This window comes from Bacteroidota bacterium (genome assembly GCA_016711505.1).
In the GTDB taxonomy this organism is placed as follows: Bacteria; Bacteroidota; Bacteroidia; order AKYH767-A; family 2013-40CM-41-45; genus JADKIH01.
The window spans coordinates 749,730-807,400 of the sequence record JADJSV010000001.1; the positions used below are offsets into that span (position 1 = coordinate 749,730).

At 37.5% G+C, this 57,671-nt stretch carries 52 protein-coding genes, 1 tRNA gene and 1 pseudogene (2 of these 54 cut by a window edge); 37 read left to right on the forward strand and 17 right to left on the reverse strand.

The genetic code is table 11. The features are described 5' to 3' along the window. The 9 genes from IPL24_03215 to IPL24_03255 form a co-directional block, all read left to right on the forward strand. Positions 1-573 carry the 3' portion of a DUF3078 domain-containing protein gene (locus IPL24_03215; GenBank protein ID MBK8362704.1) on the forward strand. Its footprint begins 291 nt before the window's first position, so the window shows 573 of its 864 coding nt (coding positions 292-864); the start codon falls outside the window, past its left edge; its stop codon occupies positions 571-573. Positions 574-582: 9 nt separating this feature from the next. Continuing rightward, on the forward strand, positions 583-966 hold the full coding sequence (gene crcB, locus IPL24_03220) for a fluoride efflux transporter CrcB (protein MBK8362705.1): 384 nt from the start codon (positions 583-585) through the stop codon (positions 964-966). Between the two features lie 335 nt (positions 967-1,301). Beyond that, complete coding sequence (locus tag IPL24_03225; protein ID MBK8362706.1) at positions 1,302-1,637, forward strand: hypothetical protein; 336 nt, start codon at positions 1,302-1,304, stop codon at positions 1,635-1,637. Positions 1,638-1,746: 109 nt separating this feature from the next. Further along, positions 1,747-3,168, forward strand: coding sequence for a hypothetical protein (locus tag IPL24_03230; protein MBK8362707.1), 1,422 nt, complete (start codon positions 1,747-1,749; stop codon positions 3,166-3,168). 72 nt (positions 3,169-3,240) lie between these two features. Continuing rightward, positions 3,241-4,569 carry a T9SS type A sorting domain-containing protein gene (locus IPL24_03235; protein MBK8362708.1) on the forward strand — a complete coding sequence of 443 codons (1,329 nt, stop codon included), beginning with the start codon at positions 3,241-3,243 and terminating at the stop codon, positions 4,567-4,569. Between the two features lie 78 nt (positions 4,570-4,647). Further along, entirely contained in the window at positions 4,648-6,021 is a 1,374-nt protein-coding gene (locus IPL24_03240) for a GIY-YIG nuclease family protein (GenBank protein ID MBK8362709.1), read from the forward strand. After that, entirely contained in the window at positions 6,022-6,501 is a 480-nt protein-coding gene (locus tag IPL24_03245; GenBank protein ID MBK8362710.1) for a redoxin family protein, read from the forward strand. It abuts the gene before it with no gap. Positions 6,502-6,605: 104 nt separating this feature from the next. Then, positions 6,606-7,976 (forward strand): hypothetical protein, encoded by a 1,371-nt coding sequence (locus tag IPL24_03250; protein ID MBK8362711.1) that lies wholly within the window; start codon positions 6,606-6,608, stop codon positions 7,974-7,976. Continuing rightward, positions 7,973-8,413 carry a GNAT family N-acetyltransferase gene (locus tag IPL24_03255; protein ID MBK8362712.1) on the forward strand — a complete coding sequence of 147 codons (441 nt, stop codon included), beginning with the start codon at positions 7,973-7,975 and terminating at the stop codon, positions 8,411-8,413. Before IPL24_03250 ends, IPL24_03255 begins: the two co-directional genes overlap by 4 nt. A 10-nt stretch (positions 8,414-8,423) precedes the next feature. Here the strand turns inward: IPL24_03255 and IPL24_03260 are convergent, their stop codons facing one another. The 7 genes from IPL24_03260 to IPL24_03290 all read right to left on the reverse strand — a co-directional run bounded on the left by IPL24_03260 (position 8,424) and on the right by IPL24_03290 (position 15,241). Then, complete coding sequence (locus tag IPL24_03260) at positions 8,424-9,476, reverse strand: sensor histidine kinase (protein ID MBK8362713.1); 1,053 nt, start codon at positions 9,474-9,476, stop codon at positions 8,424-8,426. 12 nt (positions 9,477-9,488) lie between these two features. After that, positions 9,489-10,184, reverse strand: a complete 696-nt coding sequence (locus IPL24_03265; protein ID MBK8362714.1) for a response regulator transcription factor — start codon at positions 10,182-10,184, stop codon at positions 9,489-9,491. Between the two features lie 103 nt (positions 10,185-10,287). Continuing rightward, on the reverse strand, positions 10,288-12,321 hold the full coding sequence (locus IPL24_03270; protein MBK8362715.1) for a tetratricopeptide repeat protein: 2,034 nt from the start codon (positions 12,319-12,321) through the stop codon (positions 10,288-10,290). An 8-nt stretch (positions 12,322-12,329) separates the two neighbouring features. After that, positions 12,330-12,878: a GNAT family N-acetyltransferase gene (locus IPL24_03275; GenBank protein MBK8362716.1), complete on the reverse strand. Its 549-nt coding sequence runs from the start codon at positions 12,876-12,878 to the stop codon at positions 12,330-12,332. Between the two features lie 128 nt (positions 12,879-13,006). Next, a complete protein-coding gene (locus IPL24_03280) occupies positions 13,007-13,792 on the reverse strand; it encodes a diaminopimelate epimerase (protein MBK8362717.1) in 786 nt (261 codons plus the stop codon). After that, positions 13,789-14,709, reverse strand: a complete 921-nt coding sequence (locus IPL24_03285) for a hypothetical protein (GenBank protein ID MBK8362718.1) — start codon at positions 14,707-14,709, stop codon at positions 13,789-13,791. Before IPL24_03285 ends, IPL24_03280 begins: the two co-directional genes overlap by 4 nt. 1 nt (position 14,710) lies before the next feature. Beyond that, positions 14,711-15,241 carry a hypothetical protein gene (locus IPL24_03290; GenBank protein ID MBK8362719.1) on the reverse strand — a complete coding sequence of 177 codons (531 nt, stop codon included), beginning with the start codon at positions 15,239-15,241 and terminating at the stop codon, positions 14,711-14,713. A 488-nt stretch (positions 15,242-15,729) separates the two neighbouring features. Between IPL24_03290 and IPL24_03295 the strand changes: the two genes are divergently transcribed. The 3 genes from IPL24_03295 (at position 15,730) to IPL24_03305 (ending at position 19,959) form a co-directional block, all read left to right on the forward strand. Beyond that, on the forward strand, positions 15,730-17,154 hold the full coding sequence (locus IPL24_03295; protein MBK8362720.1) for a Do family serine endopeptidase: 1,425 nt from the start codon (positions 15,730-15,732) through the stop codon (positions 17,152-17,154). A 341-nt stretch (positions 17,155-17,495) separates the two neighbouring features. Beyond that, on the forward strand, positions 17,496-18,359 hold the full coding sequence (locus IPL24_03300) for an RNA polymerase sigma factor RpoD/SigA (protein MBK8362721.1): 864 nt from the start codon (positions 17,496-17,498) through the stop codon (positions 18,357-18,359). Between the two features lie 112 nt (positions 18,360-18,471). Continuing rightward, positions 18,472-19,959: a glyceraldehyde-3-phosphate dehydrogenase gene (locus tag IPL24_03305; protein ID MBK8362722.1), complete on the forward strand. Its 1,488-nt coding sequence runs from the start codon at positions 18,472-18,474 to the stop codon at positions 19,957-19,959. A gap of 124 nt (positions 19,960-20,083) precedes the next feature. Here the strand turns inward: IPL24_03305 and IPL24_03310 are convergent, their stop codons facing one another. From IPL24_03310 to IPL24_03320, 3 genes are all read right to left on the reverse strand, one after another. Beyond that, on the reverse strand, positions 20,084-20,746 hold the full coding sequence (locus IPL24_03310; protein ID MBK8362723.1) for a hypothetical protein: 663 nt from the start codon (positions 20,744-20,746) through the stop codon (positions 20,084-20,086). 37 nt (positions 20,747-20,783) lie between these two features. Then, the gene (gene mnmA / locus IPL24_03315; protein MBK8362724.1) at positions 20,784-21,872 is read right to left on the reverse strand and encodes a tRNA 2-thiouridine(34) synthase MnmA; all 1,089 of its coding nucleotides are present in this window, start codon (positions 21,870-21,872) and stop codon (positions 20,784-20,786) included. Between the two features lie 125 nt (positions 21,873-21,997). After that, a complete protein-coding gene (locus IPL24_03320) occupies positions 21,998-22,750 on the reverse strand; it encodes a toxin-antitoxin system YwqK family antitoxin (GenBank protein MBK8362725.1) in 753 nt (250 codons plus the stop codon). A 207-nt stretch (positions 22,751-22,957) separates the two neighbouring features. On the opposite strand from IPL24_03320, the gene IPL24_03325 reads away from it, so the two are divergent. The 7 genes from IPL24_03325 (at position 22,958) to IPL24_03355 (ending at position 31,378) form a co-directional block, all read left to right on the forward strand. Beyond that, entirely contained in the window at positions 22,958-24,064 is a 1,107-nt protein-coding gene (locus IPL24_03325) for a hypothetical protein (protein MBK8362726.1), read from the forward strand. 35 nt (positions 24,065-24,099) lie between these two features. Continuing rightward, on the forward strand, positions 24,100-24,708 hold the full coding sequence (locus IPL24_03330; protein ID MBK8362727.1) for a hypothetical protein: 609 nt from the start codon (positions 24,100-24,102) through the stop codon (positions 24,706-24,708). A 105-nt stretch (positions 24,709-24,813) separates the two neighbouring features. After that, positions 24,814-25,335 (forward strand): DUF255 domain-containing protein, encoded by a 522-nt coding sequence (locus tag IPL24_03335; protein ID MBK8362728.1) that lies wholly within the window; start codon positions 24,814-24,816, stop codon positions 25,333-25,335. A gap of 148 nt (positions 25,336-25,483) precedes the next feature. After that, positions 25,484-25,559 (forward strand) — tRNA-His (locus IPL24_03340). Between the two features lie 159 nt (positions 25,560-25,718). Further along, a complete protein-coding gene (gene cadA / locus IPL24_03345) occupies positions 25,719-27,860 on the forward strand; it encodes a cadmium-translocating P-type ATPase (protein ID MBK8362729.1) in 2,142 nt (713 codons plus the stop codon). Between the two features lie 48 nt (positions 27,861-27,908). After that, positions 27,909-29,048, forward strand: a complete 1,140-nt coding sequence (locus tag IPL24_03350; GenBank protein MBK8362730.1) for a glycosyltransferase — start codon at positions 27,909-27,911, stop codon at positions 29,046-29,048. 359 nt (positions 29,049-29,407) lie between these two features. Then, positions 29,408-31,378, forward strand: coding sequence for a T9SS type A sorting domain-containing protein (locus tag IPL24_03355; protein MBK8362731.1), 1,971 nt, complete (start codon positions 29,408-29,410; stop codon positions 31,376-31,378). A 99-nt stretch (positions 31,379-31,477) separates the two neighbouring features. Here the strand turns inward: IPL24_03355 and bshB1 are convergent, their stop codons facing one another. Beyond that, positions 31,478-32,194, reverse strand: coding sequence for a bacillithiol biosynthesis deacetylase BshB1 (bshB1, locus tag IPL24_03360; GenBank protein ID MBK8362732.1), 717 nt, complete (start codon positions 32,192-32,194; stop codon positions 31,478-31,480). A gap of 104 nt (positions 32,195-32,298) precedes the next feature. Here bshB1 and IPL24_03365 point away from each other — a divergent pair, with 104 nt between their 5' ends. The 14 genes from IPL24_03365 to IPL24_03430 all read left to right on the forward strand — a co-directional run bounded on the left by IPL24_03365 (position 32,299) and on the right by IPL24_03430 (position 47,996). Then, the gene (locus IPL24_03365; GenBank protein ID MBK8362733.1) at positions 32,299-33,702 is read left to right on the forward strand and encodes an MBL fold metallo-hydrolase; all 1,404 of its coding nucleotides are present in this window, start codon (positions 32,299-32,301) and stop codon (positions 33,700-33,702) included. Next, positions 33,702-34,355 carry a heme exporter protein CcmB gene (locus tag IPL24_03370; protein MBK8362734.1) on the forward strand — a complete coding sequence of 218 codons (654 nt, stop codon included), beginning with the start codon at positions 33,702-33,704 and terminating at the stop codon, positions 34,353-34,355. The genes IPL24_03365 and IPL24_03370 overlap by 1 nt, the downstream gene beginning before the upstream one ends. Positions 34,356-34,372: 17 nt before the next feature. Beyond that, positions 34,373-35,059 carry a cytochrome c biogenesis protein CcsA gene (gene ccsA / locus IPL24_03375; protein ID MBK8362735.1) on the forward strand — a complete coding sequence of 229 codons (687 nt, stop codon included), beginning with the start codon at positions 34,373-34,375 and terminating at the stop codon, positions 35,057-35,059. A 2-nt stretch (positions 35,060-35,061) separates the two neighbouring features. Next, entirely contained in the window at positions 35,062-35,286 is a 225-nt protein-coding gene (locus IPL24_03380) for a CcmD family protein (GenBank protein ID MBK8362736.1), read from the forward strand. 87 nt (positions 35,287-35,373) lie between these two features. After that, positions 35,374-35,778, forward strand: a complete 405-nt coding sequence (locus tag IPL24_03385) for a cytochrome c maturation protein CcmE (GenBank protein ID MBK8362737.1) — start codon at positions 35,374-35,376, stop codon at positions 35,776-35,778. 25 nt (positions 35,779-35,803) lie between these two features. Then, positions 35,804-38,254, forward strand: a complete 2,451-nt coding sequence (ccsA, locus tag IPL24_03390) for a cytochrome c biogenesis protein CcsA (GenBank protein MBK8362738.1) — start codon at positions 35,804-35,806, stop codon at positions 38,252-38,254. Positions 38,255-38,258: 4 nt separating this feature from the next. After that, entirely contained in the window at positions 38,259-39,032 is a 774-nt protein-coding gene (locus tag IPL24_03395) for a DUF2520 domain-containing protein (protein ID MBK8362739.1), read from the forward strand. A 33-nt stretch (positions 39,033-39,065) separates the two neighbouring features. Further along, positions 39,066-39,569 carry an HAD-IIIA family hydrolase gene (locus IPL24_03400; protein ID MBK8362740.1) on the forward strand — a complete coding sequence of 168 codons (504 nt, stop codon included), beginning with the start codon at positions 39,066-39,068 and terminating at the stop codon, positions 39,567-39,569. Between the two features lie 17 nt (positions 39,570-39,586). Further along, positions 39,587-40,501: a geranylgeranylglycerol-phosphate geranylgeranyltransferase gene (locus tag IPL24_03405; protein ID MBK8362741.1), complete on the forward strand. Its 915-nt coding sequence runs from the start codon at positions 39,587-39,589 to the stop codon at positions 40,499-40,501. A 4-nt stretch (positions 40,502-40,505) separates the two neighbouring features. After that, positions 40,506-41,189, forward strand: a complete 684-nt coding sequence (maf, locus tag IPL24_03410; protein ID MBK8362742.1) for a septum formation protein Maf — start codon at positions 40,506-40,508, stop codon at positions 41,187-41,189. 2 nt (positions 41,190-41,191) lie between these two features. Then, positions 41,192-42,109, forward strand: a complete 918-nt coding sequence (locus IPL24_03415) for an EamA family transporter (GenBank protein MBK8362743.1) — start codon at positions 41,192-41,194, stop codon at positions 42,107-42,109. Further along, positions 42,096-42,620 (forward strand): methylated-DNA--[protein]-cysteine S-methyltransferase, encoded by a 525-nt coding sequence (locus tag IPL24_03420; protein MBK8362744.1) that lies wholly within the window; start codon positions 42,096-42,098, stop codon positions 42,618-42,620. The genes IPL24_03415 and IPL24_03420 overlap by 14 nt, the downstream gene beginning before the upstream one ends. A 506-nt stretch (positions 42,621-43,126) precedes the next feature. Beyond that, positions 43,127-45,562, forward strand: a complete 2,436-nt coding sequence (locus IPL24_03425; GenBank protein MBK8362745.1) for a TonB-dependent receptor — start codon at positions 43,127-43,129, stop codon at positions 45,560-45,562. Between the two features lie 94 nt (positions 45,563-45,656). Further along, positions 45,657-47,996 (forward strand): T9SS type A sorting domain-containing protein, encoded by a 2,340-nt coding sequence (locus IPL24_03430; protein ID MBK8362746.1) that lies wholly within the window; start codon positions 45,657-45,659, stop codon positions 47,994-47,996. Positions 47,997-48,066: 70 nt separating this feature from the next. Here IPL24_03430 and IPL24_03435 read toward each other — a convergent pair whose 3' ends face one another. The 3 genes from IPL24_03435 to IPL24_03445 all read right to left on the reverse strand — a co-directional run bounded on the left by IPL24_03435 (position 48,067) and on the right by IPL24_03445 (position 52,408). Continuing rightward, positions 48,067-49,014, reverse strand: a complete 948-nt coding sequence (locus tag IPL24_03435) for a hypothetical protein (protein MBK8362747.1) — start codon at positions 49,012-49,014, stop codon at positions 48,067-48,069. Positions 49,015-49,278: 264 nt separating this feature from the next. Beyond that, positions 49,279-51,195, reverse strand: a complete 1,917-nt coding sequence (dnaK, locus tag IPL24_03440; protein ID MBK8362748.1) for a molecular chaperone DnaK — start codon at positions 51,193-51,195, stop codon at positions 49,279-49,281. A 205-nt stretch (positions 51,196-51,400) separates the two neighbouring features. Further along, positions 51,401-52,408, reverse strand: a complete 1,008-nt coding sequence (locus IPL24_03445; protein ID MBK8362749.1) for a DUF4249 family protein — start codon at positions 52,406-52,408, stop codon at positions 51,401-51,403. 109 nt (positions 52,409-52,517) lie between these two features. Between IPL24_03445 and panB the strand changes: the two are divergent. Beyond that, positions 52,518-53,337 (forward strand): annotated as a pseudogene (gene panB / locus IPL24_03450) (3-methyl-2-oxobutanoate hydroxymethyltransferase). 204 nt (positions 53,338-53,541) lie between these two features. Then, a complete protein-coding gene (locus IPL24_03455) occupies positions 53,542-54,234 on the forward strand; it encodes an RluA family pseudouridine synthase (protein MBK8362750.1) in 693 nt (230 codons plus the stop codon). A gap of 214 nt (positions 54,235-54,448) precedes the next feature. Here the strand turns inward: IPL24_03455 and IPL24_03460 are convergent, their stop codons facing one another. From IPL24_03460 to IPL24_03470, 3 genes are read right to left on the reverse strand one after another with little or no spacing between them, the layout of a single operon-like run. Continuing rightward, positions 54,449-54,922, reverse strand: a complete 474-nt coding sequence (locus IPL24_03460) for a hypothetical protein (protein MBK8362751.1) — start codon at positions 54,920-54,922, stop codon at positions 54,449-54,451. Positions 54,923-54,930: 8 nt separating this feature from the next. Beyond that, the gene (locus IPL24_03465; protein ID MBK8362752.1) at positions 54,931-55,566 is read right to left on the reverse strand and encodes a DoxX family protein; all 636 of its coding nucleotides are present in this window, start codon (positions 55,564-55,566) and stop codon (positions 54,931-54,933) included. Between the two features lie 10 nt (positions 55,567-55,576). Next, positions 55,577-56,122 (reverse strand): DUF1599 domain-containing protein, encoded by a 546-nt coding sequence (locus IPL24_03470; GenBank protein ID MBK8362753.1) that lies wholly within the window; start codon positions 56,120-56,122, stop codon positions 55,577-55,579. 91 nt (positions 56,123-56,213) lie between these two features. Between IPL24_03470 and folP the strand changes: the two genes are divergently transcribed. Both folP and IPL24_03480 read left to right on the forward strand, forming a co-directional pair. Then, positions 56,214-57,080, forward strand: coding sequence for a dihydropteroate synthase (gene folP, locus IPL24_03475; GenBank protein MBK8362754.1), 867 nt, complete (start codon positions 56,214-56,216; stop codon positions 57,078-57,080). Between the two features lie 126 nt (positions 57,081-57,206). Further along, positions 57,207-57,671: the 5' portion of a TIGR00159 family protein gene (locus IPL24_03480; GenBank protein ID MBK8362755.1), read on the forward strand. Its footprint extends 336 nt past the window's final position; 465 of the gene's 801 nt are visible here — the first part of the coding sequence; the start codon lies at positions 57,207-57,209; its stop codon lies beyond the right edge, outside the window.

The following is a 57,671-nucleotide window of genomic DNA, read 5'->3' on the forward strand; positions in this document are numbered from 1 at the left end:
ATTGACTTCACTTCTAAATATGGCCGGAAGTTCAGCGACAAATGGTTGTATTCAGCATTGGTCAATTTTAAAAGTCAGTTTAGTAATGGTTACGCATATCCTGATGACAGCACCGTTGTTTCAAAATTGATGTCACCCGGTTATCTGACAACTGCAATTGGTTTCACTTATAAACCGGTCGATTATTTTGAAGTCTTCATTTCTCCTACTACCGGCAAGTTTACTTTTGTGACTGACCAGACTTTGTCAAACCTGGGCGCATATGGAGTAGATTCAGGTAAAACAGTTCGTTCTGAATTCGGAGCTTACTTAAATATGAAATTCAAGAAAGATATCATGGAAAACATCACACTGACTTCAAAGCTTGAATTGTTCAACAACTATACAGACAAAGATAAAAACAATGCTAAAAAGATCGATGTGAATTTCGAGAATCAGATCAACATGAAGGTCAACAAATATTTCACTGCTTCTATTCTGCTTGTTGTTGTTTATGATGCAAACGTTATCGAAAGAACTCAGTTCAAAGAATTGATCGGTGTTGGATTTGGTTATAAATTCGGAAAAAGCTAATACACAAATTTGAAATACTTATATCTTATTGCAGGCGGTTCAATTGGAACTCTCCTCAGATTTTTAACTTCCTCATGGATGCTCGAAGCCTTTCCGACTTCGAAGTTTCCATGGGGAACTTTTTTTATTAACTTATCCGGCTCACTTGTGATAGGAATTCTTGCAGGATTAAATCAAACAAGTGAACTAAACATCAATCTTCGTCTTTTCCTTTTTGCAGGATTACTTGGAGGCTTTACAACCTACTCCGGATATGCACTTGAAACTTTTAGTCTTATAAAATCAAACAACCTGACTCTTGCACTCGCTTATATCCTATCTACTACACTGCTGGGTGTTTTGCTTGCAGCAGCAGGATTCTGGATGAGTTCATCAATTTCTACTTTAAAATAATTGTTGATTTTTCTCTTGTAAAAAAATAAACACTTTTGAATGTTTGAAAAATAAAACACTAGGTCCACTAAAATTTGTCACAAGAGCACTTATGAAAAAATGCATCACTTGTGTTCTTGTGCTAAAAACTTAGTGATCTAAGTGTTAAAAAAAAACATCCATATTATATTGAATTATCATCTCATTTTCTCTTCATAAAACTTTTCAAAATCCTCAGGTTTATAGCAGTATCATCGTTTTTAAAATTTGATTTAACGATCCTTAACATCAGACTTTCATCTTCACATCATTCTTCCACGAGTAAACTTGTATCGTTAATTCTAAACAAAAAAATTATGAAAAAGATTCTTTCATTAGCGATTGCAACTATGTTTGCATTTGCAGCTTCGGCACAAAACTCATCTGCCGGAAATCCTCAGAGTGAAAATCACAAATCAGAGAAAGCATCTGCAGTAAAGATGTCGACTCCGGACAAGAAAGAAGAAGCAAAGAAAAATGATGTTCAGGTAAGCACAACGAAAGTTCATCAGGCACACCCGGTGAAAACCGAAATCGGTACTAAATCTCATAAAGATCAGGTAAAACGCAAACAGGCTGCAAAATCGAGTCGATTGACAATGCAACCTTCAGCAGATTCTAAAACTGAAAAGGCAACCCCCAAAGTGAAGTGAGAGAGAATGAAAACTGCCGGTCAGCCGGCAGTTTTTTTTGTTCAAAAATAAACTACAACTGATAATTGTTAACGGAATATTTCAAACATGTAATCGTACTTTTACATCCGTGAAACAAAAAAGTATTTTTTTAACATTCATCATTCTTGCCCAGTTCATTTTCAATTCTGTTTTCGGACAGAACTACAATGCAATAGAAACTTTTTCTGATCATGTTGCAGGAATAACTGTAATGACAACGGATTCTGAAAAAAAACTTCTGATTGCAGGTGATGAAAAAGGCAATATTTATTTTTATGATCTCATTTCAGGAAAGCAGATTCAAAAAGTCAGTGTACATGCTGCAGCTGTTACACAACTTCGCTTCAATTCAAATGGTAAATTATTGATCTCTGCAACAGCCGATGGTGAAATCAAGATCTTTGATTTCGAGAAAAACAAAGTAGTGCAAGCTATTTATTCTCCTGAATATTCTGGAATCGGTTTTGTTTTGTTTTCTATTGCAGATGGATTTATTTATTTCAATGGAAATAATAAATTATTTAAAACGAGATCAGATCTTTCGCAAACAGTTAATCAGATTTATGTTGAACATGATACATTATTCGATGCTGTAATAACTTCTGACAGAAGTTCGTTGATCTATTCTGCGGGTAACGTTATCAAAGTTCTCAATACAAGAACTGATAATCTACGTCAGGAAATTAAATTTGGAACAACGAACATCAGGAAAATTGCATTGGTAAAAGACACCATTTTAGCTACATGGTCTGCTGATGGAACTCTTGCTATGTGGAATTATAAATTGAATCAGCTGGAAGCGCAGCCGATCTTTTTCATGAAAGCCGGTAATCCTTCGCCGCTCACTTTTTCTGAATCAGGCAGATTGATGTGCAGTGGGAATATTGGCAATTGGGCAAGGATCTGGATTCCGCTTGAGCGTCAGATCTATCAGGAATTATTTATGCATAAAGAAACAGTAACCTCTTCTGCATTTGGCGTAACGGATGATTTCCTTTTTACCGGTAGTCTTGATAAAACAATTATCAAATGGCAAAAAGGTGGTGATAAACCGCCCGTCATTGCGAAACCTGTTACAAAAACAGAAATAAAAACAGAACCTACACCTACTCCGAAAGTTCAAAATCCGGATGTGCAAATGGCAAATGAAAATGTTCCGACAGTAATCAAAAGCCGAAAAGTAATTTCAACGGAAAAGATCGAACTTAATGTTCCTCAGATCAGCATCTATGTTTACGATAACAGTTATATCGATGGAGATACGATGTCGCTTTTTTTTAACGGTCAGTGGATCGTCGACCATTATGGGGTCACAAAGAAAAAATACGAAGTTAAACTGAACCTCATCGAGAACACAAATAATTACCTGGTTCTTTTTGCAAATAATCTGGGAAAGAGCCCCCCAAATACTGCTGCAATAGAATTTGATGATGGAAAGAAGAAATATTTCTATCGTTTATCTTCAGATCTCAAGACATGCAGTGCAATAAATTTTTTCTATAAAAAATAGTTAAGGTCCCTTCATGTCATAAAAAATATCTTTACTTTGCTTCAATACCAAAAAGACTAAAATCCTCGAAAAATGAAAAAAATCTACTTATTTATTACATTGATTCTCCTGATTACAATAAAAATTAATGCTCAGAATTGGATTACTTGCGGACCAGGTACAGCATTGGGCAACAACTCAAATGGCGTCAGAGCAATTGCAGTAAGTCCCTATGATGGATCAATATATGCCGGTGGTACATTTACAGGAACAGTCAACTACCTGGCTAAATACAACCCTACCACTGATTCATGGCAAGCAGTCGGTGCAGGTGTAGGTGGACCCGTTTATGCTTTGAAATTCTTTAAAGGAAAATTATATGTAGGCGGATTATTTTCGACTGCAGGTGGCGTAGGAGCCAATAATATTGTTGCAGTAAACTCAGCAGGAGTATACAATACAGTAGGAATAGGACTCAATGGGCAAGTTAACTGTTTTGAATCTTCAATGGATTCAGCTTACTTATATGTTGGGGGACAATTCAGTGCAGATTTTTCTAACTCTACAACCTTATTACACATTGCTAAAACAGACCTCATTACATGGTCAGCGGTTGGTTCCGGTATCACACCAGTAGTTAATTGCCTTACTTATCATAACAATGCATTACATGCAGGAACGCAAAATGTTTCTGATCAGATCTTTTCATTATCAGGTTCCACTTGGACTCCTATTTCAGGTCTTGCCGGCGGTAAAGTGTATACAATTGCCAGCTTTGGAGGTTACTTATATGCCGGTGGCGATTTCACTAGCCCAAATCCGGGTGCAGCGAAATATAACAATTCAACTTCAACATGGGGAACAATCATTACTTCATTGCTTCCAGGAACAGTAGTTCGTACTCTGAAAACTTATGGAAATTACTTATTTATTGGTGGATCATTTACAAGTGTTGGTATTGGACCGGCAAATTATTTCGGAAGAATTGATGGACCTAATATTCCAATAAAAGCAATTATCACAAGTAATTATCCTGCTTCCACTCCATATGCAATTGCCAATAAGGATGGATACATTTACCTTGGTGGAAATTTCACAAATACAGGTGAAAATGTTATAAGAAGTTCAACAACTATTGGAGTTGATGAAATTGACAACATCATTGAAAGTTCTTCTTTCTTCCCAAACCCACTCTCAACAACAGCTACTTTAAATGTGAAACTGAAAAAGCATGCCGATTCAGCTAAAGTTTCAATTATTGATGCACAGGGAAAAATCGTTCAGGAAAAAATGATCTCTGATCTTTCAAATAATGAAATCAATTTCACCATTGACAGAAACGATCTTTCAGCAGGAATTTACTACTATCAACTGACAATCGATGGTCAGGCTGCTTCTACTCATCCTTTTGTCATCGAATAATTCGTCAAATTCATCTGATAATTTTATTCAAAAGTTTACAATGGCGATTTCATTTTCTTAAATTTACAATCTAAGAAAATGAAATTTGCCATTGTAGATATTGAAACCACCGGTGGAAATTCCTCAAGGAATAAGATCACCGAAGTTGCCATCTATATTCATGATGGTGAAAAGATCATCGACGAATTCGTTTCTTTGGTCAACCCTGAATGTCCCATTGCTCCTTTTATCACCAATCTGACCGGCATCTCCAATGAGATGGTTGAAGATGCACCAAAATTTTATCAGATTGCAAAAGACATCGTCACACTTACAGACGGTGCAGTGTTCGTTGCACACAATGCACAATTCGATTACGGATTTATCCGTGAAGAATTCAAATCATTAGGATTTAATTACTCAAGAGATTATTTATGTACTGTAAAACTCAGCCGGAAACTATTGCCCGGTTATTCTTCTTATAGTCTGGGTACACTCTGCCAGAATTTAGGAATTTCAATTACAAACAGACACCGTGCAAGTGGTGATGCTCTGGCTACTGTTAAACTTTTTGAAATGATCCTGAACAAAGATCCTGAAAAGGAAGTGATCCGAAATTTTACAAAGAATGATTACCTGAATCTCCGCTTCCCCGCTGGATTTGATCATAAGATGCTGGATTCAATTCCTGAACGTCCGGGAGTTTATTATTTCCACAATCAGGATGGAACAGTCATCTACATTGGTAAAAGTACCAATATAAGAAAACGAGTTCTCTCCCATTTTGCAAATAAGCAAACTAAGAAAGCAATTGAATTGCGAAATACGATCCGTGATGTATCATTCGAAGAAACAGGAAATGAATTGATCGCTTTATTACTTGAATCCGAAGAGATAAAAAATAATCAACCCTTCTTTAACAGAAGTCAAAGAAGAACAGTTTTTAATTACGGCATATTCAGCAGAATAAATTCAGAAGGTTACATAACTCTCTATTCAGAAAAAGTAAAGAATACAGAGGATGCGCTGATTACTGCCGGAAGTTTTGATGAGGCTGAAGCAATTTTACAGCGAATTCAAAGTAGAAATAATCTTTGTCAAAAGCTCTGCAGTACAAAGGAGATCAAACATGCTTGCTTTGGCTATTCAGTACATATGTGTAAAGGAGCATGTATTGGTAAAGAAGATGCCGATGAATACAATCTGAGAGCACAGAAAGCACTTGATAGTATTCAATATTCTCATCAGAATTTTATGATAATAGGATCAGGAAGAAATGAATCGGAAAAATCTGTTACACATATTGAGTCCGGTCGTTATATGGGATTTGGGTATTTCGATCCGCAATTTGTAACTGCACATCCGGAAGTGCTCAGAGAACACATCAAACCCAGAATCGACAATCGTGATGTACAGAGAATCATCCGTCACTTTCTCAACACCGCTTCACCATCCAATATTCTGACCTACTAAATGAAAATATTGACTCTTACTTTTTTGCTTGGAATAAGTTTGATCTTTTATGAAAGTTCATCAGGGCAAAAAAATGAAAATTTATTGCGATTAACTCTGCATACTTCAGAAAATTCAATTTACAATTTTTCCGAACTGGAAAAGTCTAAAGCAACAGTGATTGTTTTTTTTCTTACTGACTGCCCTGCTTCACAAAATTACACCCTGACAATTAATAAACTTCAGAAAAAATATGCAAAAGAAAATATTGCTTTTGATATGATATTCCCTGACACATATTCTTCCCTGGCTGAAGTGAAGAAATTCAAAACAGATTACAAATTGTCTATCCCTGCTATCCTGGATCCTGAATTAAAACTTACAAAACTTCTCAACGCAAAAGTTGCACCGCAGTGTTTTCTGATTGATGCAAATGGAAATATCGTTTATGATGGCCGGATTGATGACTGGTATTACAAACCGGGAAAAAAAGAACTGTGATTCTATCCAACGATCTTGACAATGCAATTTCAAAATTCATTGCAGGTAAAAAGATAGAACCGTCGAAAACCACTCCTATCGGATGTGTGATAAATTATTGAATGATGATTAAAAACAATTTTACATATTTTTCAATTATCGTCGTTTTTATAATCTCAGCGTGCAGTAATGATCGACAAGGGAAAGGTAAAGATTCGCAGCAGCTAACTTATTCTGAACACATCGCTCCGATTATTTATAAAAATTGTAGTCCATGTCACCGGCCCGGATCCGGCGCGCCATTTGACCTTATTACTTTTGATGATGTAAAAGGGCATTTAAAAACTGTACAACTTGCCATCAATGAAAGATTAATGCCACCATGGCCGGCAGATACATCGTACTCACATTTCAGAGACGAAAAAGTAATGACTTCATATGAAATCGCGCAAATTAATTCATGGATAAAAGAAGGAGCAATAAAACGTGACATAAAAAAACTGCTTCCCTCTCTTGAATTTTTCAGCGGAAGCATATCAGGAAAACCTGATCTGGTTCTGAAAATGAAATCTTATTCCATCAAAGGCAACAATAAGGATAATTTTATCATGCTAAAAGTTCCCTACGAATTTGAACGTGATACTTTCATCAAAGGTATAGAGATCGTTCCCGGAAATAAAAAACTTGTACATCATATCAATGCGCATTTAGTCCAGTATAATTATGGTGCTAAAAAAGAATATTCAAGTGGTAAGTCTTTTGTCGATACAGAAAAAAGTGATAAGCTTCATGCTTATGAAGTTCTGGATCTTAAAAATGATGATGGCACCTACCCGCTTCTTACTCCTTCTGTTTCAAATTACTTACCCGGAGTTGAAGCGGCAATGTATCCAAATGGAATTGGCGGATATAAAGTGAAAAAAAATGGAGCGATTCTGCTTGACAACATTCACTACGGGCCATCGCCTGTAGATACAACTGACGAAACACAGTTTAATATTTATTTCAGTCCAACAGCACCTTTACGACCAACTTCTGAATTTATTTTAGGAACCAGTGGGATTTCTCCGGTTACTCCGCCATTGATCATTCCGCCAAATGAAGTTAAAACTTTTACTACGCGATTCAAAGTTGAATCCGACATCTCCTTGCTTACCATAAATCCACACATGCATCTGTTAGGGAAAAATTTTATTGCCTATGCAATAAATCCGCAGGGCGATACAATTCCATTGATCAGAATAAAAAACTGGGATTTCAGATGGCAGTACTTTTACACTTTTGAAAGAATGCTGAAAATTCCTGCAGGGACTTCGATAATTGTAGAAGGAACATTTGACAACACAGTTAATAATCCGTTGAATCCTTTTAATCCACCACAAACAATCTCAGAACGTGAAGGAAGTATGCGAACAACAGATGAAATGTTTCAGTTGATCTGTACATTCATTCCTTATAAAACCGGCGACGAAAATATTTCACTGCAATCAAAATGAAAACATTTACAATCATAGAGCCTAAAACTGATTCTGAATACAACGAATATTACAGGATCCGTTATGAAATTCTGAGAAAGCCATGGAATCAACCTGAAAAATCTACTAAGGATGAAACAGAATTAACCTCTGTTCACCTTTTAGCTAAGGATGAAACCGGAAAAGCTGTAGCAACAGGCCGGATGCAGTTTAACTCTGAAGAAGAAGCTCAGATCCGTTCTATGGCAGTGATTGATGAATACCAAGGCAATGGGATCGGGAGTTTACTTATTGATCATCTCGAAAAAATTGCGCTGGAGAAAAAGATAAAAAGAATAACGCTCGACTCAAGAGAAAATGCTGTACAGTTTTATATCCGCAATGGATATAAAGTTATTGAGCCTTCTTACTTACTATTCGGATTGATAAAACATTTTAAAATGCAAAAAGATCTTTAATTCAACCGGATTACTTTGACTTCATCAGTGTAAAAGCAAAAGTTGTTCCTATTCCGGCAGTACTTCTGACATTGATCGTTTGCTGATGAGCTTCGATAATATGCTTTACGATTGCCAGACCCAGACCTGTTCCACCCTGCTCTCTTGATCTGCTTTTATCTACGCGATAAAATCTCTCAAAGATCCTTGGTAAATGTTTTGAGTCAATTCCAATACCATTATCTGTTACCTCTATCAGTAATTTTTCATCCATATCATAGAAGCCAACCTGCGTAGAGCCATTACGTTTTCCATACTTAATTGAGTTGATCATCAGATTTACAAGTACCTGTCTGATTCTGTCTTTATCTGCAACAACATAAAACTGGCGATCACTTCCTTCCTTAAAACCAACTTTAATATCCATTTCCTTTGCCTTCAATTCTATTGATTCGAAAACCTCATTCATGAGATCTCTGATATCAAATGTTCGTTGATCAAGAATAAGTTCACCGCTTTCCAGTTTAGAAATTGCTTCAAGATCATCGACAATTAATGTAAGTCTTTCTACAGACTTAGAAGCCCTCTGCAAATAATTCACATTCACTTCAGGATCATCCAATGCACCTTCCAGTAACGTATGAATGTATCCTTGAATATTAAACAAAGGAGTTTTTAACTCGTGAGAAACATTTCCAAGAAACTCTTTCCGGAAATTTTCCATCTGCTTTAATTGTGCGATCTCATCATTCCTGTCTTTCTCCCACTCTATCACTTCCTTGCCTACATTTGAAATAATATCATTGCTCAGATTGATCTTCTCAAGTGTTTTCTCTTTAGAATTCTTTTCTGTTGTAATTGTTTTGTAGATCAATTTGATCTTTCTGTAAATGAAAATCTCAAGTAAGGATTTGAAAATAATAAAAGTCGCCAGAAATGAGACAATGAAAATTGAAACACTATGAATCCAGATATTTTCAAAAAAAGAAAACCAGTTAAAAAGTGAAGCTGAAATCAATACAATTGATGACGAAAATAATGCAGCTAATAATGCAAGTACTCTTGGTGTTGGATTCTTCAATATATTTTTGTTTGACTAAAAATCAAATTTGTAACCTATACCCTTTACGGTCTTAATACTCTCTTCACCTATTTTTTCTCTCAGTTTACGAATATGAACATCAATGGTTCTGTCGCCTACAACTACCTCATTTCCCCATACTCTTTCAAGAATTTCATCTCTTGTAAAAACCTTTCCTGCTTTGGCAGCAAGCAATGCCAGCAATTCAAATTCCTTTCTTGGTAATTCGATCCGGGTATCCCCTTTCATTACAACATATTGTTCTCTGTTGATCACTAACTCACCGGCTGAAAAAACACTGCTTTTAGTACTTCCGCTTTCTTCAGAATTGTTATATCTTCTGAACAATGCATTGATCCTGCTCACCAAAACCCGTGGCTTGATCGGCTTGGTAATATAATCGTCTGCTCCAACATCGAATCCTGCAATCTGTGAATAATCTTCATTTCTTGCAGTAAGAAATGCAATCATCGTTTTTTTGAATTCAGGGATGTCCCGCAAGGCACGACATGTTTCTATTCCATCCATTTCCGGCATCATAATATCCAGTATGATCAGATCGGGATGAGTTTGTTTTGCCTTAACAATAGCCTCACGACCATTACCTGCTTTGAAAACTTCGTAGTTCTCCTTCTTCAAATTATACTCCATGAATTCCAGGATATCCGGTTCATCATCGACAAGGAGTATTTTCAACTTTTTATCTTTCATATTCGTGTGTGAAATTAACTGCCTTTTGCCGATTTCATGTTATGTAAATGTAAACAAAAGGTTACTTTGACTTCACATTGAACGGCTAAACTGCACACTTTCACTAAAGTAGTTTTAAAAGTCGAAGTGCCTGTGCATTTTCCGGATTAATTTTTAATACCCTGGAAATGTATTCTTTTGCCTGAACTTTCTGGTTTCGATAAACCATCAATCCGGCCATATTAAGTAAGGCTTGTTCGTTATCCGGGTCAGTATCCAAAGCAACCTTATACAACTGCTCTGCTTTTTTGTCTTCTTTATTAATACTCAACTCCAAAAATCCATAATTAATATAGGCAGCAACAAACCGTGGATTCTCTGAAATAATAAACCTATAGTTAGACCCTGACTTTTCATATTGACCTGTTTCAAATTGAAGGTCGGCAAGTTTTAGTCTGAAATCAGGATAAAATGGAGCAAGTTCTGTTGCTTTATTAAAGTAGAGCTCTGCGCTTGTTTTGTCACCCAATTCAGAAAAAGCCTGGCCAATTCTGTATGCCGTCCATGCATCATCATTTGAAAACGACTTTTTGTTTAATGCCGATAATGCATTTCCATGTTCAGAAACATATTTAAGAAGTCCTTGATAATCCTTTTTCAAAAATGCCCAACGAATCAACTCATTAAAATTCTCAATAATATCCTGCTTTGAATTATCATTTATATAACGTTTTGCTGAATCGAGAAAAACTTTATTAGTGACAAATTTCTCATAATATGAAAGGTAGGCAATACCTTTTGAACGATCGTCTGCTTCAGGATTATTGATACATGCAAGTTTAACAAACTCACGGATCTGTTCTTTGTCTGACCGAGAAACAGGCTTGCGGATCCAATGATCTGTTGTAGTAACATGCGGAATATCGATCGTTCCATTTTTAGGCATGTGGAAACTAACACAATTGTCCTTTTTCAAAGCCCGTTGTTTTGGATCTGCTGTACAATCATTTTCTGTTATCAAAGGATTTTTGCCACCTATAATTTTACCTGAAACGGAAGAATGGCAACTCTTACAAGCATTATTAAAACTTTCGCCTGCTGTACTTTTTACACTCACATGCGGATCATGACACGTGACACAGGTCATTGCATTTTTATAAGGTTCTTTCGATTTTAACTTTGAATTACTTGCTTCAGCAATTTTCAAAGAGGCAGTGAAACATTTACTCAGCTTCATGCGCTCTGCATGTGAGGCCATGATATGCTGATCGTCATCACCCTTATAAACCGGCATGAATATGTTCATCACTTCTGAAAGATGCATTCCGGGTTTAAAATCGAAAAATGATTTGTCTTTCATGAGCACTGCGTTTCCCTGCACATGACATCGCTGACACACATCCAGTTGCAAATTGATTTCAAGCTTTGCGGGATTTACAATTGAATAATCGATCTCGTTTTTTACATCAATCGTTCTTCCTGCTAACATTTCAATCTGATGCTTTTCGCCGGGTCCATGGCAACGTTCACAATCAATACCTGAAGGAACATTTATAAATTTATTGGCAGAGCCAAGAACCATTTCAGGGAAAGCATTGTGACAAGACATACATTCCAATTCTATTAACCGGTTGAAGCGGTTGTTAAAACCGTTTTCGTATCCCGGTGGCAGATCCCATTTTCCCGATTGCGTATAAAATGTTGCCGGCGCCTGATAGATGTATCCGTTCACATTTATCATGTGCGAATTCGTATGTTGTCCAGAACCTACGATGTAATTGATCTTTTCTTTTCTGAGATATGAAGTATCCTTGCCTGATAATCTGAATTCGGTAAGATAAAAACTATCGCCCTCCCAATGTGGAAAGTATGAGAGATTCCTATAATTATCCTTAATAACAGAATGTGCGGTGAAATTGCCGGCGGACTTTGCTTTAGATGCAGTATCAAATGACATACCCATTCCGGTATGCATAAAAGTTTCGAATTTATCGGAATGACATTGCTTGCATGCTTCCTTACCGATATAATTTGTGGAGTCTGAAAGTGAAGAATATTCCTTTACATTAATTTTTGAATCGGTTCTGTTGCATGACAAGAATATAAAAACCGAAAAGAAGATCAGTGCTCCTGCGTATACTACATTTTTAATACGCATCAATAGGATTATTTTTTGATGAGTTGCAAAGTGTATTCATCATAGAATTTTCCTTGTTCGTAGATCCAGTCTTGCTTTAATCCGGTAACTTCAAATCCTGCACGTTTAAACAGAGAAACACTACTTTCATTTTCTACGCGGATGTTAGAATAGATCTGATGCAGATCCAGAACTTCAAAACCATAATCCATGATCAGGTGTAATGCTTCTGTAGCATAACCCCTGCCTCTGTCAGCTTTATCTGCGATCAAAATTCCAATGCCGGCTCTTTTATTTTTAGGATCGAAATCGAAAAGATCAACACAACCGATTGAACGTGTGGTTTCATCTTCATCGGCCTCATCAAAATATTTCAGGTCGATCATTAATCGCAATTGTTTGTTCGTGTAAATATCCTGATGAACTTGTGTTACGAACTCCTCCAGAACAAATTTCGAAAAAGGAACCAGTGTTCCGCTCACACTCCAGATGGAACTGTCGTTCTCCCACTTATAAAGTTGATTGAGATCCGTTGGCTCCAATGCTCTCAAATGAATTAATTCGCCTACCAGTTGCATATAGATTTTGTTTGTCCGAATTTACGGATTGTTGTTCGAATATTGACGTAGTTGTGAAGTGAATTCTATGAACAATCAATTGTTCAAGTAGTGGCAAAAGTAAGTCTCCTATACTGCAAAACCAAATTTCAAATTATTACATTTCCGCTGAATGCAGCCACTGCAGGGCCTTCCAGCCAGATCTGATCAAATCGCTGTCCGTCTCCGTTAAAATGCACTTTCAATTTGCCACCCGGTGTATGAACTACGCACTCATCATTTTTTTTGATCTTACCTGAATAAACAGCAGCAATTACAGCAGCAGTTACCCCTGTTCCGCAAGAGAGCGTTTCGCCTTCAACGCCTCTTTCGTACGTTCTGACATGAATGGAATTGTCTTCGATCTGAACAAAATTCACATTTATTCCTTCAGCTTTATAATCATCAGAATTTCTGATCGCTTTTCCTTTTGATTCTACATTTACTTCTTTTACCGATTTTACAAAAGTGACGTAATGAGGCGAACCTGTATTCAGGACAATTGCTCCTTTTACTTTTTGAATTCCGAGGACATCAGCCATTTTCAACTTCACTATTAATGGCGTTTTTGAAACCAGTATTGCTTCATGCGGACCATCAAAAGCCAGAAAATTTGTTTCTTCTTTGATGAGTTTTAAAGTATGAGCAAAAGCAACAGCGCATCGTCCCCCATTACCGCACATCGATCCGAAATTTCCATCAGAATTGTAATAGACCATCTCAAAATCAAATCCATCCTTCTTAACGATCCTGATCAAACCATCGCCACCTATTCCAAAGTGACGATCACATAATTTCCGGACTTGTTCTGTGGAAAGAGGAAAATTATTCAATCGATCATCGATCATAATGAAATCGTTTCCCGTACCGTGGTATTTATGGAATGTTATTTTCATTTGAGTGCTGCCGGTAGATCAGTGTTTTTAATAGTAGAAAAAGCAATAAATTCATCTGAAGGATTTAACCTGAAATAATCCTGACCATATTTCATCATCAATTTATCTTCAACAAAATATAGCTTAACAGCATCAGGCTCTTCAATACCAAATAGCACCAGTTTATTTGAAGCCAGTTTATAGCCTTTGTAATTTACCGGCGACAACCAGAATTCAACTTCGTAATTTTCGTCCTGCGACTTTGAAGTTTCAACAAGACCTCCGGAAGGATTGAGTTTATTTGCTGTTGACTGTGATAAAGAATTTTCGGCAGCTTTTTTTGTCTCTTCGATTTGAATTCCTGTAACTTTCAATGTATGAACAACGAGAAGTTGATCCTGTTTAACAACTACATTCTCTTCCTCGGAAAGAATTTCGGGATTCAGAGAATCCTGAGTGATTACTTTTTCTTCAACAGATAATTCCGGATTGGAACTCTCCTTTACTCCCTCCGCTTCACTTGAAGTTTGATTTGTTTTGTTAGAAGATGTTGCAATTGAAGGCGTAGGATCCTTGATCTTTTCAACATCGTTCTTCCTGAAAAGATCCCAGCTGAAAATACGTTTACGACTCTGTAAAGTTCCTGTCCCAAGATATTGCCATAGCGTAATTCCAATTGCAGTAATAAATAAAAAAGTCAGGATCAGTTTTAACCCTGATGGAACTAATGGTTTCTTATAGCCAATTTGTGTTACTATGGATTTCTCCAGTCTTGTATCTTCAGCAATTTGAATTGATTCAATCAGCAGGTTATGAAATGAAACCTGTTTTCTGAAATTCGAATCCTGCTCCAGTTTATCCATGAACTCCTTTAGTTCAACGCCACTTAGCGAATTATCGATATAACGATCAATCAAAGATCTTTCTTGCGTTGTCATATCAGGATTCAATTCCGGTGTTAAGTCTTGCCTGAGCGATCTGACGAAACTGGTTTAATGATTTGTGAACTTCAAATTCTGCAATCACGGGATTACTGAATTCAAACCGAACTGCAATTTCCTCAAAAGTGAGTTTCTCTGTATATCTCGCACTTAAAAGTTTTTTGCTTTGCTCATCGAGAATGGTAAAACACGATGCCGCAGCATCTCTTTCGATTTCCGAGGCAGGTAAGATCGCAGGCTGACGTTTGAATTTTCTGCTTTCTTTTTCTTTACTCAAATGTTCATTGAGAAGGTTATAAATGTATTTATCCAGGTCCACATGCGTTGATAAACGATTTTGCTGAATGTCTCTGAACATTTTGACAAGTACCTTTGCAAAAATGGCAGGTGTGGCAGTATCTGAAATGCCTTTTCTTCTTAACCACCGACGTGAAGACTGAAAATATTTTTTACTCAATGCAAAAAGAGTTTCTTCCTTTCCATTACGGATAGAATTGATTACTTCTTCATTGGATTTGTGCGAGATCATCAGAGTGCAAAAGTAGAAAATTAAGGGGACTTTCCCTCTTAAATGCTGAATCACAATAACATATATTGAACAATTAAACTGACAATTAAAGCCCGATACTGAACTGAATTTCAATCATTTACACAAATTGAGTTGGAGATTAAATATAAAACCAGAAAGATTTGTACAGGACTTTTATCAGACGACCTATCTGATTATTAATTGTCATACATACCGATAATCATTTGGAACTTTAGTCTGAAGATGAATTATTATTGAAGATTTTAAAACATAAACAAAACCATAGACTAAAAAGATGCGTTGATTCGTTAGAAGTATTACAAGAGCGAAAAAAGAAAATACGGATCTTAAATCTTAATTTTTCTTAACAGCCGCTTAACTAAAATTAACCGTTCCATTCATATTTGCTTCATTGATAAAAGGTGAATTTTGATGGCATAAAAATTGACAAATAAATTTTCAAAAAAAAGAAAGCTATGTTAAACAAAATGAAAAAAGCAATTGGCACATTACTGATTGCCGGATTAGGTGGACTAGCCGGTGCTTCTCTTTATTCAAACTATTCAGACAGCAGTATTTCCACACGTAACATTTCTGATAAACAGAATGTCGCTTTCGTAAATCTTCCTGCAGCATCACAATCCAACATGACGGATTTTACAAAAGCTGCAGAAATGTCGGTACATGCAGTTGTGCACGTAAAAACATATTACACCTCTCAAGCAGTTAGTCCCTTTGGTGGAAACCCTTTTGATTTCTGGGGAAGACAACCGCAACGTCAGCAAGAAGGAAGTGGTTCAGGAGTTATCATTACACAAGATGGTTACATTGTAACGAACAACCACGTCGTTGATAATGCAGAAAAAGTTGAAGTGACTTTAAATGACAATCAGAGTTACACAGCAAAGGTAATCGGAACAGATCCTTCTACAGATCTGGCGTTGCTTAAGATTGATGAAAAAAATCTACCATTCATAGCCTATGGAAATTCCGATGATGTAAAAGTCGGCGAATGGGTTTTGGCAGTTGGAAATCCTTTTAATCTTACCAGTACAGTAACAGCAGGTATTATAAGTGCTAAAGCAAGGAACATTGGAATTTTACCTGATCAATATAAAATTGAATCTTTCCTTCAGACTGATGCAGCAGTAAATCCGGGAAATAGCGGCGGGGCTTTGGTAAATACAAATGGGGATCTGGTTGGAATCAATTCAGCCATAGCTTCCAATACCGGAAGTTTCGCAGGGTATTCATTTGCGATTCCTGTTAACCTTGTAAGAAAAGTAATGGATGACCTTGTTGAATTCGGAAGTGTTCAGCGTGGATTCATTGGAGTATCTATCCGTGATATCGATTCAAAACTTGTTGAAGAAAAAGGTTTAAAACCAACGCAGGGAGTATTCGTTGCCGGACTAACAGAAGGTGGCGCAGCTGCTGAAGCAGGATTAAAAGAAGGCGACATCATTCAGAAAGTTGGTAACGTTTCTGTTACCTCCACTCCTCAATTACAGGAACAAATTGGAAGATATCGCCCGGGTGATAAAGTTGCAGTTGCAATTTTAAGAGACGGAAAAGCGGAAAACCTAATGGTAACACTCCGAAATAAAGATGGAGATACTAAAATCGTAAAAGTTGAAGAGTCGTTGAGTTTACTTGGTGGCACATTTGAAAATGCATCGCAGGATGAAAAATCAAAACTCAAGATCCGGGGTGGTGTTAAGATCTCAAAATTACTAGCAGGTAAATTAAGAAGTGCAGGCATTCAGGAAGGATTTATCATTACATCGATCGATAAGAAACCGATTACATCAAAAGATGATCTTGAAAATGCTTTAAAGACAAAACAAGGTGGGGTTCTGATCGAAGGTGTTTATCCGAATGGAATGAAGGCGTATTATGGGTTCGGAATTTAAGTGGATTGCGGATTGCGGATTGCGGATTTTGTACTATTCAAAGCTTCTGCTAATCTTAAAGGTCGAATTGAAAAATCTTAAAATTTAAAAGAGCCGTAAATAATCTTTACGGCTCTTTTTATCGAAAAAGTGTCAGAAAGTGCATTTTGGGTGCGGTTTTTGATGTAATAAAAAAGATCGCTGCTTATTAATCTTTTTTCAACAATCCGGAGTAGTTATTAACCGATTGTTGACAAAAACTTGCTTCGCCTTTAGCTAAGGCTTATCTTTGCAGCACTATTAAAAAACAGATTTTTCGTCAAAATCTGCGTATTTTCTAACTTAAAATCTCTCGTCTAACCATGCGTCAGCTCAAAATAACCAAATCGATCACTAACAGAGAAAGTCAGTCTCTGGAGAAATATTTACAAGAAATTGGCCGTGAAGAGCTTATTACCGCAGAAGAAGAAGTTCGGTTAGCACGTAAAATTAAAGAAGGTGATCAGAATGCACTTGATCGTCTTACTAAAGCCAACCTGCGTTTCGTTGTATCTGTTGCAAAGCAGTACCAGAATCAAGGTCTCTCTTTACCCGATCTTATTAATGAAGGAAATTTAGGACTGATCAAAGCAGCAAAACGTTTTGATGAGACTCGTGGTTTCAAATTCATTTCTTATGCAGTTTGGTGGATCCGTCAAAGTATCCTTCAGGCATTAGCTGAACAATCCAGAATTGTTCGTCTTCCGCTTAACCAGGTTGGGTCACTTAATAAAATTTCAAAAGCATATTCTAAACTTGAACAGGAATTCGAACGCGAACCTTCTCCGGAAGAATTAGCGAAGATCCTGGATATTCCAACTGAAAAGATCGCCGACACTATGCGTGTAAGTGGTAAACACGTTTCAATGGATGCTCCCTTCGTTCAAGGTGAAGATAACAGTCTGATCGACGTATTGGAGAATGCAGATTCTCCGCGTGCAGATGGTCTGTTAATGAATGAGTCTCTTCAAAAAGAAATTGACCGTTCTTTAAGTACACTTACTGAACGCGAACGTGAAGTGATCCGGTTATTTTTTGGAATTGGAATGCCACATGGACTTACTCTTGAAGAAATCGGAGCAAAATTCGATCTTACACGTGAGAGAGTTCGCCAGATCAAAGAAAAAGCAATTCGTCGCTTACGTCATAAATCAAGAAGCAGATTATTAAAAGCGTATCTTGGATAATCTTCCTTATAACATCATGACCTTATAAATCATTTACAGACAGCTTTCATCAAAAATGAAAGCTGTCTGTGTTTTAATAAAACCTGAACACAAAATAAAACCCCACTCAATTATGTCAACTGAGGCACTAAAAAATCAATCAAACGTCAATCACAAAGACAATTACGAAAACGAACTGGCAGACTGGATCCAGCAGGAGAAATCTGCAATTGCGTTGATACACGTTGCAGGAACATTGTGGTTTGATAAATCAGTAGAACTTGTTCTTTTCAGAAATCAACTCGTTGACAGAAGCGCCAGCGAAATTTTGAATCTGCATCAGTACAGCAAACAAATGGTCAACAGACCGATCAATGTTATCGATACACTTGCTCTGGCAAAAGAGATGAACAAGGTAGACCTTGCTCCTTCCCGCATCGACATTGGCAAACTTGCTGCTGAATGGGTTTCAGAAAGAAAAAATTATAAGACCACAGAAGATTTTATCGGCGATAAATTAAAGGACTTCATCGGAAAAGGTAAACGGGTTATGGTACCTAAAGATGTTGTGTTATATGGTTTCGGTAGGATCGGTCGGATCTTAATGCGTGAATTGATTTCTCAGGCAGGAAAAGGAGAACAACTTCGCCTCCGCGCTGTAGTTACCCGTAATAACAGTGATGAAGATATTGCAAAACGTGCCGATCTTCTTCGCAATGATTCAGTTCATGGGGCTTTCCCCGGAACGGTTATTGAAGATTTTGCAAATAAAGCATTGATCGTAAACGGACATTCAGTTCAGATGATCGCTGCTAATGATCCGGGAGCAATTGATTATACATCGTATGGTATCAATAATGCATTGATCATTGACAACACAGGAGTTTCACGTGATCGTGAAGGTCTTAGTAAACATTTAAATTCAAAAGGTGCGAGTAAGGTTTTACTTACAGCTCCCGGCAAAGGCGATGTTCCGAATGTTGTTTATGGTGTGAATGAAGAAAGCTTCGATCATCAGTCAGAAACTATTTTCTCAGCAGCCAGCTGTACTACGAATGCAATTGTACCGGTATTAGCTGTTATTGAAAAAGCACTGGGAATTGAAAAAGGACATATTGAAACAATTCACTCTTATACAAACGATCAGAATCTCCTTGATAACTATCACAAGAAATATCGTCGTGGAAGATCTGCTGCTTTGAATATGGTTATCACTGAAACGGGAGCAGATAAAGCTGTTGCAAAAGTTCTTCCTCCGCTTGCAGGTAAATTGACAGGTAATGCAGTGCGTGTACCAACTCCTGATGTATCGCTTGCTATCCTGAACCTGACAGTAAAAAAAGAAACAAGTAAAGACGGAGTAAATGAAATTCTGAAAAACGCTGCTCTTAATGGACCATTGGTTGAACAAATTCAATATTCAGTTTCAAACGAATTAGTTTCAACTGACCTTGTCGGAAATCCTTGCGCTTCTATAGTAGATAGTCCTGCTACAATTGTTTCCAAGGACAACAAGAGTCTGGTTCTTTATGTATGGTATGATAATGAATATGGTTACTCTCGTCAGGTTGTTAGATATGCGAAGTATCTGGCGGATGTGATTCGACTTAGATATTATTGATTGCAGCCTATTCGGGATTCGTAAAATGGTTTAAAGTGTTTAAGGGGTTTAAGGTGTTTCGAAACACTTTAAACCCCTTATCAATTTAAACCCTATTTATCTATGAATGCGGTAAAAGCAAAAATTACTCAACCCCATATTCAACAACTACCATTTTGTACTCCAACCCTTTCACAACCTGACCATTCGTTTTTCCGAGGTCGTTGTGTTCTTTGTAGATCATGCCTACACCGGCGGCATATTTTTCATTGCCATAAATGGTTTCTACAAAATTATTTTCGTCGATCTGTATAACACTCAGCGTTGAGTCGAAAGACAATCCATTCAGAACATCGCTCTCGTGAAAATAATCGTAATAGTAAAGTTCTTCTTCCGTATTGGAATCATTTCCATTCCATGTTATTGTTGCATTGATCGGAAACGAAAGTTTGTGATACTTGATATTTTCTTCCGTGAGATAAGCACTGGTTGATGAAAGATATTGTGTCCAGACTTCTGTCAATTGCCATGGCAGAGTATCACTATTCCGGTGATATCGGAGCCGTACTTGGTTTACCCTGCCTTCAAGATCAACGAATGAACTGTCGATCTTATCTTTGATCTGAAAATGATAAGAGAAAACCGAATCATCATTGTTGTTGTCGGTTTCGGAATGATAGATCGAATCTACATCGTAGATTATATATTTTCCGCTTTCTGTCGGGAAGTAATTATATGATAATGCAGGAGCCTCTACACTTTCTTTCTTACATGAATACCATGTAAAAGCCGTAAGGCTAATTAGCAACAAAAAAATGTTTTGCTTTTGCTTTATCATTTCAGAATTATCTTTCGATAAATCCGCCGCCGATCACATCATCTCCATCATAAAATACAGCACTTTGTCCGGGAGCAACTGCTGTAACAGAATTGTGAAAAGTTACTTTCACCCTGTCACCGACTTGCTCAAGCGTACTCATTGTGCCTTTGTCTTTATAACGGATGCGTGTAAGGACTTCGGTAGCATTGTCTAACGAAGTGTATTTTATAAGGTTCACATTTTTGACCCACATCTCCTGCTTCTTCAATTCGTCATAAGAACCAAGCACTACGGTATTAGTATCGGGCTTAATTTCAACAACATAAGCAGGGTCACCTAAAGCAACCTCAAGACCTTTTCTTTGGCCAATTGTATAGAATGGATACCCTCTATGTTTTCCAAGGATCTTGCCTTCAGTATTCACAAAAAGGCCGTCGTTTAACCGCTCTTCTATACCTTCAACCTTACCTTTCAAAAATGAACGATAATCATTGTCAGGAATAAAGCAGATCTCATATGATTCAGGCTTTTTTGCCAGCTCATGAAATCCCATGTCTTCAGCCATCTGACGAATTTCAGATTTGTGATATTTACCTACAGGGAAAATTGTTCTCGAAAGACATTCCTGGCTAACGCCCCAAAGCACATAACTTTGATCTTTCCATTCATCCTTGCCTTTGCTTACTACATACCTGCCATTCACTTCACGGACGTTTGCATAATGTCCGGTAGCTATGAATTCACAGTCGAGCATATCGGCACGTTTCAAAAGTGCTTCCCATTTGATATGAGTATTACAGCGTACGCAAGGATTTGGAGTTCTGCCTGCTAAATATTCATCTACAAAATCATTAATGACATGATTTCCGAATTCTTCACGGATATCAATGATATAATGCGGAAAACCTTTTTCAACAGCTATTGAACGGGCGTCATTTATAGAATCCAAAGAACAACATCCAGTCTCCTTTTTAGTACTTCCGGAAGACTGATAATCCCATGTTTTCATGGTCATTCCCACCACTTCATAACCTTGCTCATGCAAAATCATAGCAGAAACGGAGGAATCTATTCCACCGCTCATTGCCATCAATACCCGACCTTTTGAACTCATTGTTTACTCTTATATGAATTGCAAAGATAGGGAATCAAGACTTGGATAAAAACTTATTTGGGAAACAGAGTTCTTATTTCCCGCAGATCCCGATAGCTTTCGGGATCGCAGAGAAATCGCAGAAATTATTGTTCATTGGGTTCTTTAACCTCAATTGGGCCTTTGTCATCCGTTGAGGGATTCAACCAGACACCTTTTTTATATTCGTCCTCACTTTCCAGGACTCCATTTTCAGAATAATTCTGCCATTTACCTTCTTTCAAGCCATTTTTATAAATGCCTTTCTGCCAGACCTTGCCATTAGGGTGAAAAATTGTTAAAAGGCCTTCAAACCCACCATTTTTCATTACTCCACTCACCTTTGGGGTACCGTCCATAAAAAACTCTTTATAAACTCCATTCTGAATATCCTTCTTATAAATGACTGTCCGTGAAAGCTGACCATTTGGATAAAATAATTTCAACTCCCCTTCTTTCTTGCCTTTGATGTAAAACTCCTCTGACGATTTTTTTCCCATACGATCATAATAGACCCAGAGACTGTCTTTGATTCTATCGATGTATTTTCCTTTTGCCATGAGACCACTGTCTTCTGAAAAAATCTCTGCATCATTTATCTCACTCATTCCTCTGAATTTCAAAATCGATTGTGGCTTGCCGCTTTTATAAAATGTTTTGAATGTACCGGTATGTTTCCCATCCTTATAAACTCCTTCTGAAAAAAGAACATCGTTAGAATAATATTTTTTCCAGATTCCTTGTTTCAAACCTTTGGCATCAGTACGGTTGATCGTATCGCCTTTGAAAATATTAAACTTCTGCGCGCTTCCTGTTGTAGAGATAAACAGTAAGCATAGAATTATTAGAATGTTTTTCATGCTGTAAATATAACGTTTGTTTGAAGCGTTCAATTGTGGTTTCCTGTTCATTCTGCCCGACTTTTTAAATCGTCTTGTTTATAATTTGAAATTTAACAAATCCATGATATACAACTTCTTCATTTCCATACTTTCGGGCTTTTAACGAGTATTTTGCGGTTTATAGAAAAATACTACATTGCGTCCTACTAAAATTCAAATCATCATATGAATACACCCTCTACCAATACAGGACATCCGCGCGGACTGTACCTACTCTTTTTCACAGAAATGTGGGAACGGTTTAGTTACTATGGAATGCGCGCCATTTTTATTTTATACATGACAAAGGCCTTGTTGTTTGACAAAGCACTTGCTTCAAATGTATATGGAAGTTTTACCGGATTGGTTTATCTCACTCCATTGTTAGGAGGTTATCTATGCGACAGATTCTGGGGTAACAGAAGAAGTATCCTCATTGGTGGTATTATGATGGCTGTCGGACAATTTTTACTTTACTTAAGTGGCAGTGCTGTTTCTGATGGCGCTCAAAGTGGATCTGCAATTACATTTATGTGGATGGGACTAACTCTGCTTATCGTAGGAAACGGATTTTTCAAACCGAATATTTCAACGATGGTTGGACAGTTGTATCCGAAGAATGATTCAAGGATAGACGGTGCATTTACCATTTTTTATATGGGTATCAACATGGGTGCTTTTTTCTCACCACTTGTCTGCGGAGGATTTTCAGAATTCAAATACGGATTTCTTGCTGCGGCAATCGGAATGGTTATCAGTTTGATCTCTTTTGAATTATTAAAGAATAAACATCTTGTTGGACCGGATGGAAAACCTATTGGAATGCCGGTTGCGAAAGTGGATATGAAAACTTATGGAACTATCATCGGTTCAATTGCCCTTATCTTTTGTCTGCTCAACTTTCAGAATATTGTAAAAGGAATTTTCGGTGCCGATGCAGTTGCCAATCCTGATTCACTTGGACATACGATCGCTAATATAGATCTGGTTGCCTATCTCATTTATGCATCACTTGTGTTGATGCCAATAATTATACTTACTGATAAGTCTCTGACAAAAGACGAAAGAGAACGAATCATTGTGATCTTCATACTTGCCTTTTTTGTGATCTTCTTCTGGGCATGTTTCGAGCAGGCCGGAGCATCTCTTACATTATTTGCCGATCAACAAGTAGACAGAGCAATTAATATTCACATCAGTCGCTTTGTTATTGCAGGTGCAGGTGCTGTTCTTATTTATTTTCTGGGTAAAGCATTTGGATGGTTTTTTGAATGGTCTAAAAAACTATTTTAAGTATTCAAGGTATCGGTGCAATTGCAATTGTCGCAATGGCATTTGCAGGAAGTATTCCTGATATCCACCTTAGCGAATTCCCTTCACCTTGGTTTCAATCGATCAATCCACTTGCCATTATTGTTCTCGCACCATTCTTTACAATGATGTGGGGTAAACTTGCTAAAGTAAATATGGAACCATCATCGCCTTTGAAGATGGCTATGGGTTTAGGACTTGTCGCTTTAGGATATGTGATCATTGCTTATGCAGTCAGCGGCATAGATCCTTCTACAAAAATTGCTATGTTCTGGTTATTTGCTTTATACATTGTACATACAATGGGTGAACTATGCCTATCTCCTATCGGATTAAGTATGGTTAGTAAACTTGCTCCGCTTCGTCTTTCATCCTTAATGATGGGAACCTGGTTTTTGGCAAATGCTGTTGCAAATAAATTTGCCGGTACATTAAGCGCACTAATTCCACCGGGAGCCGGTGAAGAACCTGCAGAAGCCGGAGCTGCAATTCCAAGTTTCTTAGGAATTGAGATTTCCAATCTATTCATCTTCTTCTGTGTATTCATCGTTCTTAGTGGTGTTGCTTCATTAATTCTACTTGCATTGTACCGCAAATTGTTGAAGATGATGCATGGCGTTAATTGATCATAATTGTAATTTGTAAATAGTAATCAGATTATATTAATTAGTGATTGGGGGGCAGATACAAAATGAAATTCAATTCTCGAATTACCAAATATACATTTGCTCATGAAAAAGACACTTCCCCTCCTGACGTTCCTCCTTTCACTCTTCGTAAGTGGATATGGCCAGTCGGCAAAAAACGAATCAATAAACTGGATCTCTTTTGAGGAAGCGTTGAGCAGATCTTCGAAAGAACCGAAGAAGATCTTTATGGACATTTATACTGACTGGTGTGGTTGGTGTAAGAAAATGGATAAGTCTACATTTACCGATCCGGTTGTGATCGATTATCTCAACAAACATTTTTATTCTGTGAAACTGGATGCTGAGACCAAAGACACTATTACATACAAAGCCAAAGATTACACATTTGTTCCAGCTTACAAATCAAATGAGGTAGCTGCTTATCTTTTGAACGGACAAATGGGTTATCCGACTTCAGTTTATCTGGATGAAAAAACTGATCCCATCACTGCTGTTCCCGGATATTACACAGCAGACCAGTTACTCCCGATCTTGAAATATTTTGGAGAAGACATTTACAAAATAAAAAAATGGGAAGAGTATCAGGCTGAGTCAACGAAATGATTCTTTGCAGAGTCTTTTCTTTTTCCCTCAATAGCTTCATTTTCATGCAACTTTGATTTTATTGCCAACTAATCCGAAAATTAGATTTGCGGAGGTGAAATAATTCGGTATTTTTGCCGCCCGTTCCGGAAACGGAAATGGAATATATGGTGATTGTAGCTCAGCTGGTTAGAGCACTAGATTGTGGTTCTAGGGGTCGCGGGTTCGAACCCCGTCCTTCACCCTTCTTAATTCCCTTGGACTCACAGGTTCAAGGGATTTTTTTTGACTAAAATTGATTGTCTCTCCTTTTTCGTCTTTCGGTATTCCACGAAAAAAGAAAAACATTTGATTCACAAAAATCCGTTTCGTCTAAAAGCAGTACCTTTACCATAGAATAACAAATGGACGAAAAAGTATTGCTTAATGTTGAAGGAATGGATTGCGCAAACTGCGCTCTTTCGATTACACGTTCCTTACAAAAATCCGGATTTAAAGAAGTCACAGTTAACTTTGCTACCGGAGAAGTTTTATTTGATGTTATTGAACCTGTTAAAGTTGATGAAGCTGTTTCCAATATAAAGAAGCTTGGATATTCAGTTGTAAAAAGATCTGATCAACTGAATCAACAGACTGAACTTAGTCTTCCCGGAAACTCTTATACTGTTACAAGAAATAAATTTCTGATTGCACTCCTTTTTACAATTCCCTTGTTCTTGCACATGTTCGTTCATCTGAACATTTTACATGACCCATATTTTCAATTAATCTGTTCTCTTCCTGTCCTCTTTATCGGAATCACACATTTTGGCAAGAGTGCTTATTTCTCCATCCGCTCCGGTGTGCCTAACATGGATGTATTAATTGTGATCGGTTCAACGGCGGCCTTCGTATATAGTATCCTTGGAATGTTTCTATATCCGGAAAGTACAGCCAACTATTTATTCTTTGAAACAGGTGCAACAATAGTAACATTGGTTTTGCTGGGAAATCTGATCGAACAAAAGTCAGTTAAGCAAACCACGACAGCTTTAAAGGACCTTGCATCACTACAACCATCTAAAGCGAAAATTATAATCTCACGAAATGGAAATGAAGTTATCGAAGAAATTGCGATCGAAGAAATCCAAAAGAACGACATTTTACTTTTCAATACCGGCGATAGAATTGCTGTTGATGGCGAAATAGAATCAGGAACCGGTACCACTGATGAATCTATGCTAACCGGTGAAAGTCTTCCTGTATCAAAAACTGCAGGCGATAAAATTACCGGAGGTACAGTCTTGATCGAAGGTTCTGTCAGAATGAAAGTTGAGCGAACAAGTAAAGATTCTGCACTCGCTAAGATCATAGAACTTGTAAAGATCGCACAAAACAACAGACCGGATATACAAAAACTCGGAGATAAGATCAGTGCTATCTTTGTGCCTGTAGTTTTACTGATCTCAATTGTTACTTTTCTGGTTGCAGCTTTCGTCGCCAACTTGCCATTATCAAAAGCTCTGCTTAACAGTATAGCTGTTCTGGTAATTTCTTGTCCATGTGCAATGGGCCTGGCAACACCTACGGCTGTGATCGCAGGAATAGGACGTGCAGCAAAAAATGGGATCCTGATCAAAGGTGGTTCAACATTGGAACAAATGGCAAAGATCAAGACCATAATTTTTGACAAGACCGGTACACTCACGACAGGTAAATTCCGTATAAAGAAAATAACTGCTGAATCACAATCTGAAAGTGAAATCAAATCTATCCTGTATTCTATCGAATCTTATTCATCACACCCGATCGCAAAATCGATTCAATCAGAGTTGAAGGAATTTGCCTCGACAGCAATAAAATTTAAAACAGTTCAGGAAGATAAAGGAATTGGAATAAATGCAACAACAGAATCCGGAGATCTGTATAGCGCAGGCTCATATATGATGGTCAAACATTTTATTTCAAAAGACGAGCATAATATATATCTGTTAAAAAACAATAAACTGATTGCAACGATTGATATTGAAGATGAAATAAAACCCGGAGTGAGAAGTTTGATTTCAAAGTTGAGAACATTGGGAATTAGAAGTGTCCTTCTTAGCGGCGATAAAAAAATCAGGTGCGAAGAAATTGCATTAGAATGCGGCATTGAAGAAGTATATTCCGAAAAACTTCCACATGAAAAGAGCAAGATCCTGGCAGACTACATGAAGGTTAGTCCAACAGCCATGTTTGGTGATGGCATCAACGATGCTCCTGCACTTTCCATGGCCAGTGTTGGTATTTCAATCAGTAATGCTTCGGATGTTGCTATTCAATCGTCACAGATTATTCTACTTGACAAAAATGATCTTTCTATTTTATTAAAAACAATTACAATCAGCCGGCTCACCTATTCTACTATCAAACAAAATCTTTTCTGGGCATTCTTTTACAATACTGTTGCCATTCCATTTGCAGCTTTCGGCTTTCTGAATCCGATGATAGGTGCTTTGTCGATGGCTTTCTCTGATGTAATTGTAATTGGCAATTCATTACGTTTGAAAACCCGGAAGATTTCATAAATTGCCTTCTCTAAATTTACTTTTATAAGAACTCCTGCAAATATATTGATGATCGCTAAGTGGTATCCTTATCCGGAGGATCCCCAGTTTGGCGTTTTCATTCAAAAACACGCAGAGGCAATTGCAATCGATAATAAAGTCGTTGTATTATTTGCTCATTCAATAGCCAATCTCCCTGTAAAGTATCAATTCGATATTTCGCAAAAAGAAAATTTGTTTGAAATAATTATTTCTTTCCGAAAGGATGAGTCAGCATTTGCAAATTTAATAAACGGCTTGCGATATTTTTCAGCGATCAGAAAAGGCGTTAAGAAAGGACAAACTTTTTTCCTGAAGCCCGATCTTATCCATGCCTACATCCTGCTCCGTACTGCTGTTGTTGCAAATTACCTGTCATTGATTTTAAAGGTACCTTATGTGGTAAATGAGCAATGGTCCGGTTACGCTACCGGTAAATTCTCCGAAGGGAATTTTGTAAAAAAAGCACTTACTAAATTCCTTGTAAAGAGATCATCCGGATTAGTAAGTGTTTCAAATTTCTTACTCGATAAAATACATGCATGTGGAATATCGAATGAAAATGAAAAAGTAATTCCTAATTCAATTGAAGTAATAGCAAATTCAAACATTACAAATAAAGAAAAAGTGAATGTTCTTCTGGTAGCTGATCAGGTTGATGAAATAAAAAATATCAGTGCAGTAATCAGATGTGTTGCTTCGATCAAAGATTCATCTCCGGATTTTGAATTGCGGATAATTGGTCAGGGAAAAGATAAAGAAATGCTGATCGAAATTGCCCGAGAGCTTGGTGTATTAAATTCGAATGTGATCTTTGAAGGCTTAAAGTCGAATCCAGAAGTTTATCAATATCTGCAGAAAAGTGATTTCCTTGTGATGAACAGCAGGTTCGAAACTTTTTCACTTATCTGCTGTGAAGCCTTGAGTTGCGGAAAACCGGTTTTAGCCACCCGTTGTGGTGGACCTCAGGAATTTATTGATGATGAAGTTGGAGTACTTATCGATGTTGATGATGATGTACAATTGGCAAAAAAATTCCACTTTATGCTTACCCATTACAACCAATTTGATAGTCAAAAGATCATTTCAAAGGTAAAGGATCGATTCAGCAAGGAAACTGTTAAAAAATTGTATGGAGAATTCTATAAAAAGGCTCTCGGTGATGATTAAAACGCCGTTTTTAGAATCTGCCTGACTTTCGGCAATTCTAATTTTCTGAAATTGAGTCTGTCACCATAAAGCCACAAAAACTGATTTTAACTCATTTATAGAGTTAAAATATGTTTGGATTAGAGAATGATTTCTTTAAATTTGTGCGAGAAAATTGAAACTGTAATGCTAATCTGGTCCTGCGGATCAAATACCGAAAGTCTTTCTCCCAATTCGATTGATTACAACTTCTTAGATGAGGAACACTTTTTGAATGTCATTATTGTATCAAATTTCCCTTCTTCATCGGGGATTGTTTCTAAATCACTTAACTTCGTCTGATAAATCAGAAATTATACTAACCTAAAATCAAATTTATAATGAAAAAAAAATTACTCTTATTGTTAACCTTTGCGGTTAGCTTAAGTGCGCAAGCTCAGAATTCGTCTCGGATTCCGCAAGGATTTCGTAAGGCTACTATCCCGGCTGCCATTAAAAACCGTGCTGTTACTATTGATGCAAGAAAAAGTAGTATTGATAACGGAATTCCGTTTAACCAATCGACAAACCCTGTAACAAGTCCGCGCCTTTCTGTACCTCAGTCAAACAGAATTGCAGGTGGTCTTATCAGTGAGGTTGCGGTAGGTCACACTTTTTATGATCTTCAAACAAACAATGCAATCAGTAACAGAATTGTTTATAATGATGATGGGTCTTATTCAGTTGCATGGACGTACAGTCCATTTGACAATGATTTACTTTATCCTCTTCGTGGAACTGGTTACAACTATTCTGCTGATGGTATTACTTGGCAGTTTCCGGGCGTACCGGGCTTCCCTGGTCCCAATACAAGAATTGAAAATGAGAGAACAGGTTTCACTAATATCGTGAATACAACTTCAGGATCTGAATTTGCTGTAGCTCACGGATTAACAGCTATGACTATGACTTATCGTCCTGTTAAAGGAACTGGTGCATGGACAACAAGCAAACCTTGGGGTAATAATACTACTGACACATGGCCAAAAGCTATTGCAGGTGGAAACAACATGGCGTATGCAATTTTCCAGGGAGCTGGCGTTACTGATCCTCCTGTTCCTGTATTAGGACAACAAGGACCATTCTTTTTCTCAAGATCTACAGATGGTGGAGTTACTTGGAGTCCGAAAGAAGTTCTTCCGGGTACAGACTCAACTTTCTATAAAGGTTTTGGTGGAGATGAATATGCAATTGATGCAAGAGGAAATACTGTAGCTATTGTTCTTGGTAGTACTATCACTGACCTTATGTTATTGAAGTCAACTGATGCTGGACTTACCTGGACTAAAACTATTATTTACAGATGTCCAATTCCTATGTTTGATACAAATGGTATGACATCAGATACAAATGCAGATGGCGTAGCAGATACAGTTATGTCTCATGGTGGTGATCAGGCAGTAGTGATTGATGAAAATGATTCTTGCCATATATTTTTCTCTGATGTACGTTGGATGAGAGATAGTGCAACAACAGCAGGAAGTTACTCTTATTTTCCTAGTACTGATGGATTGGAATACTGGAATGAGTCTATGAGTGAAGGTGGTTTTCAGTTAATCGCTGCAGCAGAAGATTTAAATGGTAATAATGTACTTGATGCTCCATCAGATCCGACATGTGATTTCCCATGGGGAAATTATGGTGGCGGTATCACAGGATTCCCTTCAGCGGGTATCGATGCCAGTGGAACACTTTACCTTTCATACCAAACTATCAATGAACTTGCTGATACTACAACTTATAAACAAGCACATAGACACGTCTATGTTATGACATCTCCTGATAAAGGAGCTACATGGACTTATCCACACAACATCGTTCCAATGATTATTGATAATGGTGATGGTGAAAATGAAGAAGCAGTTTATGCAGCATTACCGAAAAAAGTTGGAAGTGTTCTTTCTGTATTGTATCAACGTGACCCGGCACCGGGACATGCACTTGCAGCAGATCCATCTTGTGATCGTTCTAATAATATTTATAATTCAAGCCTTATCATGTTTGCACAATATGATATCGCAAACATCGTAGGAATTAAAGGTATTAGCTCTAATGATCTTTTCATTACTCAAGCATATCCTAATCCAACTTCAGGAATGGCGTATTTCAACGTAACAACTAAAACTAATGAAGATATGGCGATCACAGTTACTGATCTTCTAGGTAAAGTTGTTTATTCTGAAATTAAAAACAACGTTGCTGCAGGTATTACAACTGTTTCATTGAATGCACAAGACTGGAATTCCGGTATGTATACATACAATGTTATTTCAGGTGGCAAATCAGCTACAGGCAAACTAATCGTTCAGTAATTTTTTGAACGCATAGTTAATAACAAATAAAGAAAAAAGGCCGTCAGGAAAGTTTCCTGACGGCCTTTTTTCTTTTCACTTTTCACTTTTCACTTTTTATTATTTTAGATATGTAAGATCCACTAACCCCGGTGTTCTTTCCACAGTAAACCCTTCACCATATTTAAAACCGGCCGGCCGGCCAAATTCTATAGCACGGCCTTTTAAAAAATCTAAAAACTCTCTTGTAGAAATCGCAGTTTCGGGTCCTGATGTACCCGGCTGATAAAATTGTGTTTTATATGCTAAGACCGATTCCATTTTCTGTTCCCACTCCTCCGAAATATCCACTACAAAATCCGGTTTAATGTATCGGTCCTGGATGTAATGATATACAGCAGTCGGACGCCATGGTTCTTGTCGGACACCTGAATCCATTGTCTCCACTTTTAACAAGCCTGACAAAAAAACCGAATCTGTAAGGAGGTCCGATCCACGTCCATGATCAGGATGTCTGTCATTGATAGCATTGCCCAAAACAATCTGCGGCCGGTACTTACGAATCATTCTTACGATTTCAAGTTTATGAGTTTTATCGTTTAAAAAATACCCATCAGACATATTCAGATTTTCCCTGATATGCAATCCCATGATCTTTGAAGCCGCTTCCGCTTCTGACTTTCTGGTCTCTGCCGTTCCCCTTGTTCCAAGTTCACCATTTGTAAGGTCTACAATGCCACACTTATAGCCCTTTTTTATATGATTTATCAAGGTCCCGGATGCACTTAATTCAACATCATCAGGATGCGCTCCAAAAGCAAGTATGTCTAATTTCATAGGATAGTTAAATAAGTACTTCGTACATTTATTCCGGTCAAAAATAACAATCAACTTCGTATTAAAATACTTTTTTTAATTTCGAAGAATTCTAATCCACATTTATGAAAATTTCTTTTCATGGTGCAGCACGCACAGTTACCGGAAGTAAGCATTTGCTAAAACTGAATAGTGGTTTGAATATCTTGCTGGATTGCGGATTTTTTCAAGGACTTGGTTCGGAAACAGATGCTTTAAACCGCCACTTTGGCTTTGAACCTTCGGAAGTTGATATCCTTATTCTATCACATGCTCATATTGACCATTCAGGAAATATTCCATTGTTGGTAAAACAAGGTTTTAAAGGTAAGATCTACTGTACAGCAGCGACTCATGATCTGGCTGCAATAATGCTTGCTGATACGGCACATATTCAGGAAAATGATCTCAAATACATTAATAAGAAACGAGAAGCAAAAGGTAAAACTCTGCTAGAACCCATTTATACTATTGAAGATGTCGATGCAGCAATGGAATTGTTTTTCACACTTCCTTATCGTAAAGAAATTGAGATTGCTCCTGATGTTAAAGTATCTTTTACTGACAGCGGACACATCCTTGGTGCAGCTGCTGTTAATATGAAAATAAAAGAAAACGGAAAAGAGATACGATTGACATTTACCGGTGATATAGGCAGGCCTGGAGATAAAATTTTAAAAGTTCCGGACCCTTTTCCACAAGCAGAATATATTATTTGTGAAAGTACTTACGGTAACAGACTTCATGATACAACAGAAGATTCTGAAAGAAAGTTGCTTGACATTGTTAAGCAAACATGTATAGAAAAGAAAGGAAAGCTGATCATTCCTGCCTTTAGTCTTGGAAGAACGCAGGAAGTAGTTTACGTTCTGAACATCCTGAAAAATGCAGGTCTACTCCCTCCTATTCCTGTTTATGTTGATAGTCCACTATCTGTTAATGCTACTGCCATTATGAAAGCTCATCCGGAATGTTTCAATGGTGAGATACTTAAATTATTAAGAGAAGATCCGGATCCTTTTGGTTTTGATAACCTCCATTACATTCAGCAGGTGAAAGATTCTATTGCATTAAACGATATGGATAAACCGATGATCATTATTTCTGCATCGGGTATGGCGGATGCCGGAAGAGTAAAACATCATATTAAAAATAACATCAAGGATAAAAAGAACACAATTCTATTAGTAGGATATTGTTCACCCGGCTCTTTAGGTGGAAGGCTTGCAGCCGGACAAAAAGAAGTCCACATATTTGGAAAAGAATATGAGGTTTTATGTGACGTTGTTCAAATGAATAGTTACAGTGCGCATGGTGATTATAATGAGATGTTACAATATCTTTCTTGTCAGAAACCGGAAGAAATTAAAGAAATGTTCTTAGTACATGGTGAGTATGAAGTTCAGGTTGACTGGAAAGAGAAATTACTCGATAAAGGTTTCAGAAAAATTACCATCCCTGAACTACATTCAACTTTTGAAATAAACTGATGAATATAGTATTGCAGCTTATACAAAAAGAAATTAAAAGCGAATGGAAGCAAAAGTATGCTTTCAATGGATTGCTATTGTATGTTGTAAGTACTGTATTTGTTTGCTATTTATCGTTCCGTCAAATTGTTGATCTGCCAACGTGGAATGCTTTATTCTGGATCATTCAACTTTTTGCAGGAGTAAATGCTATTTCAAAAAGTTTCCTGCAGGAAGGCCGCGGAAGGATGTTATATTATTATACTATTTCAAATGCAAGATCATTTATTTTAGCTAAGATCATTTACAATCTTCTGCTGATGTTAGTGCTGTCAGGTTTCAATCTTATTTTTTATTCACTCTTTATCGGAAATCCGGTGCAAAATATGCCAATGTTTATTCTGGCAATGGTCTTGGGAAGTGCAGGATTTTCAGCAGTACTGGCAATGGTTTCTGCAATTGCTTCAAAGGCAGGAAATAATTTTGCATTGATGTCGATCTTAAGTTTTCCTATCCTGATTCCTATTCTCATGGTCACCATCCGGTTTTCAAAGAATGCTATGGACGGAATTGCCTGGGCAGTGAATCAACAATTCGCAATTATATTACTTGCATTGATTGCAATGGTCTTTGCATTATCATATCTACTCTTCCCTTACCTTTGGCGTGATTAATAATTCGAATCAACACTATGAAAAATAATACTACATCTGTATTTTCAGGTTTACAATGGTGGAAATGGCTCTGTATTGTATTGCTATTCTATACCTTTTACCAGGGACTTATGATTGAAGTGCCACGAATGGCAATTTTGCATGAAACGATCCGAAACTTATTCTTTCATGTAACGATGTGGTTCTCTATGATCATTATGATGTTTGCATCTTTGGTTTATGGTATCCGCTACCTTTCTTCAAACGATATCAAATTCGATATCAAAGCCAGTGAGTCTGCATATACCGGAGTATTTTTAGGAATCCTGGGTCTTGCAACAGGAAGTCTATGGGCAAAATATACCTGGGGCGCCTGGTGGGTCAATGATGCTAAATTAAATGGTGCAGCTGCAGCCATGCTTGTTTATTTTGCCTATATCATTTTGAGAGGATCAATTGATGATGAACATAAGAGAGCAAAGCTGTCAAGTGTGTATGGGATTTTTGCATTCACTATGATGCTTGTCTTCATTATGATTCTCCCTCGTCTTACAGATTCACTTCATCCGGGAAATGGCGGCAATCCCGGTTTCAGCAATTACGATCTTGATAGCAAAATGCGGACAGTTTTTTATCCTGCAGTAATTGGCTGGGCTCTGCTTGCAACCTGGATCACAGAAATTAACGTTCGAATAAAAGTCCTTAAAAATAAATCAGAAGAATAATCATGAAAAAAAATCACCTTCTCTTCTATTCAATACTCCTTTCGTTTCTTCCGCTATTGACCTTTGCACAAGGTAGTACTGAAGAAATGGCCGATATAATGAGATCGAATGGAAAGATCTTCGTTGTCATCGGAGTCATTAGCATCATTTTACTGGGTATTCTTATCTTTCTCCTCATCATTGACAAAAAAGTGCGTGTTTTAGAGAAAAATCAGCATAAAAAGTAAATTTCCGGCTAAAATCTTCATCGAAAAAATACAGAATTGCTACTGATTTTAATGCTAAATTTGCATTTCATTTAAGTACCGCATTCTATGAAAAAAACGCACATTATTGCTATTGTCATTATTGCAATTGCAATCGGAGCAATCCTGAGTACACTTGCTGATTCCAGCACATACGCCTCTTTTCGTGTTGCTGAAGAAGAACCTTCAAAAACTTTTCATGTCGTAGGTAAATTAAATAAAGACAAACCACAGGAATACAATCCGAAAGTTGACGCAGACTTGTTCTCTTTTTTTCTGGTCGATAATGAAGGCAAAGAAAAACAAGTACAATTACATAAAGCTAAACCACAAGACTTCGAGAAATCAGAACAGATCGTTGTTATTGGAAAAATGGAAGCAGGAAATTTTGTTGCATCAGACATTCTGATGAAATGTCCTTCTAAGTACAATACTTCCAGTGAAGACATGAAAGCTGTAACTTCTCAACGTTGATATTTAGCAACTACAACTAACTTTAATGGACATACAATACATAGGAGAACAACTCCTTTGGGGAAAGATTGGAAATCTTCTGGTATTTACTGCATTTACCGCAGCTCTATTGGCGGCAATCTCCTTTTATTTTGCTATTCGCAATGAAGATAAGACGTGGCGGAAACTTGCAAGACAGGCCTTTGCAATTCATACTATTTCAGTAACCGGAATTTTTGCATTACTATTTTATCTGATACTCAATCATCGGTTTGAGTATGTGTATGTATGGGAACACAGTAACACAATAATGCCGCTGAAATATATTCTCTCTTGTTTCTGGGAAGGACAAGAAGGAAGTTTTTTACTTTGGATGTTCTGGCATTGTGTTCTTGGATGGGTACTTATTCTAACCGCCGGTGAATGGGAAAGTGGAGTTATGTTCGTGATCTCAATGGTACAGGTTTTCCTGGGATCAATGATCCTCGGTGTTGTTATATTAGGATATAAACTTGGGAATAATCCTTTTGTTCTTTTACGCGAACATCCGGATTTTGCTAATCTGCCTTTCATTAAAATGCCGGATTACCTTGCCCGGATAAAAGATGGTCGTGGATTAAATCCGCTTCTGCAAAATTACTGGATGACGATTCATCCACCTACACTCTTCCTGGGCTTTGCTTCTACTGTTGTCCCGTTTGCATTTGCAATCGCAGGGTTATTAAGAAAGAAATTTTCAGAATGGATCAAGCCGGCATTACCATGGACTTTCTTCGGTGTAATGATCCTGGGAACAGGAATTCTGATGGGTGCTGCATGGGCTTACGAATCATTAAGCTTCGGTGGTTTCTGGGCATGGGATCCTGTTGAAAACGCTTCGTTAGTTCCATGGATGACATTGGTTGGTCTTGCGCACGTTATGCTGATCTATAAGCACAGAAAGCGTTCATTAATTTCGAATTACATTCTTGCAATTGCTACCTTTTTCTTTATCCTTTATTCTACCTTCCTTACAAGAAGTGGAATTTTAGGAAACTCTTCTGTTCATGCCTTTACCGATCTTGGAATGTCGGGTCACTTATTGATCTACATGTTATTCTTCCTTGTTCTTTCTGCCTTTCTGCTAATTAAAAATTACAATGCATTAAAAGAATCACATGAAGAAGAACATCTTTCTTCCCGTGAATTCTGGATGTTTATAGGGATGCTTGTTTTAGTGATCGGTTGTTTGCAAATTACATTTACAACATCATTGCCGGTGTTCAATAAATTATTTGGACTCAACATGGCAGCACCGACTGATGCCATCGACCATTATAATAAATGGCAGGTACCTGTTGCAATATTCATTTGTCTGCTGATTGGGATTGCTCAATACTTCAAATACAAAAAAAGTGAATGGAAAGATATCAGAAAAAAGCTGACCTTAAGTCTGATGCTTTCACTGCTGGTAACTGGTCTGAGTGCTTTTTATCTTGGAACATACAGAGTACATTATTATATTTTATTTTTCGCTAGTGTATTTGCTGTCATAGCGAATCTGTCTTACATCATAACTATATTAAAAGGTAAACTCAGTAACTCAGGTGCGTCAATTGCACACATCGGAATCGGATTAATATTACTTGGGGCACTTGTATCAAATTCTAAAAAAGAAGTGATTTCAAGAAACCTGAAAAATGTTGACCTTGGCAAAGACATGCCGAATAAGGAGAACATCATGATCGAACAAAAGATCGATACTCTTCCAATGGGCAGTTATTATGTCACCTATTCAAAACGTGAGACAGAAGGCGTAAACGTGTTTTTTACGATAGAATATTTTAAATTGAATCCTTTAACAGGCAATAAAGAAAAACAGTTTGAATTAAAACCGTTTGTTCAATTAAATGAAAGAATGGGAAATGTTGCAGAACCTGCAACCAAACATTTCTTTGATAAAGATATCTATACACATATTACTTATGCTGAAATTGAAAAAGCAAAAAGTGATCATGGTGAAGAGGGACACAATCACGAAGAGAACGAAGACTATCAACCTTATAAAAAACAAATGCTCGCTGTTGGTGATACATTTATTACCAGCAACAGTTTTGTCATTCTTCGAGGTCTGAAAAAAGATCTTGACAGGAAAGATTTCGAATTACACGATTCTGATCTTATCGTCGGTGCGGACTTGATGATTCAGGATATCAACAAAACTACTTACGAAAGTATGCCTGTTTTTGTGATCAAAGACTTTTCAGTTTATACGAAGACTTCAGTTGTTGACGAGTTAGGATTGAAATTTGAATTTTCAAAGATCGACCCGGGCACAGGGAAAATCGAACTTGCAGTTGCAGAAAAGAAAGAAAATAAATCAGACTTTATCGTAATGAAGGCTATCATCTTTCCATACATTAATATTCTATGGATAGGTTGTTTATTCATGATCATTGGCTCACTCATTGCCATCAGAAAGATGCTCAAGAAAGTCAGAAAAGCCGACAACATATAAACTAATGAAGATAGTAATCATCGGTGCAGGGAATCTGGCGTGGCATATTGCCCCGAAACTGAAGAAGCTGGGACATGAGATCATAGGTGTTTATAGCAGGACAAAAAAATCAGCTGATTTACTATCGAAAAGAATCGGGTCAGATTCTTTTTCAGATATAGAAAGGATTCCGGAAAATGCAGATCTCTATATTGTAGCCCTTCATGATAAAGCTATTGCTTCAATTGTCAGACAATTAAAATTTATTCCCAAATTCATTGCACATACCAGCGGAGCAACTCCTCTGTCAGCTTTTCCGGTGAAGTTCAAAAATGTAGGTGTATTCTATCCGTTACAATCGTTTTCAAAAAACAGAACTGTCAAATTTGATTCTGTACCCTTTCTGATTGAAAGCAAGAATACGAAAACAAAAAAAGTTTTATCTGACCTTGCCCGGCAATTTTCCAATAATGTGCATTTCGTTTCTTCGGAGAAAAGAAAAAGAGTTCATCTGGCAGCTGTATTTGCAAATAATTTTGTCAATCATATGTATTCCTTGTCGGCAGAAATTTTACAGGAAAATCAATTATCATTTGATCTTTTAAAACCGTTGATTTTTGAAACGGCAGCTAAAATCAAAGAAAATCATCCTGATAAAATGCAAACCGGTCCGGCCAGAAGAAATGATCAACCTGTAATTAAGGAACACCTTAAACTTTTAAGAGGCAAAAAACAAAGAAAAGACATCTATACACTTTTGAATCAAAGTATTCTTGATAAGTTTAAAGTAAGGAATTAATTTCAATTCCATAATTTCTCTATTATTGTATCGATGAAAAATTTCAAAGAAACACTCCACCCTATCCGATGTTTTGTTTTTGATGTTGATGGAGTTTTAACCGACAACCGGGTTGTAGTTATGCCGAATGAATTGCACAGAATCATGAATATCCGTGATGGCTTTGCGTTAAAGGAAGCTGTGGATACCGGCTATCATGTGATCATCATTTCCGGCGGCAAGTCTGAAAGTGTCAGAACAAGACTTGCAAACCTTGGAATAAAAGATATTTATCTTGGTGTAAAGGATAAAACCGTTCAGTTAGATGAAGTAAAAAAAATGTACGGATTGAAAACAGATGAGATCTTATACATGGGTGATGACATTCCTGACTATTATGTAATGCAACAAGTCGGAGTTCCTACTTGTCCAAACGACGCTGTTCATGAAATACGCGAACTCTGTACTTACGTCAGCCCTTTCAATGGCGGCGAAGGATGTGTCAGAGATGTTATTGAACAAACACTGAAACTTCATGGCAAATGGCCGGTGAAATAATTTCCGCAAACAAATTTATGATTTTCCTGAAACTTATCAGATGGCCCAATCTGATTATGATAGCCGTTACACAATTTCTTGTTCGCTATTGTCTGATCATGCCGGCATTCACTGTTGAATACAAAGTAATTGATGTTTTTCCTGATCATCTCAATAAATTACAATTCCTTCTTTTGGTAGCGTCTACTCTTTTGATTGCTGCAGGAGGATATATTATTAATGACATTCAGGATACATCAATCGACCTTGAAAATAAGCCGGGGAAAAATAAAATAAACAATGGAATTTCAGAAGCGTTTGCGCTAAGACTGTATTATATCTTAACCATCATTGGAATCGCTTGCGGATTTGCAACAGCAATTATGATTCAAAAATTATCTTTAGGCTTCATTCCTCTTTTCGCTGCTGCGTCATTATATATGTATTCCACTTTCTATAAGAAAAGATTTCTTTCAGGAAACATAATGATCGCAATACTTTCTGCCTTAAGTGTAATGATAGTGGGCCTCTTTGAACCTGCTTTCTATAAAAGCTTTATCTATCTGCTTTGGTACGGCGTGTTTGCATTTGAAATTTCTTTGATCCGGGAAATCATAAAAGATATTGAAGACAAAGATGGTGATGAAAAAGCACAATCGAAGAGTCTGCCAATTCTACATGGCATTCCCAAAACAAAACTGGTCATCTATGGATTGATCCTATTTATGATAGCTTCCATCATGCATGTTCTGTACTATGATTTTTATGAGAATACTGTTATCAGTTTTTGGGTTCTTACAGGAATTTTTATTTTACCATTACTGATTCTTGCTTATTCAATTTACATTTCACAGGAAAAAAAAGATTATCGCTTCGCAAGTGGAATTGCTAAAGCATACATGACGTTGGGAATTTTCAGCTTATTCGGATTCTGGTATTATTTCTTAAGATAGAATTTTGAAAAATTTCTCATCCTTCAACTTAATTCTTGGCTCCGGATCTCCACGGAGAAAACAATTATTGTCCGAATGCGGATTTGACTTTAGGGTCAGGACCAATGAGATTGACGAAACTCCCCCACCCGGCCTTCTCCGTTCAGAAATTGCAATGAAACTTGCAGAAATGAAATCCGATGCATTGAGAAATACACTTACAGAAAAAGAAATCCTGATCACTGCAGATACAATAGTGTGCCTTGATGAACTTGTTTTGAATAAACCTGAAGACGCACAACATGCATTTGAAATGCTACGAAAGTTGAGTGGCAAAGTACATCAGGTTTATACCGGAGTTTGTATTTCCTCGAAAATAAAAAAGATTGTATTTTCTTGTGAGACAGATGTTGAATTCAATTTATTGAGTGACGAATTAATACAAAGGTATGTCACTGAATATTCTCCATTCGATAAAGCAGGATCTTATGGTGCTCAGGAATGTTTACCGGAAGAATTGAATCCTTGTTCAGAAGCCGAGAAACAATTTATCCGTTCTATCGGAAAACCTGATCTTTTTGAAAACACTTTAGTGCAAACCGGAAAAGAGAGCATTCCTATCATTAAAAAAATTACAGGAAGTTATTTCAATGTCATGGGTTTGCCAATTGTTGAGTTGACTAACCAACTGAATAGTTTTATCGACTGATCATGGAAAAGCAAAAAGATTCCGGGATCAGAACAGCATATTTGAAAATGCATCTTGCCATTTTCTTATGGGGATTCACGGGCCTGCTGGGCCAGAAGATCCACCTTAATGAAGGCATGTTAGTATGGTATAGAATGCTCTTAAGTAGCCTGGCCATACTTGGAATATTTTATTACAGAAAATCTTTTCCCAAAATAAAAACCCGCGAGATCTGGATGATCGGCGCAATTGGTTTTTTAGTTATGCTGCATTGGGTCGCATTCTACGGTTCAATAAAAGCCAGCAGTATTTCTGTTGCAATGATCTGTCTTTCCGCCATTGCACTCTTCTCCTCTATTCTTGAACCATTGATCAACAAAGCACCATTTGATTTTGTCGAGATCTTGTTTAGCGCAATGGCCGTTACGGGAATTTCAACCATTTACAATTCTGATGTTACTGCTTCTACAGGAATTATTCTTGGACTGATAAGTGCATTCTTAAGTGCACTCTTTTCAACATTCAATAAACGTATAGCCGGAAAATATGAAACTCTTACAATTAGCTTCATAGAATTATCATTCGGATTCGGATTTCTCACATTGCTTCTTCCGGTCTATTTTTTATTTGCTGACAGTTCGAAACTGATTCCTGACTGGTCAGACTTATTTTATTTGTTGATCCTATCCTTGTTTTGTACAGTATTAACCTGGATACTATCTTTACAGGCATTAAGAAAAGTTTCTGCATATACGATGGGACTTGCATTGAACCTTGAACCTATTTATGGAATTATACTTGCAATTCTATTTGCAAACGAAGGGCGCTTAATGAATAGCGGATTTATAACAGGAGCAGTTATTATTCTGGTCACAGTTGTCCTGCACACGATTTATAAAGCAAGAAAAACAAAACTGGCAAAGCAAAATGCTGCATTATAAAATTATCGAAAGCCCTATTGGTAAGATCCTGTTGATTTCAAATGAATCAGGACTTTGCTTTGCAGAATTTGAAGACGATTCCAATCCGGATAAAAAATTGAAAGCAATTGCTTCAAAATTTAAAGAAGAATTCTGCGAAGGGAATAATGAGATCCTGGAAACAACTCAACACCAATTAGACCTATACTTTAAAAAGGAATTAACAATTTTTAACATTGCACTCTCACCTTTTGGAACAGGTTTTCAGAAATCTGTCTGGAATTCATTGCAGGAAATACCTTTTGGTAAAATAAAAACGTACAAAATCCAATCAGAAAATCTTCAATCACCTGATGCGATACGGGCAATAGCAAGTGCAAATGGGAAAAATCCAATCGCAGTCATCATTCCATGCCATCGTGTAATTGGCTCAGATGGTACTTTAACCGGATATGCAGGGGGACTATGGCGTAAAAAATGGTTACTTGAACACGAAGGATCACTGAATGCAGGACAAGTGTCATTGTTTTGATTATAATATATTGTACTTTTGCTGAATGCTGAATCGGGGAAAGATCTTCTTTTCATTTTTATTTCTATTCGTATTTCTGATTCCAACTGTCGGAGAAACGTTACATCAGCTTTCTCATGCAGGCGATTTTCATTGCACCGAAAAAAATGTTCATCATTTTCATGAATCTGAACATCATTGTTCAATTTGCGATTTCTCTTTCACAACATACTATTCTGATATTTTTAAACCTGAAGTAAAAGCAATAGGGTATTTTATATTTCCATATCAAACACTTAAAACACATTCACTTTTTTATTCTGAAGTAACGACTCTCGCATTAAGAGGGCCGCCAATTTGCTAGTACTTTTTTATGATTCAATTTCTTTAATTCCGTTATAAGCAGATCTTTTAAAGCAAACTAAGCTTTAGAGCATTCATGCTTCATAGGGATATTTCCCTCATAGTTATGCTACCGGAATTCAGAAATATAACTCATCAGTTTCTAACAAATTAAAATCATTAAAATGAAAGCAAAGTCATTTCTATACGGAATCGTATGTGCGTGTTTGCTGCTTGGATATCTAAACGCAGCTGCATCAGGCGAAAAAATAAAATTAACAGGAACAGTTACAGACAAATCTACAGGAGAAAAAATTCCGGGAGTTACGATATATATTCCCGATTTGAAAACCGGAAGTATCACAGATATAAACGGAGAATTCAGAATTGAGAACCTGCCAGACAAAAAACTAATTTTTCAATTCAGTCTGATTGGATATAAAAATTACATTACTACAATTGATCTTTCAACAACAAGAAGTATAGATGTTAAACTTGAAACAGCAGTTAAAGAGATAAATGCAATTGTTGTTACAGGTTCCGCAAATGCTGTTGAGAAAAACAGAACACCGACACCAATAACTGTCATTCAAAAGTCGCTGATCGTAGAAAACTCTTCCTCCAATATCATCGATGTTCTTGCTTCACAACCGGGCATCTCCCAGATCACAACCGGTAGTGGTATTTCTAAGCCTGTCATCAGAGGGCTTGGATACAACAGGGTAATTGTTATCAATGATGGAATAAAACAAGAAGGACAGCAATGGGGCGATGAACATGGAATTGAAATAGACGAATATAGTGTTGACAAAGTTGAAATTCTCAAAGGACCTGCTTCTTTAATGTACGGATCCGATGCAATGGCAGGTGTTATCAATATGATCTCTGCTCCTTCTCTTGCTGAAGGAAAAATTACGGGTGAGTTGATCTCTGAATTTCAGACTAACAACGGTTTATATGGATATTCCGCGAATAGTAAAGGAAATTTAAAAGGCTTTGTCTGGGATGCACGATTCAGCAATAAAGCAGCACACGCTTACAAAAATAAATATGACGGCTATGTATATAATTCCGGATACAAAGAATATGCTGCTCAAACAATTCTGGGGATAAACAGATCCTGGGGCTTTTCTCATTTGCATTTGAGTTACTTTAATTTGATCCCGGGAATTTCAGAAGGCGAACGCGATGCTACCAGTGGAAAATTTATTAAGCCCGTTGCAATAAATGATTCAACAATTGAAGAAGTTATCGCAGGCGATTCCGATTTCAAGTCTTATTCATCGAATGTTCCTTTTCAAAAAGTAAATCATTATAAGATCGTTCTGAATAACAGTATGATCATCAGTCAGGGAACTCTGAAGAGTGTTTTCGGATATCAGTTAAACGAAAGAAAAGAATTTGCTGAGATCACAAGTCCCGATGATTACGGACTTTATTTTAAACTAAGTACTTTTAATTACGAACTTAAATATCATTTTCCTGAATATAAAAAGATCAATTTCACAACAGGTTTGAATGGAATGTTACAAAACTCTTTGAATAAAGGCACTGAATATCTTGTCCCCGCTTACACTTTATTCGATGGTGGTATTTTTGCAATTGCAGCGAGAAATTTTAATAAGATCGATGTCAGCGCAGGGATCCGGTACGACTCGCGGAAATTAAATGGTGAAGATCTTTATCTGGATGCAAACGGAATTTCTACAAATGAAAATAATTCAACAGAACACCGTTTTAATTCTTTTACTACCACATTTTCCGGATTAACAGGAAGTGCCGGAATGGCCTGGAATTTCAATCCGAACTTTTATACCAAAGCCAATATTTCCTTTGGTTTCAGAGCTCCGAATATTGCTGAGCTCGGCGCTAACGGTGTACATGAAGGCACTATACGATATGAAATCGGAAACACTCAATTGAAAGCTGAAAAAAGCCGGCAAGTAGATCTTTCATTGGGCTTCAACACAGATCATGTCAGTATAGAGATCGATGGATTTATAAATTCTATTGATAATTTTATTTTTCTATCAAAGCTCTCTACTTCTGGCGGAACTGATTCTCTCCGGGATGGAAATTCTGTATTCCTCTATTCATCAGGTGATGCTTTATTGAAAGGTGGCGAGATCCTGATCGATCTGCATCCACATCCATTCGACTGGTTGCACTTTGAAAATTCTCTTTCCATAGTAGATGCTCAACAGAAGGATCAACCTGACAGTACGAAATATCTTCCCTTTACGCCACCAATGAAGGTAACTTCAGAATTAAAATTCACAGCGAAAAAATTGTCGAAGGTGATCAGCAACAGTTATTTTAAAATTGGCATCGATTATTATTTTGAGCAGGACAAAATCTATTCTGCATTCAATACTGAGACTTCAACACCCGGTTATAATTTATTCCACGCAGGGATTGGAACCGACGTGACAATAAAAAAGAAGAAACTATTATCAGCATATATTAATGTTACCAATTTAGGTGATGTTGCTTACCAAAGTCATTTGAGCAGGTTAAAGTATGCTCCTGAAAATCCGGTAACCGGACAAACGGGAATCTTTAACATGGGAAGAAATATAAACTTCAAAGTGATAGTCCCACTCGAATTTTCAAAAAAATAGGTTAATTACAGGTATTTTCAATTAAAAACGGCAAAAGAAGATTTTGCCGTTTTTTTTTTATTTATATCTTTATTCCCTCTAACCCCTAATTCAAATGAAAAAAATCCTACTCTCATTAATTATTGCATGTGCCATTTCAGTAACCGGATACTCACAATGTGCACCCGGTTTTTCTGAAATCATCGTGCAGATCATTCCGGATACTCATCCGACTGAAACTTCCTGGACCATTACTGATAACACCGGAAATGTCGTAGCCCTCGGTGGCTCAGATGGCGATACGATTTGTCTGGCAGATAATGAATGTGATATGTTTACCATCCATGATATTTTCGGAGATGGAATAAACAGTCCCGGAGGATATTTTGTTTATGTGAATGGAATTTTAGTAGGTAGCGGAACAAACTTTGGATTTCAGTATGAGTTTGCTATTAACTGCCCGGCCGGAAGCTTTTGCACTAATGCACTTCCAATCGATACAGGAACCTACACAGGAGTTTTTGAAGATTCCTGGTTCAGCTTCACTCCGACAGCAACGGGAACATATAACTTAAGTACTTGCGGACTCGCTACGTGCAATACACAGATCTGGATGTACACTAGTTGTCCGACAATTCCTTATCAGGATAATGCTACCGGAACTTATGCATACAATGATGACAATGCTTGTGGTTTACAGGCTGACATGAATACTGCACTTTTTGCAGGAACAACATACCTTATCCGTGTTGGAGATGCTTTGAATTCATGTACAGGTTCGATTGATTTTAAATTAGAATATGTCAGCCAGATCCAGGGTTGTATGGATCCATTATCATGTAATTTTAATCCGGTAGCTGTCATCGATGATGGCAGTTGCATCTATCCGCCAAATCCACTTTGTGCCGGACCGGATCTTCAGATCGACTCAATGTCATTCATCACCAGTTTGCAGATAACTTCGCACACCGCTGCAACTTGCGATGTCGATGAAGGTTGTGTAACAGGTTATGGTACCCGATATGTAATGAGATTTACATCGAAGATCAATAACATCGGTACACTTGATTATTATATCGGAAGCCCTTCTTCTCAACCCGGTATGTTTAACACTAACAATTGCCACGGCCATGCACATTATGAAGGCTATGGCGATTATCGTCTGTTCAATTCAGATGGAAATCAAATTCCATCAGGTCACAAAAACGGTTATTGTGTAATTGACCTTTGCGGATTCGGACAGTATACTTGTGGAAACATGGGTATCACAGCAGGATGTTATGATGCATATGGTGCAGGAACACAATGTCAGTGGCTGGATCTTACAGATGTACCAACAGGTGACTATCGTGTAGCTGTAATTATCAATTCAAAACACTTACCGGATGCAATGGGCAGATATGAAACAAACTTTGCAAATAATGCGCTTCAGGTTTGTATGCACATTGAACAACATGCCGGTGGTGCACCGACTTATACACTGCTTCCGAATTGCCAGCCTTATGTAGATTGTACAGGATTACCGGGTGGCGCAAGCGAGAGAGATTGTAATGGTGTTTGTAACGGTCCCGGAGTATATGGCGACACATATTCTAATTCTACATTAGACTCTATGGACGTTATAACATACATGGATCTGATTCAAATCGGACTTCCTCCTTCTGTTTGTTACGATATCAGTGGTGATTCCAGTATTTCCGTTTATGATGCTTCATTGATGAACTGGTGTTTACGTGGAAACAATAGTCATCCGGGTGGAAGCTATCACAACCATTGCAACTTCCCAAGAAACATCGTCAATCCAAGTGACCTTACGGGATTATCCATCAGCAATGTAAATTATGTAGATAATTATTTTGATGTTGAATTATTTTCTCCGAATGCAAATGTAAAATCATTCCAGTTCGCGATCAGCGGTGCTTCTATCAGCTCTGTTGTAAGTCTCGTGAATCCAATAAACTTCCCTGTTGACCTTCGTTTCAAATCTTCTACCAATGAAGTAATTGGAATTTCAGTTGTAGATTCTTCAATAATGAGATCACCAAATGCAACTCAATTAGTAAGAATTTATTTCAATGGATTAACAGATTCAGTTATTTGCATCAGCAGCATCAATGACATCGTAAATCAGGATGCAGAAAGAACTATAGCCTCAGTATATGGTAGCTGTATCCCTGCACTATCAACTGACATAACTACGATTGCTAAGCCATCGGATCTTGTAGTAATTCCAAATCCTGCAAGTGAAAAAGCTTACATCCATATCTCAGGACCTGCAGGTTCAAAAGACGAAATTGAAATTACAGATGCTTCGGGCAGACTTGTAAGAGTTCCTGTATCTTTTGTTCGTGATGCGTGGTATGAAATGGATCTTAATTCACTACCAACCGGAGTTTACTTCGTGATCAGAAAAGGAAATAATGTTTACGGAGTAACTCGATTCATTAAGTTGTAATAAAAGAAATCATCGATCAAAAAAAAATCCTGCCAATCGGCAGGATTTTTTTTGATCTACATAAAACCTTTCACTTTGCTTTATTGTCAAGTTGAATCATAAACCCTGTATTCTGCCCAGTCATTGTTGTCGGTAATTCACCATTCCATTTCTGAACTTTCAGGTATTCAATATACATAGTTGTTAAAGATAGTTGCTCTTTCTTTATTGCTTCTGCCCTACCCGATGCAGCAATTACTGCTTGCGCAGAATCACCACGTGCTACTGCAATTTTTCTTTCTGCATCGGCTACAGCAACCTGTCTTTGATTTTCTGCAACCTGCACCTCTTGAATTGCACGGGTCTTAGCTACGATTGATTCGGTAATTTCTGTTGGCGGAACAATATTCGTTCTCAACTGAGAAACATTGAACCATAAAGAAACACGCTTGTTACACTCTTTTACTATTGAAGATTCGAATTCTTCACGGTGGTTGAAAATTGAATCAACACTATAACGGTTTGCTACGTCATTCACTGAACCAACGATTGCATTCTTCAACCAGCCATGTTCCATTTCCCTTACACCAACTCTGAGGTTCTGAAACATGTTCGCTACATTTCCCGGATTGATGGAATAATTGAACGAAGGTTTTATCGTTGCCCTGAATCCACCTTTTGTAACAATGTCTGCTTCTTCATATTCAATATGCTGCTGATGTATAGGGAACTCATAAATTTTTGAGATCCAAGAATTATAAAACACCCAGCCGGTTACATATTCGGTATTACCTACTCCGCGATTGTCACCAACATTGCTGACTTTTATTCCTACAAATCCTGCATCTATCCTTTCAACATCTATGGGATTTACTATAACCGCTACAATTGCAATTCCCAAAGCAAGCAACAGTTTTTTTGCTTTGAAGATTTTGAACGTATTAGTCTCGTCGAAATAAGAATTCTTTTTGAAGATCTGCAGTATGATACCTGCGATCAGAAACGTAACAACGAATACGATTAGTGGAATGGTGATCATGTGTGGTTGCGGATAAAAATTATGTATGAAATTAAGTGTTTTGTGAATATGAATAATAGTATCAATGCTAAAATTATAAATCCCGCAATCCGAAACCAGCTCTGGGTTAGATCAAAATTGACGAGCAAAGAAATGATCACGAAATTTATCATTACATGCATTATCAATAAAACTGTTCTGATGAAAGTGCTGTTCATTGGCGATAAATATAAATAAAAAAGGAGAGCCTGTACGGGCTCTCCTCCAAAAATATATTCTATCTTTTTATTTTTTATCCTCTTTCACTTCTTCGAAATCGACATCTGTAACTTCGCTGTCGGTTTTCGCTTGTGAACCGCCATCTGCTGAAGGTTGACCTTCTGCACCAGGACCTGCGTTCTGAGTTGCTTTGTACATGTCTTCAGAAGCTGCCTGCCATGCTGTATTCAGTGTAGCAAGAGTTGTATCGATTGCAGCGATATCACGATTCTTGTGAGCTTCTCTCAGATCGTTCAAAGCTTTTTCAATTGCTTCTTTTTTATCTGCAGGAAGTTTGTCGCTATAATCTTTCAGTTGCTTTTCAGTCTGGAAGATCATTGTATCAGCCTGATTTACTTTTTCAGTTTCTTCTTTTACTTTTTTATCTGTTTCAGCATTTGCTTCTGCTTCTGCTTTCATCTTCTTGATCTCTTCATCGCTTAATCCTGATGAAGCTTCAATTCTGATGTTCTGAGATTTGCCTGTAGCTTTGTCTTTCGCTGTAACATGTAACAAACCGTTAGCATCGATATCAAAGATCACTTCGATCTGAGGAATACCGCGCGGTGCAGGTGGAATTCCATCTAAGTGGAAACGACCAATTGTACGGTTATCTTTTGCCATCGGGCGTTCACCTTGCAATACATGGATCTCAACCGAAGGTTGGTTATCAGATGCAGTACTGAATGTTTCGCTTTTCTTAGAAGGGATCGTAGTATTTGATTCGATAAGGCGAGTCATTACACCACCCATTGTTTCAATACCTAATGAAAGTGGAGTAACATCTAAAAGAAGTACATCTTTCACTTCACCTGTTAATACCGCTCCCTGAATCGCTGCACCAATTGCAACTACTTCATCCGGATTCACACCTTTATGTGGTGTTTTACCGAAGAATTTTTCAACCAATTGTTGAATGGCAGGAATACGTGTTGAACCACCTACTAAAATTACTTCCTGAATATCTGAAGGATTCATTCCCGCATCAGCCAACGCTTTTTTACAAGGCTCAAGAGTACGACGGATCAAATCATCACAGATCTGTTCGAACTTTGCACGTGTAAGTGTTTTCACTAAGTGTTTTGGGATTCCATCAACCGGCATGATGTAAGGCAGATTGATCTCTGTCTGTGCAGAACTTGATAATTCGATCTTTGCTTTTTCCGCAGCTTCTTTCAAACGTTGAAGAGCCATTGGATCGCGACGAAGATCGATACCTTCATCTTTTTTGAATTCATCAGCCAACCAGTCAATGATCTTCTGATCGAAATCGTCACCACCAAGGTGAGTATCACCATTAGTTGATTTCACTTCAAACACTCCGTCACCTAATTCAAGTACAGAGATATCGAAAGTACCACCACCTAAATCGAATACTGCGATCTTCTCATCTTTTTTATCTTTATCCAAACCGTATGCTAACGCTGCAGCAGTTGGCTCGTTGATGATACGAAGAACTTTTAATCCTGCGATCTCACCTGCTTCTTTAGTTGCCTGGCGCTGACTGTCGTTAAAATAAGCCGGAACTGTGATCACAGCTTCTGACACTTCATAGCCAAGATATTCTTCAGCAGTTTTCTTCATTTTCTGAAGTACCAATGCTGAAATTTCCTGTGGAGTATACATACGGTCGCCAATTTTCACACGTGGTGTGTTATTGTCGCCTTTTACTACTTCATAAGGAACACGGTCTTTTTCTTTTGTGACACGGTCAAATGTCTCTCCCATAAATCGTTTAATCGAGGAGATCGTATTTTTAGGATTAGTGATGGCCTGACGTTTCGCAGGGTCACCTACTTTACGCTCGCCATTATCCAGGAAAGCTACGATTGAAGGTGTTGTACGACGACCCTCACTGTTAGGGATCACAACAGGCTCGTTTCCTTCCATTACGGAAACACAGCTGTTTGTTGTTCCTAAGTCAATTCCAATTACTTTTCTCATGTTATCTGGTGTTTGTTATTTTTCTGTTTAGTGATAGCCCAATGTCAATCTTAATGCCATGGGACGATTGGCAGAAATATTGGCAGTTTTGACAAAAAACGTTGATTTCGAAATGAAAAAAGAGTGCCAAAAGGGCACGATGCTGCTGGTTGGGACCGGCGCTTTTTTGATAAAAAAAAATACTTTTAACGAATAAAGAACTATATCAGAACTCGAAATTCAGGTCACGGGTGTATTCACTGGAGTCGAAAGCAGCTTGAGTGACAGCATTAGGGAAGAGAAATTCACGGTGCAGCAGGCGGCCGGTGAAAATTCCTAAACCATTTTCTACTGTAGTAAAACTTGGTTTATCTAATACAATTCCGCCGCTTGTATTTTGAAGTCTGTAGTGAGTAACAAGATCCTCTGATGCTTCAGCAATAATAAATTCTATTGGATACTTACCGTTTGCCAACGAATCCAGTCTGATCTTATAACCAGGGCCGCGTTCAGGAATATTATCTCCTACTGCCTTAAAGAAATCATTTTTCTGGAAAATAAATTTTACTTCACTTTCATCGGGGATCTGTTCATTGAAATTCCAATCAAAACTTTTGTCTGTTGAAACATTCGAAGGACTTATTTCCCGGTAATGAAAACGGATAGTAAAATCATGCAGAAAAGAATTACCGGTTGTGAAGTCATAAATAACCTGGTATGGAACAGGATTCGATGCAAGGTCAATGATGTTATTCAATAAAACATTTGGTGAATTTACAGTTACATCTTTAAGCATCTTTGCTGTTGAGCGGGCAGTGACACCTGTCTCACGATTGGTAACTACAATTCTATAAGTAGCATCGGGCAGAAGCTTCTGTGTTGTCTTGTACATTACTTGATATGGATATCCAAAGGCACCGGAATCTTTTGCAATCTCGGTAGTTCGTTGCATTATAAAAGTCGAATCAACATTGTTCAACCTTACTTTCTCTAACTTAACATCAAGTATATCAGCATAGTTTGTTGAGTCAGCTTGTTGTGCCATTTTAAATACATCTCCTTCTCCCAGAAATGCTTTTCCGACATGAACATAATGGACTGAATCTAAAGGATTTAACAATCCGTTGATCACTATGATCTCTTTATAAGGTGCAGCAACATCAAAATCTGTTGAGCAACTGTTGAATAAACCCAGAAGAGCGGCGAATGCTGAAAGCAGAAATATTTTTTTCATCAATGCAAATCTAAATTTTTTCATCATTCAAAAGAACTATTTGTAGCTTTGAAGACCAACCTTAACAGTTCATTAAGAACAATTGATTTATAAGGCTAAAAACACTCCTATGTCTATTGCTAAATCCGAAGATAAAAAAGTAACAACCAACACCCTTCAAGAGATGAAGAAGCGCGGTGAAAAGATCAGTATGCTGACAGCATATGATTTTTCATTAGCGAGAATCCTGGACGCTGCCGGAATAGACGTGCTGCTGGTGGGCGATTCAGCTTCCAAATGTAATGGCAGGACATGAAACTACATTGCCAATTACTCTGGACCAGATGATCTATCACGCTGCTGCTGTAGTGCGCGCTGTGAAGAGAGCATTGGTAGTTGTAGACCTTCCCTTTGGCTCATACCAGGGGAATTCTAAAGAGGCGCTCAACTCTTCAATCCGGATCATGAAAGAATCCGGCGCCCATGCTGTTAAAATGGAAGGCGGTCGCGAGATCAAGGACTCGATTGAAAGGATCCTTTCTGCGGGTGTACCTGTGATGGGTCACTTAGGACTGACTCCACAATCTATCTATAAATTCGGAACTTATGTTGTCCGTGCTAAAGAAGAAGTTGAAGCAAACAGGCTTTTAGAAGATGCTCACATTCTTGCTGAAAGTGGTTGTTTCGCTCTCGTACTGGAAAAAATTCCAGCACAATTAGCTTCAAAAGTTGCTCAGGAAGTCAAGATCCCTATCATCGGAATTGGTGCCGGTGGCGGTGTCGATGGACAGGTTCTGGTTTTACATGATATGCTTGGGATCACTCATGAATTCCATCCAAGATTCCTACGCAGGTACATGAATTTATATGACGATATCAAAAGTGCGACAGAGAGCTATATAAAAGACGTGAAGAGTAAGGATTTCCCGAGTGAGAAGGAACAATACTGATACCAGGATTAATCTGAATCGGATCGAATATTCAAAGGTTGATGAATTGAATTTATGGATTGAACAATTGCTGCCGATAATGAAAAATGTAAGATATCAGGGATTAATCCTCCCTTTTTACTTTATAAGAACGTACTTTTCAAGACTATGAAATCCACCACCACAGACCACAAAAGAGCGCCGGAAGTTGGCGTTGATGACAACATGAATTCTCCCGAAATACTTTACGAAGACAATCATCTTATTGCAGTCAATAAAAAACCCGGCGATATAGTTCAAGGTGATAAAACCGGTGACAAGCCGATGTCAGAATATTTGAAAGATTATGTGAAAGACAAATTTCAGAAACCCGGTGCAGTTTTTTTAGGTGTAGTTCATCGTATTGACAGACCTGTTAGTGGTGTGGTAATTTTCGCAAGAACAAGTAAAGCTCTTGCAAGGATGAATGAATTTTTCAGAGAGAAAAAAGTCCGGAAAACATATTGGGCTGTTGTAAAGAACAGACCTGCTGATGAAAGAGGAACGTTGATCCATTACCTGAAAAAGGATGAAGCCAAAAACAAAAGTAAGGCTTTCGATTATGAAGTTCCGGGTTCTTCCCGTTCGTGGCTCGACTATAAAATAATCGGTAAATCTGATAACTACTATCTGCTTGAAATCACGCCACACACCGGTCGTCATCATCAGATCCGTGTTCAGTTAGCTGCAATCGGTTGTCCGATAAAAGGAGATCTGAAATACGGTTATGACCGTTCAAATGAAAATGGTTCAATACACTTACATGCTCGTCATGTTCGCTTTACTCACCCCGTAAAAAAAGAAGAAATTCATATCACTGCTCCTGTTCCGAATGATCCGATCTGGAAGTTTTTTGAGAAACAGGACCACACTTTGTAATGAAATAAATGAAGTGGAAAGAAGTGAAATTAAATGAAGTGGAATGAAGTGGAATGAAGTGGAATGAAGTGGAATGAAGTGAAATGAAGTAAAATTGTTCCATATCCGCACGGCATTATACTTCATTTCACTTCTTTATACTTCATTTCACTTCTTTATATTTCTTTATACTTCATTTCACTTCATTATACTTCATTTCACTTCATTTCTTAAACTATTTGTTCAAATACATTTTTTTCACCTCATCAAACGTCGGAAAATCGTTGTGATGCCACATGCCTTTTACAACGCCATTCTGAAGCAATACAAGACCGGGGTTTGAACGAACGATGGTTTTCAGAGTGGTTCCATCAGTAAAATAATAATCGAATGTCGAATTGTGCTGATGTCTGAAATCGTCAACTTCTTTTGGAGCAGACGCTGTTAATCCCATGAACTCTACTCCTGCTTTCTGACAAAGTGCAACAAAGTCGTTTACCTGTGATTGAACTCCTTCATCAGAGTGCTTGATATCGTAAGCAACAAGAAGGAACACGCTTGGTTGTTTGAGAACATCTTCAGTAATATCTGACCCATCAACTGAGTTGATTGTAAAATCGTGGATCTTTGGTTTATCTCCTTCAACAATAACTTTATCTTTTCTGTCAATGAATTTATAAGTGTCATCCAGAGTAGACAATTGATCCATGTTGAGTTCTAATTGTTTTCCATCTTTTCATAGATAAAGACCATAACTACACTATCTTTTTTCGCATTTGGCGGAAGTTGCATTCCTTCCGGAATACTTGAGCCAATTGCATACGGACGGAAATCAATTACCGGTAAATGCATGTAGCAATACATAGAAAAACAAAATGAAGCTATAAATCCTGCATAGGCAGCATAAGTAGATGCTGTTTCTCCAAACAATGGTTTGATCTCATTTCGCTTTATAAAAATAAATGTGATCAGAACGAGCAAGACAATGTCTTTCATGAATGACTGGAAAGGTGTCAGATGCAATGCATCGCCAAAGCAACCACAATCTTTTACTACATCAAAATGCCATGAATAGAAAGTGAGGAAAGTGAAAAATACGATCATCAATAACAATGACCAGACAGTAAATTTCATTTTTGCGCCAAGTAATAACGCTACACCAATACCAATCTCAAAAGCGCAAATCCCAATTGCCATAGCCAGAGAAGCGAACTTCAGCCATGGCATGTTGAATACTTCAAAATACTCATCAAGCTTATAAGAAAAACCAAGCGGGTCATTAGCTTTTATAAATCCTGAAATAATAAATAAAACTCCGACAAGTAATCTCGAGATCTGAGCAAGAATTTTCATAAGCCTCTTTTTAGTTTTCTGATTCCAGTTTTATCAAAGCAAAAACGGAATAATTAATTATATCGTAATAATTCGCATCAATACCTTCACTTACCAGTGTACTGCCTTTGTTATCTTCGATCTGCTTGATCCGAAGTAATTTCATTAAGATCAGATCGGTCATCGAACTTGTACGCATACCACGCCAGGCTTCACCATAATCATGATTCTTATCTTCCATCAACTCCTTGGATTTCTTTACATGAAACTCAAAATGACGGGTCACTTCCGAAGCAGGCATTTCAAGATTCTCTTCGCTACCCATTTCAATTTGAATCAAGGCGATCACACAATAATTAATGATACCCACAAACTCTCCGTCTATCGTATCATTGATTTTCTGGATACCCTTCTCCTCTATGCTTCTGATGCGTTGGGCTTTGATAAAGATCTGATCTGTAATTGAACTCAGTCTGAGGATACGCCACGCCGTGCCATAATCCTTCATCTTATTGATGAAAAGATCTTTGCAACGGTCGATGATCTCGTTATAATGAGCTGAAGTGCTTTTAGTCATTTCTTTTGCCGGTAATGAAATTTCGGCTTCTGATTTCATTTCTTAATTGATTGTGTATTTTCGTACGGAAATTAATGATCTAAGACCATTTATGAACGATTGCGAAGATACATTTTTAAACATGAATTTATCCTTAAACTGCCGGGGACAGCTTCTGGATTTATCAACACCTGCAATCATGGCAATAGTGAATGTAACCCCGGATTCCTTCTTTGATGGCGGTAAATATTCCTCAGAAAAAAGTTTACTGCATCATGTTGAATTTCTTCTTTCTAATGGCGCCAATATATTGGATTTAGGTGCTCAATCGACCCGACCGGGTGCCGAATTGATCAGCGAATCTGAAGAATGGAATCGTATCGAAAAAGCTATTCCCGTCATTCTGAAAGAGTTTCCAAAAGCTATCATTTCAGTCGACACATTCTATAGCGGCATTGCAATAAAAACTGCAGACCAAGGAGCTGCAATTATAAATGATATCAGCGGCGGAACACATGATGAGAAGATGTTTGAAACGATGGCTGATTTAAAATTGCCATACGTTTTGATGCATATTCCGGGTACTACGAGATCAATGCATACCAAATCCGAAAACATCAATATTGTTCTCGAAGTATGGAATTATCTGGATAAAAAAATAGCTGAACTGAAATCTTTGGGCATAACTCAAATAATTATCGATCCCGGATTCGGTTTTGGAAAAACGATTGACCAGAATTATTCATTACTGAAGAATATGCACGCCTTCAACAATTTCAGACTCCCGATACTTGCCGGCATGAGCAGGAAATCGATGGTTACTAAAGTACTGAATGTAAATTCCGAAAATGCATTGAATGGTACCACCGTTCTCAACACACTTGCTCTATTGAAGAATGCTTCCATCCTGAGAGTTCATGATGTTATTGAAGCAAAACAGGTGATAACTCTTGTCGAACAATATAGAAAGGTTGAATAATATTTGACAATTTTGTACACATAATTCGAATAACGAATAACGGACTCAAATAAAAAGAAAGCAATTGTAATTTAGTATCCTGTGCTAATTACTACTTACGACTTACTACTCAACTAAAAAGAAAAAATGGACCTTTTCCACATAGGCTTTCTCACCATCAGGCTCATCGACCTGATTGATATTGCTATTGTGACCTTTCTTCTCTATAAACTTTATAACCTTTTACGGGGTGGAGTTGCTATTAATATATTCATCGGTTTACTTACAGTATATGCATTGTACTGGATCTGTGTAAAGATCCTGAACATGGAACTACTGGGAACGATACTCGGACAATTCATCAGTCTTGGATTTATTGCATTGATCATCGTCTTCCAGCAGGAAGTGCGGAGATTTTTAATTGTGTTGGGGACGAACAATATTTTATCAAAAAACAATTTTACCAAACAATTTCTGCCATGGAACTGGCAGACTCAGAAAAATCCGCCACTTGATATTTCCGCTATTGTAAAAGCCTGCAGACAAATGTCGAAAAGCCGGACCGGAGCGATCATTGTACTTGCAAAATCTTCACAACTAAAATATTTTTCA

What these genes read in the sequence shown, in the direction of transcription:
- folP (MBK8362754.1), top strand. Translation starts at nt 56,214, where the DNA reads ATGAACGATTGCGAAGATACATTTTTAAACATGAATTTATCCTTAAAC.
- IPL24_03320 (MBK8362725.1), bottom strand. Translation starts at nt 22,750, where the DNA reads ATGAAAAACATTCTAATAATTCTATGCTTACTGTTTATCTCTACAACA.
- IPL24_03420 (MBK8362744.1), top strand. Translation starts at nt 42,096, where the DNA reads ATGCTGCATTATAAAATTATCGAAAGCCCTATTGGTAAGATCCTGTTG.
- IPL24_03305 (MBK8362722.1), top strand. Translation starts at nt 18,472, where the DNA reads ATGTCAACTGAGGCACTAAAAAATCAATCAAACGTCAATCACAAAGAC.
- IPL24_03300 (MBK8362721.1), top strand. Translation starts at nt 17,496, where the DNA reads ATGCGTCAGCTCAAAATAACCAAATCGATCACTAACAGAGAAAGTCAG.
- cadA (MBK8362729.1), top strand. Translation starts at nt 25,719, where the DNA reads ATGGACGAAAAAGTATTGCTTAATGTTGAAGGAATGGATTGCGCAAAC.
- IPL24_03295 (MBK8362720.1), top strand. Translation starts at nt 15,730, where the DNA reads ATGAAAAAAGCAATTGGCACATTACTGATTGCCGGATTAGGTGGACTA.
- IPL24_03465 (MBK8362752.1), bottom strand. Translation starts at nt 55,566, where the DNA reads ATGAAAATTCTTGCTCAGATCTCGAGATTACTTGTCGGAGTTTTATTT.
- IPL24_03460 (MBK8362751.1), bottom strand. Translation starts at nt 54,922, where the DNA reads ATGGATCAATTGTCTACTCTGGATGACACTTATAAATTCATTGACAGA.
- IPL24_03405 (MBK8362741.1), top strand. Translation starts at nt 39,587, where the DNA reads ATGATTTTCCTGAAACTTATCAGATGGCCCAATCTGATTATGATAGCC.
- mnmA (MBK8362724.1), bottom strand. Translation starts at nt 21,872, where the DNA reads ATGAGTTCAAAAGGTCGGGTATTGATGGCAATGAGCGGTGGAATAGAT.
- IPL24_03445 (MBK8362749.1), bottom strand. Translation starts at nt 52,408, where the DNA reads ATGAAAAAAATATTTCTGCTTTCAGCATTCGCCGCTCTTCTGGGTTTA.
- IPL24_03380 (MBK8362736.1), top strand. Translation starts at nt 35,062, where the DNA reads ATGAAAAAAAATCACCTTCTCTTCTATTCAATACTCCTTTCGTTTCTT.
- IPL24_03425 (MBK8362745.1), top strand. Translation starts at nt 43,127, where the DNA reads ATGAAAGCAAAGTCATTTCTATACGGAATCGTATGTGCGTGTTTGCTG.
- IPL24_03350 (MBK8362730.1), top strand. Translation starts at nt 27,909, where the DNA reads ATGATCGCTAAGTGGTATCCTTATCCGGAGGATCCCCAGTTTGGCGTT.
- IPL24_03415 (MBK8362743.1), top strand. Translation starts at nt 41,192, where the DNA reads ATGGAAAAGCAAAAAGATTCCGGGATCAGAACAGCATATTTGAAAATG.
- IPL24_03385 (MBK8362737.1), top strand. Translation starts at nt 35,374, where the DNA reads ATGAAAAAAACGCACATTATTGCTATTGTCATTATTGCAATTGCAATC.
- ccsA (MBK8362735.1), top strand. Translation starts at nt 34,373, where the DNA reads ATGAAAAATAATACTACATCTGTATTTTCAGGTTTACAATGGTGGAAA.
- IPL24_03355 (MBK8362731.1), top strand. Translation starts at nt 29,408, where the DNA reads ATGAAAAAAAAATTACTCTTATTGTTAACCTTTGCGGTTAGCTTAAGT.
- IPL24_03400 (MBK8362740.1), top strand. Translation starts at nt 39,066, where the DNA reads ATGAAAAATTTCAAAGAAACACTCCACCCTATCCGATGTTTTGTTTTT.
- IPL24_03430 (MBK8362746.1), top strand. Translation starts at nt 45,657, where the DNA reads ATGAAAAAAATCCTACTCTCATTAATTATTGCATGTGCCATTTCAGTA.
- IPL24_03470 (MBK8362753.1), bottom strand. Translation starts at nt 56,122, where the DNA reads ATGACTAAAAGCACTTCAGCTCATTATAACGAGATCATCGACCGTTGC.
- IPL24_03275 (MBK8362716.1), bottom strand. Translation starts at nt 12,878, where the DNA reads ATGCAACTGGTAGGCGAATTAATTCATTTGAGAGCATTGGAGCCAACG.
- bshB1 (MBK8362732.1), bottom strand. Translation starts at nt 32,194, where the DNA reads ATGAAATTAGACATACTTGCTTTTGGAGCGCATCCTGATGATGTTGAA.
- dnaK (MBK8362748.1), bottom strand. Translation starts at nt 51,195, where the DNA reads ATGAGAAAAGTAATTGGAATTGACTTAGGAACAACAAACAGCTGTGTT.
- IPL24_03280 (MBK8362717.1), bottom strand. Translation starts at nt 13,792, where the DNA reads ATGAAAATAACATTCCATAAATACCACGGTACGGGAAACGATTTCATT.
- IPL24_03270 (MBK8362715.1), bottom strand. Translation starts at nt 12,321, where the DNA reads ATGCGTATTAAAAATGTAGTATACGCAGGAGCACTGATCTTCTTTTCG.
- IPL24_03335 (MBK8362728.1), top strand. Translation starts at nt 24,814, where the DNA reads ATGAAAAAGACACTTCCCCTCCTGACGTTCCTCCTTTCACTCTTCGTA.
- IPL24_03290 (MBK8362719.1), bottom strand. Translation starts at nt 15,241, where the DNA reads ATGATCTCGCACAAATCCAATGAAGAAGTAATCAATTCTATCCGTAAT.
- IPL24_03325 (MBK8362726.1), top strand. Translation starts at nt 22,958, where the DNA reads ATGAATACACCCTCTACCAATACAGGACATCCGCGCGGACTGTACCTA.
- IPL24_03370 (MBK8362734.1), top strand. Translation starts at nt 33,702, where the DNA reads ATGAATATAGTATTGCAGCTTATACAAAAAGAAATTAAAAGCGAATGG.
- IPL24_03330 (MBK8362727.1), top strand. Translation starts at nt 24,100, where the DNA reads ATGGCATTTGCAGGAAGTATTCCTGATATCCACCTTAGCGAATTCCCT.
- IPL24_03250 (MBK8362711.1), top strand. Translation starts at nt 6,606, where the DNA reads ATGATTAAAAACAATTTTACATATTTTTCAATTATCGTCGTTTTTATA.
- IPL24_03255 (MBK8362712.1), top strand. Translation starts at nt 7,973, where the DNA reads ATGAAAACATTTACAATCATAGAGCCTAAAACTGATTCTGAATACAAC.
- ccsA (MBK8362738.1), top strand. Translation starts at nt 35,804, where the DNA reads ATGGACATACAATACATAGGAGAACAACTCCTTTGGGGAAAGATTGGA.
- IPL24_03365 (MBK8362733.1), top strand. Translation starts at nt 32,299, where the DNA reads ATGAAAATTTCTTTTCATGGTGCAGCACGCACAGTTACCGGAAGTAAG.
- IPL24_03265 (MBK8362714.1), bottom strand. Translation starts at nt 10,184, where the DNA reads ATGAAAGATAAAAAGTTGAAAATACTCCTTGTCGATGATGAACCGGAT.
- IPL24_03225 (MBK8362706.1), top strand. Translation starts at nt 1,302, where the DNA reads ATGAAAAAGATTCTTTCATTAGCGATTGCAACTATGTTTGCATTTGCA.
- IPL24_03240 (MBK8362709.1), top strand. Translation starts at nt 4,648, where the DNA reads ATGAAATTTGCCATTGTAGATATTGAAACCACCGGTGGAAATTCCTCA.
- IPL24_03285 (MBK8362718.1), bottom strand. Translation starts at nt 14,709, where the DNA reads ATGACAACGCAAGAAAGATCTTTGATTGATCGTTATATCGATAATTCG.
- IPL24_03455 (MBK8362750.1), top strand. Translation starts at nt 53,542, where the DNA reads ATGAATTCTCCCGAAATACTTTACGAAGACAATCATCTTATTGCAGTC.
- IPL24_03435 (MBK8362747.1), bottom strand. Translation starts at nt 49,014, where the DNA reads ATGATCACCATTCCACTAATCGTATTCGTTGTTACGTTTCTGATCGCA.
- IPL24_03395 (MBK8362739.1), top strand. Translation starts at nt 38,259, where the DNA reads ATGAAGATAGTAATCATCGGTGCAGGGAATCTGGCGTGGCATATTGCC.
- IPL24_03245 (MBK8362710.1), top strand. Translation starts at nt 6,022, where the DNA reads ATGAAAATATTGACTCTTACTTTTTTGCTTGGAATAAGTTTGATCTTT.
- IPL24_03235 (MBK8362708.1), top strand. Translation starts at nt 3,241, where the DNA reads ATGAAAAAAATCTACTTATTTATTACATTGATTCTCCTGATTACAATA.